Raw genomic sequence first — 56,176 nt, forward strand, 5'->3', positions numbered from 1 at the left:
CTCCTGCATGGAGACGCGATTAGATCACAGACGATCTGCCTGTTCAAATTTCATTAACAAAGTGCGATCCCGCCCTGGCATGGGCCTGGGTGCCATAGATGATGGATGGCCCGCCCCCCATGAGTACGGCCACGTCTATGGTTGCGACCAGTTCCTCTCTGGAGGCCCCGGCCTGCAAGGCGCCAGCAACATGGGCTGCAATGCAGCCGTCGCATCTTGATGCAATGCCGATCCCCAGGGCGATCATCTCTCTGTATTTCAGCGCCAACACCTTATCGTCTTTCATCACCGATTTGTGCAGGGCAATAAACGCATTCATGGTATCCGGGCTGCTCTTTCTATAGGCAGACCCAAGCTGATGCTGCTCCTTGTTGATCTCTTTGTAATGTTTCATGGATAGCTATTTCTCCGGGATGAATAATTCACCTTTGTAGAACGAGAGCACCGTCATGCTGATTAACCACACTATCAATCCGATCAGGGCACAGACCACTATTTTGGCCAGAAAGTACGGAATGACGCTGCCTGTGCTATCGGCAAACTTGGCCGACGCAGCTGAAAATGCGGCCAGCGGGAACGAATAAGCCCATGAAGAGAGATAAAATTTCAGCTTCAGAAAGGTGAGTGTGTTGTACATCAACAAAATAAATACAAACAGTGCAAAATAATAGATGATGTGTGCAAACAAGTCTGTCGAGCCTATGATATCCGTGTAAGCAATAAATCCTATCGAGGGGGGTGCCAGCAATATAAACATGGTGGGCATCAGCTTGTCAGGCAGATTTTCATGAAAGAACAACCGGTATAATACTATGGTCAACAAACAGAACCAGAATATCAAGCCGATACTGAAAAAGAACAGACTGGTTTCATGAAAACCCAGCCCTACTCCTGCAAGTGGCACGACAATACTCCCCACGACAGGAATAAACCACGCAGGGTTGGTATGTGCAATATTAAAATGCTCTCTATGGATCCAGCTGCTCATGATGAACAAGGTAAACATCAGCTGCAGCATTGCGCCGGCAGACCAGAGATATAGCGAGATATCATGCCACCCAGACCAATATGCTGACTGCAATAACAGGCTGATCGAGATGGTCGGAAAGAAATTAATCTTGACCATATGCCTTAATTCATGCAGAAACTCATCCCTGTATTTGAGCATTTTGAAGACATACATTGCCACAAACACAGTCAGCAAGACTGAAGACATGACGCCCAAAAAGAAACCCGCAGAGTGCATCATCACCGAATCAGGAAAGGCTTTTCTACACGCAATGGCGGCCCCCGTCAGCCCCATGATGATCGAAAAGAGCGTCACCGGCATATAGGCAATCCTGCTGATAGAGGGTAATGTCGCCCCCTCCATGTTCAGGCTTTCATTAGACATATACCCTCCAACTTTACTTATTTATCGCGTTTATTCTTCACAGTATCTTTTATGTGCATGGGGTTGAGCAGCGCCCTGACACTGGTGTCGTTGGGCTGAACCGACTTTGCCACACCCTTTTTTTCCTGCGTGGCCATGTTCATGCTCGCCACAGCTATTGGCGCCCTCTTTCTGATGGCGCTGGCCATGGGAACAGGCAGATTCCTGACCCTGATCTGCAGAGACAAGCTGGATCAGGCTGGTGGAATCATTTTTCAGCATCTCTGATATGGCAAGGCGTCCCTGCACTGCCTGATAGACGGACAAGCCGTTATCCAGCAGCTTCTTGAGCATCTTCTTGCCAATATTTTTCAATACCACACGGTTTGCTCCATGGGTCTGGAATAGATCAGCCAACATGCCCTTGCACTCATTGGGTGCTATCGGATTGGAAATCTCCTTTAGTGTGGTGCCTTGCTCATCAATGAAAACGAAGCGTTCTGCCTTGGCAAAATGCCCTGCGATATGGTCATCCTTCATGGGAATGGCGGTGATAGTGGTCATAAGATCTCCTGCTATTACGGTTAATTGTCAGACCATGCCATTTATCACCACTTGTGAGTCCGATTCCCCATCCGATAACAACACCGGAGGATCCAGATTGACATGACCCTGCTTTCTACCCCTTGCTACCACCCATCGAAAGTGTCGAATGAACGCTTGCTGGCTGTTTTACTCACAGCACATCCGCTGATGCGGTGCTTTAACTGGTGGCCAAGTAAGTGGCATATGCTATGTATACGCCTTGTTTGTGGCATATGCAATAAACTGTTGACGTTGATTTACGCCTGGCTGGCTCCCTCAGGGGGCAACACTCAGCCGCAAAAGGCACAGCTCAGCGGCATCCAGACCAGGTGCCAAACCCATTTCTCCAGTGTTTTCCTTCTCTTGATCCCCTCTCATTTCTTCCCCAGTCACTGCCATTTGTGTGCGTTGGCTCACACCCTGCAGCTCGTTTTTACCTCACAAATTTACAGGTTGGCGGTGACTCTCGTCCAAGGGGAGGCCCGCGCCATGGCTGATACGCGTCGGCACGCGAAACAACAATCAATTGATTTTTAACGATATAAAATCACTTTGCGATTCCATTCAGATCTATTTTGTCAGCAGGTCTGCTGTGAGATCGGGGTCACACTCGGGACGATAGCGCACAAAAATCCAGTCATTCGCACATTTGTCCGATAGGGTGGCTTGCTCCCCGGCGCGATAATAGTGAGGTCAATTTTGTCTGCATGCCGTGCCAGCACGGGTGGCATGCCAACAGGCTCCCTCACGGGAGCGGGAGAGCGCCATGATCACCACACTGATCAACGAACATCTGATCAATCTCGATTTGAACGCGACGAGCAAGGAGGAGGTCTTCAGCGAGATGGCCCGCTTGCTGGTCGCGCAGGGCAAGGTCAGCGATGAGCAGCAGTTCATCAAGGACCTGTGGGCCCGGGAAGAGCTGGACAACACCGGCTTCGAGGAGGGCGTTGCCCTGCCCCATGCAAAGAGTGCGGCTGTGAGCACACCGGCGGTGGCCATCGGCATCAGCCGCAGCGGTATCGATTACGGCGCCGAGGATGGCAAGCCGTCCCGGCTGTTCTTCATGATTGCCTCCCCCGCCGGTGGCGCCAACCACCATATCGAGGTACTGGCCGAGCTCTCCGCCAAGCTGATTGAAGAAGGTTTCATTGCCAAGTTGCTGGCTGCCAAGAGCCCGGCTGCCGCACTGGCGCTGCTGCTGGAGCGCAAGGAGGAGCAAACAGCCGCCCCGACCACCAGCGAGGGCTTCATCATAGGTGTCACCGGTTGTCCGGCCGGCATCGCCCACACCTATCTGGCGGCCGAGTCCCTGGAGCGCGCCGCCAAGGAGCTGGGTTACGAGGTGAAGGTGGAGACCAACGGCTCCATCGGTGTCAAGAACAGCCCGACCGCGGCCGAGATCGCCCGCGCCAGCGCCATCGTCGTGGCCTGCGACAAACAGGTGGACATGGCCCGCTTCAACGGCAAGCCGCTCATCAAGACTGGGGTGAAAGCCCCCATCAAGGATGGCAAGGGTCTCATTGAGCAGGCGCTGAAGGCGCCGGCCTATGTGGCTGGCAAAGAGGACAAGAAGGGAGAGGATAAGAGCACGGGCGGCAGTTCCGATCTCTATCGCTACCTGATGAACGGCGTCTCCCACATGATCCCGTTTGTCGTCACCGGTGGTCTGCTGATCGCGCTGGCACTGGCCATCGGCGGCAACCCGACCCCGAGCGGCATGCAGATCCCGGAAGGGAGCATGTGGAATCAGATCCTCAACGTGGGCGTGGCCGCCTTCACCCTGATGATCCCCATACTGGCGGGCTATATCGCCTACGCCATCGGTGACCGTCCGGCACTGGCCCCGGGCTTTATCGGCGGCTGGATCGCCAACAACGGCAGCTTCTACGGCGCCGACGCCGGTACCGGCTTTATCGGTGCCATCATAGCGGGCCTGCTGGTCGGTTATCTGGTGCGCTGGATTGCCACCCGTCACTACCACAAGATGGTGCAGCCGCTGGTGCCTATCCTGATCGCGCCCATCGTCGGTTCCCTGTTTATCGCTGCGGTCTTCATCTTCATCATCGGCGCCCCCATTGCCGACATGATGACAGGCCTCAACGCCATGCTGCTCTCCATGAGCGGTGGCAGTCTGGTGCTGCTAGGTATAGTGCTGGGGGGCATGGCCGGCTTTGATATGGGTGGCCCGGTCAACAAGGTAGCCTTCCTGTTCTCGGTGGGCATGATTGCCTCCGGCCAGACCCAGTTTATGGGTGCCATGGCCTGCGCCATACCTGCGGCGCCGCTTGGCATGTCGCTGGCGACCGTACTTGGTCGCAAGCTGGGTATCTTCGATGCCTCTGAAATCGAGGCGGGCAAAGCCGCCGGTGCCATGGGCCTGGTGGGTATCTCGGAAGGGGCGATCCCGTTCGCCGCCCGTGACCCGCTCGCCGTCATCCCCGCCAACGTGCTGGGCAGCATGACAGCCGCCGTGATGGCCTTCCTGTTTGGCATCACCAACAGCGTCGCCCACGGTGGCCCCATCGTTGCCCTGCTGGGTGCGGTCAACAAGCCGCTGCTGGCCCTGCTCTGCATGATCTGTGGCGCCATCGTCACCGGCGTTGTGGCGGTTGCCCTGAAAAAACTGCGGGTGAAGAAAACCGACCAGGTGGCACTGGCCAAGGCGGCCTGATCACCCTCTCGCACTGATACGACAAGAGGCCACCTGCGGGTGGCCTCTTTTATGGCATCAGATATCCGCCAATGCTGCTGACGATGACCTGCTCACCCCATAGCACAACCTCACGCCCGCCAGCCCTGTCTGGCTGCCGGGCAGTTCCCCTTCTTTTCGTAGCATGGCCCCGCCGTGGGCCGTCACTGTGTGATCCTCTTCACGCTTCATGGCCGGATCCCGTCAAACTAGGAAATTTTCCTAATACCACTAGGGATGGCTCTCACGCCATTTGCGCCGCGCCTCATTAAAGTCACGCTACCTGATGTAGTGACTCGACCCCCGCAGTGGCGCAGGTTCGGGCATGGGTTCAATCGACAGGGGAGCGAGGCGCACAGTCCAACCTCTTTCTGTTGTCCTTTCCGTGGCGTGACCTCTGACACCAACCAAAAAATGAGGGGCGCGGCGGAAATACCGTCTATCTCGCAGAGGATGAACGAAGATGTTGAAATTTCTCCAACAGGTCCGGGTGCCGACCCTGGAACTGCCGGTCGAAGCCCGGCGCAAGCTCTGGTTCAAGCCGTTTATGCAATCTTATCTGGTTGTATTTATTGGCTATCTGACCATGTACCTGATCCGCAAGAACTTCAACATTGCGCAGAACGACATGATCCAGGAGTACGGTCTCTCCATGACCGAGCTTGGCATGATTGGCCTTGGCTTCTCCATCACCTACGGGGTGGGCAAGACGGTCGTCTCCTACTATGCCGATGGCAAGAACACCAAGCAGTTCCTGCCGCTGATGCTGATCCTCTCCGCCCTGTGCATGCTGGGCTTCAGTGCCAGCATGGGCGGCACGGGTTTCAGCCTCTACTTCATGATCTTCTTCTATGCCCTGAGCGGCTTCTTCCAGAGCTGTGGTGGCTCCTGCAGCTACTCCACCATCACCAAATGGACACCTCGCAACAAGCGCGGTACCTATCTGGGCATGTGGAACCTCTCCCACAACGTGGGCGGTGCCGGTGCGGCCGGTGTGGCGCTGTTCGGTGCCAACTACCTGTTCGATGGCAATGTGCTCGGCATGTTCATCTTCCCGTCCATGATCGCGCTGGTGGTCGGCTTTATCGGCCTGCGTTTTGGCAGCGATTCACCAGAAGCCTATGGTCTGGGCAAGGTGGAAGAGCTGTTTGACGAAGTGGCCAGTGAAGAAGACATCGCCACCGAAGAGCAGAAGCTGACCAAGGGTCAGATCTTCGTGAAGTACGTGCTGATGAACAAGGTGATCTGGCTGCTCTGCTTTGCCAACATCTTCCTCTACGTGGTGCGCATCGGTATCGACCAGTGGTCCACCGTGTACGCTCACCAGGAGCTGGGCTTCTCCAAGGAGATCGCCATCCAGGGCTTTACCTTCTTCGAAGTGGGCGCCCTGGTCGGCACCCTGATGTGGGGCTACCTCTCGGATCTGGCGAACGGTCGTCGCGGTCTGGTGGCCTGTGTGGCACTGGCGCTGATTATCGCGACCCTGGGTCTCTACCAGCATGCCACCACCCAGTTCATGTTCCTGGGCTCCCTGTTCCTGCTGGGCTTCCTGGTGTTTGGTCCGCAACTGCTGATCGGCGTGGCCGCCGTGGGCTTTGTGCCCAAGCAGGGGATCAGCGTGGCCGATGGCGTCAAGGGCACCTTTGCCTACCTCATAGGTGACAGCTTCGCCAAACTGGGTCTGGGCATGATCGCCGATGGCACCCCCATCTTCGGTCTGACCGGCTGGGCCGGCACCTTCGCGGCGCTGGACATGGCCGCCGCCGCCTGTCTGGTGTTGATGGCCTGCGTGGCCGTGGCCGAGGAGCGCAAGATCCGCCGCATCAAACGTGAACTGAAAGCCGCCACCCTGGCTACCCAATCCGTCTGAACCCGCGTTAACTGAATACAACCGGCTCCATCTTCTGGTGGGGCCGGTTTTTTATTGCCACGCCCGCCGTCAGCAGATGAATCCAGATTCTCGCCATCCCTGTGCAAGCCAGCACCAGTGCGCCGCCAAGATCCCATTTTTGCCCCACGCCTTTGGCAAAAGCCGCCCCTTGGCGCTATCTTGTTGCCCCACCGCCATTTGCTTCGAGAACCGATGAAGATCCTCGCCGTCACCGCCTGCCCCACCGGCATAGCCCACACCTATATGGCCGCAGAGGCGCTGCAAAAAGCCGCCGACAAGCTGGGGCTGAAGATCAAGGTTGAAACCCAGGGCGCCATGGGACTGGAGAACATTCTCACCGCACGGGACATCGCCAGCGCCGATCTGGTGCTGATCGCCTCCGACATCGAGATAGAGCAGAAGGATCGCTTCCTCGGTTGCACGGTTCGCCAGGTATCGCTGGAATCCGTGCTGCTCAATGCCAGCGCCGTACTCAAAACCGCCACCGTCGGCGTCTGAATGCTCACCCGCGAGCTCACTTTCTTCTGCCGGCTGGGGCTGACCATCACCCAGGCCAAGCAGCTGAGTCGACTGGCCGGGCTGTTCAAATCCCATATCCAGCTTATCAATGTCACCCGCCGCCAACGCGTGGAGGCGACCAGCCAGCTTTCCCTGCTCACCCTGGCCACCCAGCCCGGCGATCTCTGTCTGCTGCTTATCGAAGGGCTGGATGCGGAGCTGGCCCACATGGCCTTCACCTGCTGGTGCGTGGAGCTGGGCCAGCCCCTTGGCAGACCTGGGAGCGCCGCCCCGGCCGAGCAGCGCCTTGGCCTCGCCCAGCCCGACTACTGTTTTTCCCTCGCCCAGCTGGGGCACGCAGCGGCATCGCTGGACAAATCCCTGGCCCTGAGGGTGCTGATCGATCTCTTGCCCGCAGAGCTGGTACGCGACAGACCAGCGCTTGAGCAGGCCATCGCCAAGCGCGAGCAGATCGCCGCCACTATCATACGGCCCGGCCTCGCCATGCCCCACGTGATCTGCCCCGCCATCCGCCAGCCCGCCCTCTCGCTGATCAGTTGCGCCGAGCCCATCGAGTGGGGATCGGCGCTCGGGCCGGTACGGACCATCATATTGCTGGCGATCCCGGCCGGGCTCGCCCCCGAGCAATTGCGCCCCCTCACCCGGCTGGCTCGCGCCATGATGGACGAGGTGGTCAGCACGGCGCTCTTGCACGCAAGCTCGGCCCCCGCCCGTCAGGCCATCGTCATCGAAGGGCTGTTGAGTTAGGCGAACAAGCCCGACCATGCCCCATGGCGGCGGCCCCCTGTGATACACTCCGGCATCCCCTGTTTTTGGTATGCATGCGATGAAATCTGCCCGCCCCCGTCTCTCCCTCCAAGGCCGCACGACCGCCGCTGAGCGCACCCCACAAGATGACGCCAACCGGCCTGGTCTGACACGCTCACGGCCCGGCACCCGGCATGCACAGGCCGCTGAACAGGCCGGGCAGAAACCGCAGGTGGCACCCGCCGATCGCAAGTTGCTGCTCTTGAACAAGCCCTACATGGTGCTGTGCCAGTTCACCGACGAGGCGGGACGGGAGACCCTCAAGGATTACATCAAGGAGCCCGGCATCTATGCCGCCGGCAGGCTGGACCGCGACAGCGAGGGGCTCTTGCTGCTCACCAACGACGGCAAGTTGCAGGCTCGCCTCACCCAGCCGGGGGAGAAGACGCCCAAGACTTACTGGGTGCAGGTGGAAGGCATACCGAGCGAAGAGAAACTGGCCGCCCTGCGCGCCGGGGTTGAACTCAACGACGGCCTGACACTGCCCGCCGAGGCAAGGCTCATGGATGAGCCCGATGTGTGGCCACGCAATCCGCCCATCCGCGAGCGCAAGGAGATCCCCACCCGCTGGCTCGAGATCAAGATAGTAGAGGGGCGCAACCGTCAGGTGCGGCGCATGACGGCCCATATCGGCCACCCCACACTGCGCCTTATTCGCTACGCCATCGGCGACTGGACCTTGGGTAACTGGCAAGAAGACGGGCTGGCCCCCGGGCAGAGCCACAGCCTGCCTGCCCCCGAGCTGGCACCGGTATCGCCTGCTCGTCCGCGCAAGTCTCAAACCGGCAGTAGCGCCACCAAACCTGCGGGCGACAGACCACGAAGAGCGGCCCAGTCCAATCGGAAAAACCCGCCACGCAGCGCAGGCAAGCCAGCCATCGACCAGGCTGGCTCTCGTCCCCCTGCCGAGAGCAAGCCCCGTAGCAGCGGTCGCGGCACGGCCCGCCGTCCTGCCCGTCACACCACAGACAAGGAGTCATCATGATGGATCGCCCGTCGATGGAAGAGAGAATGCCGGCCAGATTGACGGTGGCGGCGCTGGTGCACTGGCAGGGTCGTTTCCTGCTGGTGGAAGAAGAGATCAAGGGCCAGCGCCGTTTCAATCAGCCCGCCGGCCATGTGGAACCGGGTGAAAACCTGATTGAAGCGGCCTGCCGCGAGCTCAAAGAAGAGACAGGACTGACTGCCACGCCCAGCGCCTGGCTCGGGGTCTATCTCTACAAACCGGCCGACAGCGAGGCCACCTTTGTGCGCACCGCCGTCATCTTCGACCTTGAAAAGGCGCCGGGTCAGCACCATCCAGAGGATCCTGACGGCGATGTGCTGGCCTGCCACTGGCTCACCCTGGAGGAGATAGCCGAGTGCAAACCGGCCCTGCGTAGCCCATTGGTGTGGCAGTGCATTCAGGATTATCTGGGGGGCACCCGCCTGCCGCTGTCGGCGCTCAAGGCCTTTATCTGAGGCCATTTGGCACCGATTTATTGCTGGCGTGCCAGCTGACAGAAAAACGATTTCCTGCCTTGCTACCCCTCAAGGGGAAGCGGACAGGGAGATGTGACCGAGGGCGCAAAACTCTGGTAGAATACGCCCCGTTTAAACGAACTGGTAACTTCGACTAATGACAGACAACAGCCAAATCAAGGTGATCGTCGGCATGTCCGGCGGCGTGGATTCTTCCGTCTCGGCCTACCTGCTCCAGCAGCAGGGTTATCAGGTCGAAGGCTTGTTCATGAAGAACTGGGAAGAAGACGACACGGACGAGTACTGCTCTGCCTCCCAGGATTTGGCTGATGCCAAGGCCGTCTGCGACAAGCTGGGTATGAAGTTGCATACCATCAACTTCGCTGCCGAGTACTGGGACAATGTGTTCGAGCACTTCCTGGAAGAATACAAGGCAGGGCGCACGCCGAACCCGGATATCCTGTGCAACAAGGAGATCAAGTTCAAGGCGTTCCTCGAATTTGCCGCCGAAGAGCTGGGTGCCACCTACATCGCCACCGGCCACTACGTGCGCCGTGACGACAGCACAGGCCACCCGCGCCTGCTGCGCGGTCTCGATACCAACAAGGATCAGAGCTACTTCCTCTACACCCTGAGCGAAGCCCAGGTGGGTCAGAGCCTGTTCCCGGTCGGGGATCTGGAGAAGCCGGAGGTGCGCCGCATCGCCGAGCAACTGGATCTCATCACCGCCAAGAAGAAAGACTCCACCGGTATCTGCTTTATCGGTGAGCGCAAATTCAAGGACTTCCTGGCCAAGTTCCTGCCCGCCCAGCCCGGCCCCATCGAAACCGTGGACGGCAAGGTGATCGGCGAGCATCAGGGCTTGATGTATCACACCCTGGGTCAGCGCAAGGGGCTCGGCATTGGTGGTCGCAAAGACGCCACCGAAGAGGCCTGGTACGTGGTGGACAAAGAGGTGGAGCGCAACACCCTGGTGGTGGCGCAGGGCGAGCACCCGCGTCTCTACTCAGACGGCCTGATTGCCAGCCAGCTGCACTGGGTGGATCGCACCCCGATCCGCGCACCGCGTCGCTGCACCGTCAAGACACGCTATCGTCAGCAGGATATCCCCTGCCTCATTCAGCCCATCGATGACGAGACCATACGGGTCATCTTCGACGAGAAACAGGCAGCCGTGACCCCGGGTCAATCCGCCGTCTTTTATGACGGGGAAGTGTGCCTGGGCGGCGGCATCATCGAGCAGCGTTTCAGCCATCCGGTGTAAATCCTGACGGCGGTGACATCGATGATCGACAAATACCAGGGCTGAACCATGGCCTTTGCAAGCACGCTGAAACAGTGCGTCAGCCATGCGGTTTGGGCCAACAAAGAAGGCAGCGAACATGAGCGACCAATTCCAGGGCCGGATCATGGCCTGCTGCGGCATCAGCCGGTGAACCAACATAACAGGGCTGTGAAACGATGAGCGACAAATTTCAAGACAGAACCATGGCCTTTGCCGGCATCTGCCAGGCGGCCTATCTGGTACAAAAAGTGGCCCGTGATGGCACTTGCGATGAAGCGTCCCTGCGCGAGAGCCTGCAAAGCGTGCTGGTGACCGATCCCAAGCAGCCGCTGGAGGTGTTTGGCAACCATCTGGCCATTCGCGATGGCTACCGCGCCCTGGTCGAGCAACTGGGCTCCGACGGCAGCCAGAAAAATGCCGAGCTGACCCGTTACGTGGTGAGCCTGATTGCGCTGGAGCGCAAGCTGGCCAAGCGCAAGGACATTCTCAACATGCTGGGGGAGCGGATCAGCCAGATCGGCCGCCAGCAACAGCATTTCGATCTGCTCGACGAGCAGATCTTGGCCAACATGGCGAGCATCTACAGCGATCTCATCAGCCCCATTGGGCCGCGCATCCAGATAGCGGGTACCCCGCTGTTCCTGCAGCAGCCCCTGGTGCAGCACAAGGTGCGCGCCCTGCTGCTGGCAGGCATTCGTGCCTGCGTGCTGTGGCGCCAGCTTGGCGGCAGCCGTACCCAGATCATTTTCGCTCGCAAGAAAATGGTCGAACTGGCCAAACGTTTCTAAGAATCGGCTCGAGCTCCGTCGTGAGAGGCCGGAAGCAAGGTGAAGAGCAGCGCAGGTACCGGAGTTTATGTCGATAAATAAGGATGCCGAGCAGCACATGAGCCTTGATAACGGTCTCGTAACAGGAGCGCGAGTTGATGAGAATCCCCCACACCAATCATCAGGAGTTCACCCCATGGAGCTGTCCGCGCTGACTGCTGTTTCCCCGATTGACGGTCGTTATGGCGACAAGGCCGATGCCCTGCGCCCTATCTTCTCCGAATTCGGTCTGCTGCGTTTTCGCGTCGAAGTTGAGGTGCGCTGGTTGCAAAAACTGGCCAGCCACGTCGGGATCCCGGAAGTCCCTGCCCTGAGCGCGGCCGCCAACGCCCTGCTCGACGGTATTGTCAGCAACTTCAACGAGAGTGACGCCGCCCGTATCAAACAGATAGAGCGCACCACCAACCATGATGTGAAAGCGGTGGAGTACTTCCTCAAAGAGAAGGTGGAAGTGAACCCTGAGCTGGCCGCCGTCAGCGAGTTTATTCACTTCGCCTGCACCTCGGAAGACATCAACAACAACTCCCATGGCCTGATGCTAAAAACAGCCCGTGACGAGGTCATCAAGCCTTATTGCGAGAAGCTCATCAGCGAGCTCAAGCGTCTGGCTCACGAGTACCGCGACATGCCGCTGCTGTCGCGCACCCACGGTCAGCCGGCCACCCCGAGCACCATGGGCAAGGAGATGGCCAACGTCGCCTATCGCCTGGAGCGCCAGTTCAAGCAGATCATGGCGGTCGAAATCCTCGGCAAGATCAACGGTGCCGTGGGCAACTACAACGCCCACGTCAGCGCCTACCCGGAAGTGGACTGGCACCAGTTCTCCGAGGAGTTCGTCACCTCCCTGGGCCTGAACTGGAACCCCTACACCACCCAGATCGAGCCCCACGACTATATTGCCGAGCTGTTCGACGCCATGGCCCGCTTCAACACCATCCTCATCGACTTCGATCGCGATGTCTGGGGTTATATCTCCCTGGGTCACTTCAAGCAGCGCACTGTGGCGGGCGAAATCGGCTCCTCCACCATGCCGCACAAGGTCAACCCCATCGACTTCGAGAACTCCGAAGGCAACCTGGGTCTGGCCAACGCCGTGTTCCAGCACCTGGCCTCCAAGCTGCCTATCTCCCGCTGGCAGCGAGACCTCACCGACTCGACCGTGCTGCGCAACCTGGGTGTGGCCGTCGGTTACTCCCTGATTGCCTATCAGGCGACCCTGAAGGGGATCTCCAAGCTGGAAGCCAACGCCGGTGCCATGGCCGCCGATCTGGACGCCAACTGGGAAGTGCTGGCCGAGCCGATCCAGACTGTGATGCGTCGCTACGGTATCGAGAAGCCCTACGAGAAGCTCAAAGAACTGACCCGTGGTCGCCGCGTCGATGCCGAAGGCATGCGTACCTTTATCGACACCCTCGAGCTCCCCGAGCACGTGAAAGTCGAGCTGAAGAAGCTGACCCCGGCCAACTATATCGGTCAGGCCCAGCGTCTGGTGGATCTGCTGAAATAAGCCGATAACCTGATACATCAGGGGCCCTGTGCACATTGCGCAACAGGGCCCCTGTTATTTTTGACGGCCATGCGTTTTGCCATACAAGAGGTATTGCCCAAGGCCCGCAGCCATCTTGGGCAAGACCTCTCCTGACTCTTTCTGATCTTTTGACGAGAAGCACTATGTACGAACTCAATCTGGATATCGCTCACTTCCTCGAGCACTACTGGCAGAAACGCCCGCTCCTTATAAAAGGCGGCTTCACCGACTTTCAGGATCCCATCAGCCCGGACGAGCTGGCGGGTCTGGCCATGGAAGAGGTCATCGAATCCCGTCTGGTGACCCGCTTCGACGGCAAGTGGGAAGCGGCTCACGGCCCTTTCGAATCTTACGATCACCTGGGGGAAGAGAACTGGACTGTGCTGGTGCAGGCTTGCAACCACTGGGCCCCCGAGGTACACGAGCTGGCACTGCCGTTCCAGTTCATTCCGGGCTGGCGCTTTGACGATGTGATGGTGAGCTTCTCCACCCCTCATGGTGGTGTCGGCCCCCACATCGACAACTACGATGTCTTCATCACCCAGGGTCAGGGAAAGCGTCACTGGCGAGTGGGCGATGCCAAGCCGCTCAACGAGTTTGCCGCCCACGCCGCCCTGCTGCACTGCGAGCCGTTCGAGGCGATCATCGACGTCATCATGGAGCCGGGCGATATCCTCTACATTCCGCCTGGATTCCCCCACGAGGGCTACGCCATCGAGCCCTCCCTGAACTTCTCCGTGGGTTTCCGCGCACCGGACGCAAAGGCGCTCATCTCGTCCTTTGCCGATCACCTGATCGACAACGAAATGCGTACCGAGCGCTACGGCGATGGGGATCTCAAACCCCGCGTCCGTCACGGCGAGATCCAGCCCCATGAACTACACCGCCTGCGCGAACTGATGCAGCAGGCTCTGGACGACGAGACCCTGTTCAAGGAGTGGTTTGGCACCATGATCTCCGAGGCCAAGCACGATCTGGACGTCAGCCCCATGGAACCTGACTACAGCGCCGAGGAAGTGGCCGACCTGCTGACCCAGGGCGAACCCGCCATCAAGGTGCCGGGCCTGCGCTCCGTCTGGTTCAGCGGCGAGAGCCGTACCTGCTACATCGACGGCGAAGCCTGGACCCTGCCGAGCGACGATGCGGCCGCCATCTCCCTGTTGTGTGACAAAGACATCATCACCCAGGCCGACATGGTGGAACTGGCCGATCAGGCCGGCTTCCTGCAGCTGCTGACCCGTCTGGTCAATCGCGGTTACTGGTTCTTCAGCTAATCGGGCTGGCTGACAAAGACGAAAAAGGCGCCTTGATGGCGCCTTTTTCATGAGCGGCGGCTTATGCCTCTCCAACCTCTTCGGACTCGTCTTCGGGGAGTTCGTCAAACAGGGGGTGGTAGAGCACTTCGCCGGCCATGCCTGCCAGGCCACCTTCCTGCAGCTCCATCGCCAGAAAGCAGTCGGCGGGAACTTCATAGATGCAGTGCAGACCGAACTCGCTGGCGGGACGAAAACCGAAGCGACCGTAGTAGGTCGGATCCCCGAGCACCACCACCGCCTTCCAGTCCATCTCCAGCGCCGTATCCAGCCCCTCACGCACCAGATCCGAGCCGATACCCTGCCCCTGCCAGTCCGGATGAACAGCAACAGGCGCCAGACCGAGCCAGGGCCCTTCCATGCCGTTAATGGTGATCGGGCTCAGCATCAGGTGCCCCATGAACTCGTACTCTTCCTCTTCGACCATGGTCACCACGGCAGCGCCACATTCGCGCAGGCGGTTGACCAGTTCGGCCTCATCGGAACGGCCAAAGGCGGCGCTCACCAGTTCATAGACCGGCAGCATGTCGCCGGGGCGCTCGGTTCTCAGCATACAGCGTTACTCCTCGTACAGCAGAGCGGGCATTATTCCACAAAGTGCCGGTCGGCCTGAGCACCTTTGTCCAGAAATGGGAGGGTGGGCTCAGGAAAGCGAGCCGCAAGCAGCCGCAGTACCCCTTGCAAGGCCACCGGCGTCATGGCCGTGATGGCCTCACCGTAGGCCGCGAACAGCTCGGCATCGTCCTGTTCCAACCTTGCCAGAGCAAGCTCGGGTCCCTGATGCCAGCGCCCGGCCAGCTCATCGATGAGCTCTGGCAGCTCCACCAGCAGCCAGAGCTGATGATAACGCCCCGCGACCGAAGCCCCATCACGCCCCCCTGCCGCGGGCAGCCCTGTGCGGCGCACCATCTTGTCAATCCAGGCGAGCCGCTGTTGCCGCTGCGTGCGGGTGAGCAGAACGGGCCCCTGGCGCAGCAGACTGGTCAGTTGCAGCAGGCAGGCAAGCCCCTGCTCGTCCCTGTCTTTTAGCAGCAAGCCACCCAGCAGATGCAACTGCTCGGGCTCGACCTGCTCCAGCTGACTGAGCGGATGGCACATAATGTCGAACAGGGCCCCATCATAGAGTGCTGCACCTGGCAAGGTGGGTATGCACTTGTCATCCAGAAACAGGGTGAGCTGCAACGAGCCGTCATGACCCGACCCGGCCGGTGCATCGGCACCATGCAAAATAGCCACGGCCACCCGCTCGTTCGCCAGCCAGGGCGCCAGTTGCTGCATCACTGGCTCGGGCAGGGGGACGGCCCTGTCCAGTCGCCAATAGCTCACCTCGCAAGGCTGCTGGGCAGTTCGGGCGCGCAGCCCGCGATAGTGCATGCCGAGTTTGGCCATCACCCGACCGGAGGCGAGGTTGCCCGGCATGTGACGGGCGGTCAACGCCGGCAGTTGCAAGGTGTCGAACGCAAATGACTTGACCAGCTGCGCAGCCCGGGTAGCCAGCCCCCGGTTCTGCCAGGGGACGCCGACCCACCAGGCCAGCTCGCCGTTCCAGTGCAGCGAAATCACCCCGACCAGCGGGGCCACTTCAGCCCCCTGCGGCAGCGTCATGGCCCAGCTCCAGCCAAGCCCCAGCGCGCCCTTGCGCCCACTGCTGGCGAGCCAGTCACGGGCGCCTTCCGGCGGGTAAGGGTGAGGAATATTGAGGGTATAGCGGGAGAGCGCCTCGTCGGCGCAGTAGCGCACCACATCGGCCTCATCGTCGGCCAGCAATGGCCGCAACACCAGGGGGCTGCCAGAGGGTGACGCCAGACCGGATTCACGCAGCAGGGGCACGGCCAAGCGGCGGGCAAGCAGGCGCTTGAGCACGGCGCCCATGTCGTCATCCGCGGTCAGCACCAGATCGGCCCCGAGCGGCCCCAGGGTGAGCAGGCCGCTCTCCTTGGCCAGGGTCAGCAGAGAGGGGGACGCGCTGATCAGGATCTGACGGCTGGGGTCGACATGAGGATCCGCGCTCAGATCGCCGTCGAGCCAGGCCGCCAGCAGCCCGCTGGCGGACAAGATGCCATCAGGGGGACAGCCAGACCAGAGGTCAGCCCCCTGCCCCAGATGGGGTGCGCTCTCTTTGCACAACAGCAGTTTCCAGCAATGACCCTGCTGCTGCCAGGCTTGCAGCACTGGAGACCAATGGGGTTGCCACAGCGCCCGCTCGATCAGCAGCTCCATCAGCTTGCCTGACAGGCTGCAGGCAGGCTCAGGTGACGGGGATGGGCCTCGAGGCGGGCGATCCAGGCCCGGATGGCAGGCCAGCCCTGCAAGGAGAAGATCCCCTCCTCCGCCACATGGGTGTAGGCATAGAGCGCCATGTCGGCGATGGTCGGCGTCTGCCCACACAGGTAGGGACTCTGTTTCAGCTGCTGCTCCATCACCGCCAACGCCTGCTCGCCACCGGCCTTGAGGCCATCGAGCCGTGCCTCCTGGGCTTCCGGCCGCCCCAGATGGTGGACGATGAAGCGCGCCACGGCTATGTAGGGCTCGTGGCTGTACTGCTCGAAGAACAGCCACTTGAGCACCTCGGCCTGCTGGCGGGGATCTGCCGGCCAGAGCGCCGAGCCCTGCGCCAGATAGAAGAGGATGGCATTGGATTCCGCCAACGCATCCCCTTCATCGATGGCCAGCACGGGGATCTTGCCGTTGGGGTTCATAGCCAGAAAGGCCGGGTTTTGGGTGTCACCAGCCTGGATATCCACCGGTACCCAGGTCAGAGGCAGCTCGAGCCAACGGGCCAGCAGCCACACCTTGTAACAGTTGCCAGATCTCAGGTCGCCATACAGACGCATACAGACTCCTTGTCAGCGCAGGAGATTGAACAGGATAAAACAGACTCTCAGGGTGCCAGCCGCTCTATGTGCCAGCCATCGCCCTCGCGGGTGTAGTAGAAGCGATCGTGCAGGCGATGCTCGCCCCCCTGCCAGAACTCTACCGTGTCGATCACCACCCGATAGCCGCCCCAGAAGCTCGGCAGCGGCACTTCGCCATTGGCAAACTTCTGCTTGAGCTCGAGGAACTTGGCCTCCAGCACGCCGCGGGCCGAGATGCGGGTCGACTGCTTGGAAACCCAGGCAGCTATCTGGCTATCCTTGGGGCGACTGTGGAAGTACTTCATCACCTCGAAGGTGCTCATCTTATCTACCCGCCCAGTCACGTGCACCTGGCGGTCCAGGGTGTGCCAGGGGAAGAGCAGACTGATGCGGGGGTTGCCTTCCAGCTGGTGTGCCTTGCGGCTGCCCATGTTGGTGTAGAACACCATGCCCTGGGCGTCGTAGTGCTTGAGCAGCACGGTGCGCTGCCAGGGCTGCCCCTCGGCATCCACGGTCGCCACCACCATGGCGGTGGGATCGGTCAACTTGGCCTCACAGGCCTGGGCCAGCCACTTCTCGAACAGGGCCAGGGGGTCGGCCGGCAGATCGGCCCGGTGCAATCCGCCCCGGGTATATTCACGGCGCAGATCAGCTACATCCATCATCTTGATTTTCCTTCTCTCTTTTTGCCGCCGATGCGGCCATGCGTGCTGGCATTGTGCGACGAGCACGCCATGGGTACAAGCCTCGGGGCGGCCAAATGCCAGCACCAAAAAAGAAAGGGAGGCTTGCGCCTCCCCTTTTCTGCCCACACCCGGCTGCGGGCTTATTGCTTGCCGGCAGCCGGTGGGCAATGGGCCAGCATGCGCTGGTTATACTCGGCCGCATAGGCCCTCAGCCTGGCCTGAGCCTCTTCCTGACCGGGTCTGATGACATCCCCCAGCCCATCGAGGTAGCGCACGCCACAACGCGCCTTGGCGGCGTCCTGCTCATTTGCCGCAATGCCGGGCGCCACTTCGCCGCGCCCGGCCCGCACTATCAGCCGGTAATCCTGCCTGGCAAGGCTGGCGCTGACCGTCTGCTCCAAGGTGTCGGCATCCGCCTGACACCCGCCAAGCAGAGCAAGCAGCAGCAAGCCGGTGGCTCTCATGCCCGCCTCCGCTGCCAGCCGAACAGGGCCAGGGCCAGCGCCAGTGCCCAGAAGCCAAGAGCACCACCGCCACCACCACCCGAGCTGCCGCCACTTTGCGCGACCGGCAATTTGAGCGGGCTGATGGCGAAGAAGATGTTGTCGCTACAGGCCACCTTCAGCCTGACGCTGCTGGTGAGGTTGGTCGGCAGAGTCACGGTGGCCGAGCCACTGTTGGGCTGGCTGGTGGCCAGGGTCGACCAGTTTGCCCCCTCATTCTGAGTCACGAACAGGTTTACCTTGCTGCAATTGATTGGCGCAGCATTGGTGCCTGCCACATCCCAGCTGACGGCCTGGCTGGCCCCCGGCGTCACCGTCACGCCCAACGGGCTGGTCAGGCGGAAGGCGCTGCCGGTATTGACCACCTGCACCTTCATGTCATCGCTGGCGACGCCGCCCTGGCCATCACGCACAGTGAGCCGGAAGTTGAGCTCCCGGTTGGTGGTGGGCCAGGCCTCGCCCTTGGCCAGGGTACCGGTCAGCAGGGAGGGCAAGCTGGGCAGGATCCGCTCCGGCGAGCTGGTGGGCGAGACGAACCGGAACAGCGGGCGGGTACCATCGTCGATCATGTCGAGGGTGCTGCTGGACTCTGTGCCCAGATCGATCTGCTCCCAGGTGTAGGTCAGGGGATCCTTGTCCAGATCCGCCCCTGCCCCTCTGAGCACGAAGGGGGTATTGGCAGGAATGGCGTAATTGGCACCTGCTGCGGCCTGAGGCGCGTTGTTGCTGAAGCTCAGCGTGGTGCCACAGGTCGGTACCGTGGCCATGTGCGCTCGCATCTGCTCGATGGATTTGCTGTGGAAATAGGGATCACCTTGCCGCTGGATGTTTTCATCCCCACAGATACCGGCATAGGCCATGATGGAAGTGCCGCTGCCCGGTTCCCAGGCCTGATTGGCTACCCGGTTGCCACCGCCGCAATTGTTGGTGGTACCGTTGAAGGTGTGATCGGCACCGAACTGGTGGCCGATTTCGTGGGCCACATAGTCGATAAAGAAGGCATCCCCCACTGGCGTTGGCGAGCCTGTCACGCCTATCGACTTACGCACGGTACAGAGACCCCCCAGGCTTGCCAAGCCGCCACCTTTGGTATTAAGCACATGGCCAATATCGAATTCCCCCAGAGCCCTATCGGGCAAGCTCTGTGCATTGGCCTGTACGGCGCTGTTGAGATTGGCATCACTGTCACTATTGGTGAAGGGGTCACTGGCTGGATCGGTAAAGATGATGGCGTCATTGCCGCTGGCCAGCTTGAACTCGGCCCCCACGTCGCGCTGATATACCTCGTTCATCCGGTTGAGCAGGGTGGCAATCGCCCCCATGGTCAAGACCTTGGAGCCACCGTGGAACTGGGTATACTCTCCGGTCGCCGAGATGGCGATGGTATAGCGCTTGCGCTCGTTGCCATCCACCTGCACCTTGCGGGCCAGGGTGTTGGCGCCACGGCCGATCACCTTGTCGGCCTCCTCTTCCAGCCGGCTGTAGGCATCCTGCTGGTAGTAGACGGCATAGCCTTCGGCATTGGGCAGCGGGTCGACAAACACCATCTTGCCCTGATGGCTGAACATGGCGTGGAAGCCTTGCGGACCGAGATCGAAACGGCCCGTCTCTACCGGCTCCGCCGGATTATGGCCCTTGAAGGTCAGGATATCGGGGTACTTGGCGGCAAGATCGGCAGGCAGCAGGTCATAGGCCTGCAGCGCGAAGGTCACTTCCCCCCCGTCAGGCAGGGGCAAGGTCAGCTGGCGCCCCCCGGCCTGCAGGCCGACAAAGTAATCGAGGGGCACCTTGGCCACCCGAAACTGGTTCGCCCGCACATCATAACCGTCGGCCGCCGTGGCGCGCGCCGCCACCGTACTCCACTCCTTGGCCGCCAGAGCTCATCAGGCTGGCCACAACCAGCGCCAAAGGCGAATATTTCATCAGCTGCATCTTTTCAGTCCTTTTAAATGCACTCATCTGAACTCTAGCTGGCATCATTTTCCTGCTGGTCCGATTAGTCCAGCGCCATCGTCTATGCATTTCCCGAATGGGGAGTGTTGCGCCAACCCTGTCTAACCCCTATCATTGCGCGGATTTATCAGTTTTAGAACCGCGCTCGATAGGGAGGCGGTTCATCTTTATCTGGCCAAGGTTAATCTCATGCTCAAGTCCCCACTGTTGCCCCGTTCCGGGGATCTGGTCGTTGCCATAGTTGACGATGTATTAGGCCAGGGTCTCACCCTGGACAGAGCCTATGCACGCCACTTCTCCGGCATCGAAATCAAGCCACAAGAACAGGCAAGGATTGCCCTGGTCACCGGCGACCTGCTGCGTCGCCTCAGCCTCTACTGCGCCCTGACCGGTATTCAGGTGCGTCAGGCCGAAAAAAACGTCTGGCCGCTGCTGCACAGTTGGCACGCCTTCCACAAGATAGTTCAGTCCAACCATCCAACCCTGGATCGCTTCAACGAAGAAGCATTCCGTCGCCGCCTGACAGAAGCGAAGAAAAATCCGGTGCTGATGGATGGTTGCCCTGCCTGGCTGGAAAAGCTGGGCAGCGAGCAGTTGGGCGAGGCCTGGCCTGCAGAGCGCGCCGCCCTGGCCTGGATGCCCAAGCGTTACCTGAGGGTCAACACCCTCAAATGCACGCGGGAACAGCTGCAAGCCGCACTGGCCAAGGAGCAGGTCAACACAATTCCGGTTGAAGGGGTCGCTACCGCCCTGCAGGTCACCTCTGATGCCGCCCTGTTTCGCACCAAGGCGTTTGCCGATGGCTGGTTCGAGCAGCAGGACGCAGGCTCCCAGCTGGTTGCAGCGGCGCTGGAAGTCACCCCTGGCATGCGAGTCATCGATGCCTGCGCCGGTGCCGGCGGCAAGACCCTGCACATCGCCGCCATGATGGAAGGCAAGGGCCGTCTGCTGGCAATGGATGTGGAAGAGTGGAAGCTGGAAAACCTCAAGCAGCGCGCCCGCCGTGCCGGTGCCCACAACGTGGAAACCCGCGTCATCGAGAGCAGCAAGACTGTCAAGCGCCTCAAAGGCACTGCCGATCGCGTACTGCTGGACGTGCCCTGCTCCGGTCTTGGCGTGCTCAAGCGCAATCCGGATGCCAAATGGCGCGACACCGCCGAGCGACTGCCGGTGCTGGTCGCCTTGCAAGAGGAGATACTGCAGCGCTACAGCCAGATGGTGAAGGTGGGGGGTCTGCTGGTCTATGCAACCTGCTCCATCCTGCCCCAGGAGAACCGTCAGCAAGTGGACAAATTCCTGGCTGCCAACGACAACTATCGTCTGCGGGATGACCACACCGTCAGCCCGTCAGCGACCGGCTTCGACGGCTTCTATATGGCGCGGATCGAGCGCATCAGCTGATCCTGTCTGCCGTGATAAAAAAGGGGAGCCATTGGCTCCCCTTTTTGCATGATGCAGATGCGACCTTATTCGGCAGCAACGTCATCCTGCTTGTGCTTGGCGGCAGTTTCCTTGATCAGGGTCTGCAGCTCGCCGGCCTGGAACATCTCGATCAGGATATCGCAGCCACCGACCAGCTCACCCTCTACCCACAGTTGCGGGAAGGTGGGCCAGTTGGCGAACTTCGGCAGCTCGGCGCGGATGTCCGGATTTTGCAGTATGTCGACATAAGCAAACGGCTCGCCACAGGACATCAGAGCCTGGGAGGCCTGGGCAGAGAAACCGCAGCTGGGTAGCTTGGGGGAACCCTTCATGTACAGGATGATGGGATTGTCAGCCAGCTGCTGTTTGATCTTTTCAATAGTTTCCATAGGTGCCTCACTAGAGCGATTTCGGCGGCCATTCTACTGCAATCCTTGCAGACCACAAACTGACAAACCGTCCTGGATGCAAGAAGTGATGAATCAATACGCCGTAGCTTGATCCGGATCATGGCGAGAATCAAGAGTTGTTAGCCCATCTTTGATGCTGGTACAATCGACGGGCTTTGGGCCATCTGGCCCCATCATTTCAAGAACAATTCTTTTCAAAATAGAAAAGAGTACGCAATGTCTTGCAACCGTCGCCTTCGCACGGCCAGCCAATGGAGAGTAGAAAATGGCTTTCGAACTTCCCGCTCTGCCCTACGCAATCAATGCCCTGGAACCGCACATCTCCCAGGAAACTCTGGAATATCATCACGGCAAGCACCACAACACCTACGTGGTCAACCTGAACAACCTGGTGCCAGGTACCGAGTTTGAAGGCAAGTCTCTGGAAGAGATCATCAAGACCTCCACTGGCGGCATCTTCAACAACGCCGCCCAGATCTGGAACCACACCTTCTACTGGCACTGCCTCTCCCCGAACGGTGGCAACGAGCCAACCGGCGCCCTGGCTGATGCCATCAACAAGGCGTTTGGCTCCTTCGCCGAGTTCAAGGATGCCTTCACCAAGTCTGCCATCGGCAACTTCGGTTCCAGCTGGACTTGGCTGGTGAAGAAAGCCGACGGCTCCCTGGCCATCGTCAACACTTCCAACGCCGGTTGCCCGCTGACCGAAGCCGGTACTACACCGCTGCTGACCGTCGACCTGTGGGAACACGCCTACTACATCGATTTCCGCAACCTGCGTCCGAAGTACATGGAAACCTTCTGGAACCTGGTGAACTGGGAATTCGTGGCCAAGAACCTGGCTGCCTGATAGCCGCTTCTTGCCAAAACGCCCCGCACTGCGGGGCGTTTTTTATGGCAGAAATGAGCCTGCAGCGGATATGAAAAAGGCGCCCGAAGGCGCCTGTTATCAACAGCCAGTGGCATCACTGGTCTATCTCGTCCAGATAGTCATCCAGATTGGCATCGTCGGCTTTCTCCGCCGGCGTCTGCTTGAACTCGGTCTGACGACCGGTCACTTTGTTCTGGTTGTGCTGCAGATAGAAATCCTTGGTCAGAGCATAAGGATCGAGCGCGTTATCGATGATCCTCTCCTGATCGATCAGCTTGGAGCGGGTACCCAATCCATCCAGCATCCAGTGGGTGACTCGCAGCGGCAGCGTCAACAGGGCATAGGGGAAGTAGATGGTATCTATGGTATCCCCCACCAGCTTGCGCGTCGTGGTAGGACCGTAGACGGGCACCATCAGATAGGCACCATCGCCGATATCGGCACGACCCAGTACTGTATTGAGTTCCAGCTTGTCGCGTTCGAGCCCGGCATGCTTGGCCACATCGAAGATACCCAGCAAACCGATAGTGGTGTTGAGGGTAAAGCGGCCGAGGTTGGTCCCCGCGCCTTGCAAGTCACCGGTGATCAGATGGTTGACCATGCTGCTCGGCTCGTTGAAGTTCTCAACCAGGTTCTCGATGCCATCCTTCATGCCTTGCGGAATATAGCGGGCATAGCCATGCACAACGGGGCGGGCCACATAGGGCTCCAGCACATCGTAGTTGACCACCCACATGGCCCGGTTTGCCCCCTGGAAGGGGTCGCGGCCATCGCTGGCAGTACTGGTCGCCTCGGGCCGACCCGGTGCTTCATTGAGATCAAGACTCTCGGGGCCCGGCTTGGGTGGGCCACCCGCACAGCCTCCCAACAACAATGCCGCCATCAATGCCACTGAACGCACATACATATGGAAGTCCTAGTTTTTTATTGTGATTAATCCGAATTATAGGCACCCGCCCCATAGAGGGGCGGGGCAAAGGGGTATTAGAGGGCGTGATCGATACGGATGTCAATCGGCGCTGAAGGAATCGCATCCGTCGGGACAGATGTCGATACCCCTTCGAACGCCCCTTCCTTGTTCATGACGTTGCCGCCGCGAGAAAGCCGTGCCTTGAACTGCAGTTGCGGATAGGCGGAAAGCTTGCTGCCCTCCATCATGGCATCACCATCCCCCAGAGAAAGGGTAACAGGCAAAGTGGGTCCTGCGATGCGCTTCACGGCGATGGGCATGGGCGGCCCATTGGGCACCACGGCAAAAACGAACAGATGAGCATCTTCCGGCATCTGAATGCCGGCAGCCAGGGTGACATGGATCGGAAACTCCCCTTTCTTCACCTCCAGCTGTTTCCCCTGCTCATCACGCTTGTTGGCTGCACCAGGGGTCGTCACCGCTATGCCACGCTGCTTCAACTGCTGCTCGGCATAGTCGATGGAGCGCTCCACCATGGCGTAGCGGGTCGAGCCCTTCTCCATCAGCGGCAGCATCTCGCGCCAACGCATCAGCGCTGTCTTGAAGTCCTCTTTTTGCAGCGCCATGAAGGCATAGACGGATCTGGCCTCTATGTTGGCCGGATCCAGCGCAATGGCGCTGCTCAGCAGTTGATCGGCCTGGGCATCATCCCCCGTCATCATCAAGGCCTGGGCGTAGGGCACGGCTACCATGGTCTTCTGCGGAGCCAGATCATAGGCGCGCTCAAGGGCCTCGCGGGCCATGTCAGGATCATTGCCATCCAGCGACAAACGACCCAGCAGCAGCCAGCCACGGTAATCATTCGGCTCGTCTTTCAGACGGGTGCGCAACGCCAGCATGAAGTCCAGCAGGTCCTGCTCGGTCACCTGGGCATCCCGCTCAACCAGAATGCGGTTGCTCAGCTCACCCAGTCGACTGCTGGCATCCTGCCAGCGCTGGACTTCCTGCCAGGCGCCCAGCTTGTAATAGAGCCCCAGACTCACCACCACCAGCACCAGCACACCCGGGATCCAGATCAGGCTCTTGCCGCCACGGGCGCTCTGCTCCACATCGGGGATGTCATCCAGCAGGCTGCGTTGCAGCTCGACCAGGGATTCCGGCTCCTCAGCCAATATTCCTTGCTCGCGCTCTTCGCCGATTTCCAGCAAACGCTGACGATAAAGCTGCTTGTTGAGAGCCGAACGGCTGATGCTCTGCTTGCCCTCACCACGCCACAGCGGCATCGCCAGGGTCAGACTCACCAACACCAGCAAGGCCGCGATCACAATCAAAAATGCGGTCATTGTTTCTCTTCCTCTTTGAGCAGGGCAGCCAGACGATCCTGCTCCTGTGCGCTCAGGGCGCTATCCGCCTGTTTGGCCATGACGGGACGACGGCGACTGCGCACCACCACAGTGACGGCGCCAATGACGATGACCAGCAGCGGGCCGAGCCAGAGGATCAGGGTCGACGCCATCAGCGGCGGGTTATACAAAATGAAGTTGCCGTAGCGGGCGACCATGTAGTCCACCACTTCCTGCTTCTCCTTGCCCTCGCGCACCATCTGGTAGGTCTTGTCCCGCAAGTCCTTGGCAAGCCCTGCATTGGAATCGGCGATGTCCTGGTTCTGACACTTGGGGCAGCGCAACTCGCGGGTCAGCTCGCGAAAAGTCTGCTCTTGCGCGGGAGTGTCAAAGGTATAGACATCAATCGCAGCCAAGGCCGGTCCTGCGCCACCCAATCCCGCCAGCAACAGCAGGGAGGCAATCAGTGTTTTCATCAGGCACCTTCTCATTTCATGGACTCGAAGATGGGCTTGAGGGTAGTGGCCCAGACTTGTGGATTCACATCCCCCACATGGCGATAGCGAATGATGCCCTGACTGTCGATAAAGAAGGTCTCGGGTGCCCCATAGACACCCAAATCCAGCCCCAGCATGCCATCCGGGTCATACAGGTTGACCTGATAGGGATTGCCAAGCTCGGTCAACCAGCGGATGGCCTTGTCCCGCTCATCCTTGTAGTTCATGCCGACAATGGGGATGCCCTGCTCCGCCAGTTGCTTGAGGTAGGTGTGTTCGCCGTAGCAGGTCGGGCACCAGGTAGCCCAGACGTTGAGCAGCATGGGGCGCCCCTTGAGGATGCTGCGATCATGCTGCTTGTTCAGGTCGTAGATGTCCTGCAGGGTGAACACGGGCACTTCCTTGTCCACCATCACTGACTCGAGCTTGGTGGGGTCGGAATAGAGCCCTTTGAACAGGAAGACAGCACCCAACAGAAAAATAATAAAGGGGATCAGAAACAGCCAGGTCTTCTTGTTCATGCCTTGGCCTCCTCTTCACGACGGCCAAAACGGTAACGCTTGTCCAGCATGGCCAGCACGCCGCCAATGGCCATGAAGACGCCACCGAACCAGATCCAGCGCACGAAGGGTTTGTAATAAATCCGTACCGCCCAGGCACCGTTGTCCAGCTGCTCGCCGAGCGCCGCATAAAGATCCCGGGTAAAACCGGCGTCAATCGCCGCTTCCGTCATCGGCATCCGGCTCACTGTGTACATCCGCTTCTCGGGTTTGAGCAGGGCCACCTGCTTGCCATCCTGGTGTACTTCCAGCACACCTTTGAAGCCGTCGTAGTTGGGGCCGTTCTTTTCCCGAATGCCGGTGAAAACAAACTCGTAATCGGCAAACTGCACCCTGTCACCGGCCTGCATGCGCAGATCTTTTTCGATGCTGTAGTTCTGGGTACAGGCGATACCTATGATGCTGACGGCCAGCCCCACGTGCCCCAGGATCATGGCCCAATGGCTGTTGCCCAGCTTGCGCACCCCGGTAGCGAAGGAGTGCTTGTGGGTGGCGCGTACCCAGGTCTCCTGGATGCTGGTGATGATGATCCAGGCGCCCAGACCAATTCCCACAGCAGCCCAGGGTTTGAACGCCTCGGCCAGCCACAGTGGCAGCAAGATGGCGGCGACCAGACTCAGAACCAGAGCGAAGATCACCTTGCCCTTGAGTTCGCCCAGCCCCTGACGGCGCCAGCGAAACAGCGGGCCAACCCCCATCAACAGGGCAAACGGAATGATCAGCCAGCTGTAGATGTGGTTGAAGAAGGGAGTACCTATGGAGATGCTGCCAAGCCCCAGCTCCTTGTGCACCAGCGGCAACAGGGTGCCGAGCAGCACGGTGAGCAGACCCGCCACCAGCATGATGTTGTTACCGAGCAGCAGGGTCTCGCGACTCCACAACTCATGCTTGCCATGGCTCTTCACCTGAGAGCCCTTGAAGGCAAACAGCAGGAGCGAACTGCCGATCACCGCCAGCAGGAAGCCCAGAATAAACAGGCCGCGGGTCGGATCGGAGGCAAATGCATGCACCGATACCAATACGCCGGAACGCACCAGGAAGGTGCCGAGCAGGCTCAGGGAGAAGGCGGATAGTGCCAGCAGCACTGTCCAGGCCTTGAAAGTGGCCCGCTTCTCGCTTACCGCCAGCGAGTGCAGCAGGGCAGTGCCTGCCAGCCAGGGCATGAAGGAGGCGTTTTCTACCGGATCCCAGAACCACCAACCACCCCAGCCGAGCTCGTAATAAGCCCACCAGGAACCAAGCACTATGCCCAAGGTCAGGAAGACCCAGGCCGCCATGGTCCAGGGACGGGACCAGCGCGCCCAGGTGGCGTCGAGACGCCCCGTCATCAGGGAAGCGATGGCAAAGGCAAAGGCGACCGAGAAGCCCACATACCCCATGTAGAGCATGGGCGGATGGAAGATAAGACCCGGATCCTGCAACAAAGGGTTAAGATCGCGGCCATCCACAGGGAAGTAAGGCAGGGTCCGGGTGAAGGGATCGGAGGTAAACAGCACGAAGGCGGTAAACCCGATGGAGATCAATCCTAGCACCCCGAGCACCCGCGCCACCGCATCGAGCGGCAAACTGCGACTGAACAGGGCCACTGCCGCCGTCCAGCCTGCCAGGGTCAATACCCATAGCAGCAAGGAGCCCTCATGAGCCCCCCAGACGGCAGAGATCCGATACGCCAGCGGCAAGAGGGTATTGGAGTTGGTAGCCACATACTGCACGGTAAAGTCGTTGTCGATAAAGGCCCAGGTCAGGCACAGAAACGACAGCAACAACAGCAAAAACTGGGCATAGGCCAGCGGACGGGCGGTCGACATCATGCCAAGGCGCCCCCACTGGGCGCCGAGCAAGGGATAAACCCCCAGCAAGATGGCGATGGCAAAGGCCAGGATCAGTGAAAACTGCCCTAATTCCGGGATCATTTCAGAGTTCCTTCAGGTTGAGTTGCAGCACACACCTGTGCGCGGGTGAGAAACGATGAAAACGGCGAGCAGGTAGCCAGACTCATTGCTTGGCTCCCTTCAACTGCGCCTCGGTATATTCCGGTTTGAAATGCATGCCATTGGTGGCCTCGGCCACTTCCGGCGGCATGTAGTTTTCATCGTGCTTGGCCAGCACCTCGAACGCCTCTACCGTAGTGGCGTTCTTGAGGGTCCCCTGGGCTACTATGCCCTGCCCTTCCCGGAACAAGTCCGGCAGTATGCCGTCAAACTCGACGGTCACCAGATGTCCGCCATTATCCACCAGCTTGAAGGCTACTTTGAGGCTTTGCTGATCCCGCTGCACGGAACCCGGTACCACCAGCCCACCGATGCGCAGGCGCTGCCCCTCTTCGGGCTTGATCTTGTCCGGTCCCTTGCCTTCTACCAGCTCACTCGGGGTGTAGAAGAGATCGATGTTCTGGCTGAGGGCGTAGAGCACCAGGCCGATCACGGCGGCCAAACCGGCACTGATCGCCAGTATGATGGTGAGGCGTTTTTTGCGTCTCGGGTTCATAGGGTGTTCTCCATCTGCTGGGCCGCCTTGCGGCGGGCCTCTCGCGCCTGCTTGCTACGCAACTCGCCAAGCAGGCTGCGGGTTTTTATACGGGTGGAAATGACGATGCCAACCAGGCAGATCAGGGTCAGACCAAAAGAGAGCCAGACATAGAAGGCGTAACCGCCCATCGCCATGAAGTCACTGAAAGAGGCAAAGTGCATGCTTACTTCTCCTGCTCGGCAATATCTTTGACCCAGGGGCGATGCCACTCCCGCATCAAGAGCTCGTTTCGAAAACGCATCAGGGTCAGGGCTCCGAGGAAGGCGGCAAACGCCAGTATCATGATGAGCAGCGGCCACAGCATCTCGGGGGAAATGGAGGGTTTGTCAAACTTGGTGATGCTGGCGCCCTGGTGCAAGGTGTTCCACCACTCCACCGAGTAGTGAATGATGGGCAGGTTGATCACCCCCACCAGTGCCAGAATGCCAGCGGCGCGGCCTGCCACCACCTTGTCGCTGAAAGCATTGTAAAGCGCGATCACACCAAGATAGAGAAACAGCAGGATCAGCTCCGAGGTGAGGCGCGCATCCCATACCCACCAGGTGCCCCACATGGGTTTTCCCCAGGCAGCCCCGGTGAACAGTGCAATAAAGGTGAACACGGCGCCGACCGGCGCAATGGCCGCCACCGTCATGTCGGCCATTCGCAGTTGCCACACCAGCCCGATAAAGGCGGCCACCGCCATGGTGGAGTAGGCCCCCATGGAGAGAATCGCGGAAGGAACATGGATATAGATGATCCGGAAAGAGTCACCCTGCTGATAGTCGGCCGGTGCAAAGGCCAGCCCCCAGACAGTGCCGATGATAAATGACAGCAGACTTGTCACGGCAAACCAGGGCAGCAAGGTCCCTGCCAGCCCATAGGCTCGCTCGGGTTTAGCGTAAGGGTGCAACCATTTCCACATAGCTCACAAAACCTTTTGTTATTAATTGTTTGGCGAGGCCTACCATACTGACCTCGGGGTGACATCAAATACCCCGAAAGCAATAAGCGACCCTCTTCTTGATCCATCGCAACATTATTTTTCCACAATGACCCATCAGGAGCCCTGTGCTCATCCCCAACGTCAGTTCAGGCTGACCCTGAGCGCCGCCGATACTGCCAGCGGAGTCAGGGTCAAAGCCCCCACCAGCATGGCGGCCAAAATAGCGAGCTGGCCAGCATAGGGCAAGCCCATCCCCGCCGCATCGATGGCGGAGGTGGCAAAAATCAGTACCGGAATATAGAGCGGCAGGATCAGCAGGCTCAGCAAGACACCGCCCTTGCGCAGCCCCACCGTCAGGGCGACGCCGACTGCCCCTAGCAGGCTCAGCACAGGGGTTCCCAGCGCCAGGGTCGCGACCACGGCCAGATAGGTGTCCATGTCCAGCGACAACAGGATGGCAAGCAGCGGTGAGACCAGCAACAGTGGCAGCCCTGTCAGCAACCAGTGAGCGATCACTTTTGCCAGCGCCAGCAGCCCGAGTGGATGAGGCATCAGCATCATCTGCTCAAGCGCCCCATCGCTGAAATCATCCCGAAACAGCCGCTCAAGGGAAAGCATGGCCGCCAGCAAGGCAGCCACCCAGATGATACCGGGGGCAATGCGGGCCAGCAGCTTGGGTTCGGGGCCTATGCCGAGGGGAAACAGGGTAATGACGATCAGGAAAAACCAGAGCGGGTTTAAAATGTCGGAGCGCTGGCGCAGAGCCATCAGCAACTCGCGGTGAATAAGCTGGATTACGGCGCGCAACATCAAGCTACTCCTGCAGCAAAGGGGTCAGCGACAGGGTCTTTAACCGTCCCTGCATCAGAGTCATGTCCTGGTGGGTGGTGAGGATCACCATGCCTCCCCGCTCGGCGTGGGCCAGGAAGAGGCGTTCCAGTACCTTTACCCCCTGCTTGTCGATGGCGGTAAAGGGCTCATCCAGGATCCAGAGCGCCGGTTTATCACTGAGCCAAAGCCTTGCCAGTGCCACCCGGCGCTGCTGACCGGCGGAGAGTTGCCCGCTGGGATTGTCCTCGAAACCGGCAAGCCCGACCTGGGCCAGCACTCGCCACAGATCCACCCCGGTTTGGGTCGGATTATGCAGTTTCTGATAGAAGGCGAGATTTTCGAGCGGTGTCAGCGCCGCCTTGACACCGGGCTGATGGCCCAGATAGAGCAGGTTGGCATGATATTCATCGCGACAGTGGCGGATATTTTCGCCATTCCAGCATATTTCACCGGCAAACGGCTGGGACAGACCCGTCAAGAGGCGCAACAGGCTGGTCTTGCCCACACCGTTGGGACCTTCAATCTGCACCAGATCGCCGGGAGCCACCACAAAGGAGAGGTGTTCAAACAGAGTGCGATCTTCACGCACGCAGCTCAGATTGTTAACTTGAAGCAGCATGAGGATGTAATCAGATGAAAAGAGGCGGCCTGCATATTAACACAGTATTAGAATGCGTCTTTTCAAAGATGCCAATTATCAGCAGGATTTGTGGGGAAGATCCCGCCTTTTCGGCGCGTAAAGCGGGAGATGAAAATCAGGAAGGCGAGCGCCTTCCCGATGACTTATGAGCGGCCTTTTCGCAATGAAATCAAGAGTTCAGCCTCGGCCTTTGGCAATTCGCACTCGTTCATGACCTCGTCGAGGTCGGCACCCAGCTCGACCATCTTGGCGGCTCGGCTGTAAAGGCGGCGTTCCGGATCCTGCAGGGTCAGCTCCTGCTGGCGATCGTTGACTTGCTGCATGGCCCCTTCGACCGACTGCAAACGCTGGCCCATGCCGATGGCCCCCGTGTGCAGTTCCATCATCTGCTTGCGCAGACTCTCGAGCTGGCCTTGCAGCGTCTCCACCCTGGCCTCGGACTCTCGTTGGCCACGTCGGCTGCTGATCACCCCGTACAGGGCCAGCACCAACGCCAACAAGGACACCCCCAAGGCAGCTATTTCAATAATCAAAACATCACCTTTCTATCAGAGGGAACCAATATCTTCCCACTCTTCATCGGAGAGCAGCTTGTTCAGATCGACCAGGATCAGCAGTTGACCATCACGGTTGCTGACACCCTGAATAAACTTGGCGCTCTCTTCGGTACCCACCGCAGGGGCGGCATCAATCTCGGAGGAACGCAGATAGACCACCTCAGCCACGCTGTCGACCATGATACCGATCACCTGCTTCTCCGCCTCGATGATGACGATGCGCGAGTTCTCGCTCACATCGCCGGAAGGCAGGCCGAAACGGGAACGGGTGTCGATGACGGTCACCACATTGCCGCGCAGGTTGATGATACCCAGCACATACTCGGGCGCACCCGGCACAGGGGCGATTTCGGTGTAGCGCAACACCTCCTGCACCTGCATCACGTTGATGCCGTAGGTTTCATTTTCCAGCTGGAAGGTGACCCATTGCAGCACTTCATCTTCGGCCAGATTCTGTGCAATATTGCGCTTTTCTGTCATGTTTTTATTCCTTTTATGAAAACGTCTACTGGTAAAACTAGCAATAAAACAGCACAAGTGCAGAAGTTATCAGCGACCTTCTATGTTGACCCCGCGCTCCAGCAGCAGGAGCAATTCCCTGACATGCAGCAGGGCGCACATCTTCTCCTTGACCATGCCAGCCAGCCAGGGGCGTTTACCCTCCTGATGACGCCATTTGACCTGATCACGATGCAATAACTCTGTGCCTTTCAGATGATGGCAGGCGAGCCCCCAGGGAGATTCACCCAACATGATCAGATACTTGTAATCCGGTATCTCCAGATGCTGACCCGGCATCACCCACTGCGCGGTATCCACCACGTTCATCTTCTGCTCGCGGGAAGTCATGATGCCACGATACCAGTCGGGCTGACCAAACAGCGACGAGACTTCGCCCATCTGATGGATCCCGCCAAGCTCGGTCAGGGGCACTGCAAAGGTGACGCCGGCAACTTCGAAGAACAGCGCCTGAAATTCCTTACCGGTATCGATGTTTTCCCAGGTCGATGGTGCCACCTCTTCTTGAGGCGCCTGCTCTACCGTCGTTTCTGTCATCACCAGCGTTGACGGTTCGGCCACAGCCGGGGCCGGCATCTCCTCTGGCCAGACAGGCTCAACCGGCAACAAGGCATCTTCAGCCTCGATCTGCAAGGGCTCGCTGACGACCTCTTCATGGCTCAGGGCATCCATTTCAAACTGCACCTGACCCACCTGGGCGAGCAATTCGCTCAGCTGTTCGAGCCGTTCATCCGCTTCCAGATAGGGTTGAACGACTACCTCGGGAGCAGCCAGAGGCTGGCGTTGCAACAAGATCACGGGAGCAGGTTCAAGCGCTTCTGACGGCTCCGTCTGCAGGACCTCATCCAACAACAGGGAATGGAAGTAATCATCCATTGCCCTCACTTGAGTAGTGTCTCTCATGATGTCACCTCATGAGCACGTTGACGCTCCTGGGCATCAAGATAGTTGAGCAAAGTCTCATAGGCATAAGTGCCGCGGCTGCTCGGCGAATAAATAGAAGGGGGAATGTGGAGCAAGCTGGCATCCCGAAACTTGGTATCGATGGGGATGACGGCGTTCCATACTGCATCGCCATGTTGTTCCTTGATGGACTTCAGGGTCATCAGGGAGGCGCGGGTTCGCTTGTCAAACATGGTGGGGATCACGGTGAAGCGGAACTTCTCCCGCTTGGAGCGTTGCATGATTTCGAAAGTTTTCATCATCCGCTCCAGTCCCTTGAGAGCCAGGAATTCGGTTTGTACCGGTACCAGGATCCGATCACAGGCAGCCAGGGCGTTGACCATCATGACGCCCAACACCGGCGGGCAATCGATGAGCACATAGTCATACTGATCCTGAATACGCAGCAGGGCACGCTTGATCACCAATCCCATCCCCTCCCGGTTGCCCATCACCCGATCCAGGGTGGCCAATGTGATGGAGGCCGGCAGAAGATGGATATTTTCGAATTTGGTTCTCAGCGTCAGTTTATTGACCAGCTCGGCAGTAGGCTTGGCAGCCTGAAACAACTCATAGAGAGTGCCGTCCAGCCGGTCTGAATCAAAGTCGAGATATGCAGTCAGGGAAGCATGGGGATCAGTGTCAATCAATAGCACCCGCTGTCCGCGCTGAGCCAGAATACCGGCTAACGAGACCACTGTGGTGGTTTTACCGACCCCACCTTTTTGGTTGGCAACCGTCCAAACAATCACTGTATCAATCCTGCCTTGTTGTTATACGTATGCCACCACCTGGCAGAGTGATCACCTTGACCTCGCCTGCCTCGACTGCCTGGTGCACTGCGGGAACCGGCTCCACCGTCACAGGCTTGACGGGAGCGGGGGCGGGTGGCACCCAGGCGAACTTGGAAATAGCGACCACCACCTTGCGATTCTGTAAACGTCCCTGTTCGCTGTCATTCCCGGTAAAGGGAGAAAACTCGCCGTAGGCCTCGTAAGCAAGTCGCTGGGGGGCAACTCCCTTGGCGATGAGAGCCGTGAGCACGGCCTCTGCTCTTGCCGCTGACAACGTCCAGTTGGAACGGAAAATTTCATTATTTATCTGCTGGTTATCTGTGTAGCCTCGCACTCTCACATAGTTATCGACCGGTTTGAGAATACTTGAAAGAGTATTGAGCACAGGCTCGGCATTAGTGCTCATAAAGGCACTGCCACTGCCAAACAAGAGTCCAGAGCTCAGCTCTACCGTCAACCAGTTGTCATCCAGCGTGAGCTTGACTACCCCCGCCTCCACCAGTGAGCCCATGTTTTCCTGCAATTGGGTATCTATCGTCGCAAGAGTCGTACCATCTTGCTTGATGGGGACACCAGAGATGGGAGCAATCGAAGGGGAGTCTTGTCTGGCACTCTCCAGCACTGCAGATGTGGCAGAGACCTCGCCGTTCAACAGAGATGTCCCCTGCCCTTCCAGCAAGCCATCGCTGCGTGGCGGCATGACGCTGAAAGCCTGAGTCATGCCATCAATGACGGCGCGATACTTGTCCTTGTTGACCAGCGCCACCGAGTAGAGCACCACGAACAGAGCAAAGATCAGCGTCATATAGTCGGCATAGGAAACCAGCCACCGATCGAGGTGCTCTCGACCTTGCAGGTGCAAACGATAGCGCTTGCGCATGGCTACTCTCCTTTCAGATAAGCCTTCAACCGCCGTTCAACCTGCGGGCCATTTTCGCCGTGAGCAATCGCCATCAAACCTTCCAGCGTCATCTCCTGAAACAGAGCGTAATGATAGTGAAAGGCGCGCAGACGATTGGCAATCGGTAGATAAAAGAGGTTGGCAAAGCCAACCCCATAGATGGTGGCAACAAAGGCAACGGCAATTCCGGCACCAAGAGCAGCGGGATCTTCCAGATTGAACATGGCCTGGATAAGACCTATCACTGCACCTATGATGCCAATGGTCGGACTATATCCCCCCATCGCCTCAAAGACACGGGCGGAGTGCTCGTTGCGCTCCTGCTCGATATCGATGTCCGCTTCCAGCAACATGCGGATATCCTCTATCGATACCCCGTCCACTATCATGGTGAGGCCCTGACGGGTGAACTCGTCACTCTCCTGATCGGCCTGATTTTCCAGTGCCAGCAGTCCCTGCTGGCGGGCGAATACCGCCCATCCCTGCAGCCGCTCGGCTTGATTGAGCAGATCCCAGGCAGGAGGGATCAACATCCAGCGCAACTGCCTGATTGCTTCGAGCAGATACTTGCGCGGTGTCTGCAAAATGACAGCACCCCAGGTGCCACCCACTACGATGACAAAGGCAGGGCCATCGAGCAGGGTGAGCAGGGTGCCGCCATGCCACAACTGGGCAATGGCAATCGCTCCCAACGCAAGGATCAGGCCGAACATGCCCATCTTTAGCGACCCAGCTCAACCAGGATACGCTGTGCCACCCGATCCAGCGGCAGTGATTCAGTGGCGATACCCGCCTTGGCAACAGCTTGCGGCATACCATATACGACACAGGACGCTTCATCCTGAGCCCAGATGGTTGACCCCTGCTCCTTGAGCAGGCGAGCGCCATCCCGGCCATCGGCCCCCATGCCGGTCAACACGATGGCAAGCACCTTGTCGGCATAGGTTTTGGCCGCTGAAGCAAAGGTAATATCGACACAAGGCTTGTAGTTGACCTTGTCGTTACCCTCGACAATCCGGATACGGGCACCGACACCACGCCCTTCCAGCAGCATCTGTTTGCCACCGGGCGCCAGATAGGCATGACCGGGTTTGAGTACATCACCATCTTCCGCCTCCTTGACCCCGATCTGGCACAGGCCATTGAGACGAGCGGCAAAGGCGGCGGTAAAGGTCGCCGGCATATGCTGGATAAGCAATATGGGGTGAGGAAAATCAGCGGGCAGCTTGGTCAACACATTTTGCAATGCAACCGGACCGCCGGTGGAGGTACCGATAGCCACCAACTGATAAGTCTTGCCACTGCGCTTGAACGCCGCCGCCGGCACACTCCGCTGTGGCTCGGCCTGACGATCACCAGGACGTGACAGCGAACTGCCCAATGGGCTGCGAGCAGCAGGTTCCGGCGCTTTGGCTCGAGCCGGCGCCGCCATCAGGAAGCGCTTGCGCGAAATATCCTTGACCCGTTGTTGCAACAGCCGGATCGCCTCATCCTTGTCACGGGCAATGTCTTCAAATTTCTTGGGCAGAAAGTCGAGGGCACCGGCATCCAGCGCATCGAGCGTGGCCTTGGCCCCTTCATGGGTCAGAGAGGAGAACATCAGGATCGGAGTGGGACACTTGGCCATGATCTCGCGTACGGCGCTGATGCCATCCATCACGGGCATCTCTATGTCCATGGTGATCACATCAGGCCGCAGAGCCAGCGCTTTGTCTACTGCCTCCCGTCCATTCTGGGCCGTGTCTATCACCGTCAGCATGGGATCCTGATTGATGATTTCACTGACCCGGCGGCGGAAGAAGCTCGAATCGTCGACAACTAGTACCTTGACTGCCATTGTTATTTTTCTAACTCCTTGGGCCTGAGCTATCAATGTCTACGCGCATACGCTTTGAGCAGACTCGGCACATCCAGAATGAGTGCGATACCACCATCGCTGGTGATGGTGGCCCCGGCCATGCCAGGGGTTCCTTGCAACAGGTTGTCCAGCGGCTTGATCACCACCTCTTCCTGGCCAATCAGGTTATCCACGACAAAACCTATCTGCTGGGTGCCAATCTGCACTATCACCACATGGCCCGTATCCTGCCGTGATTTCTTGTTCGTCCCTTTCACCAGCCACTTGTGCAGGTAAAAGAGCGGAATAGCCTTGTCACGCACTATGATAGTGAGCTGACCATCCACCACGTTGGCCTTTTTGAGGTCCAGATGGAAAATCTCGTTCACACACCCCAGCGGCAAGGCAAACGTCTGTTCACCCACTTCCACCATCAGCGTCGGCAAGATAGCCAGCGTCAAAGGCACCTTGATCTCGAGGCGGGTCCCTTTACCCCAGGTAGAATCGATATAGACGGAGCCATTCAGGCTCACAATACTGGTTTTCACCACATCCATACCGACACCACGGCCTGAGATATCGGATATCTCTGACTTGGTAGAGAAACCAGGCGCAAAAATCAGGTTGTAGGCATCGTTGTCACTCATACGAGCCGCACTGTCTGCATCCAGTACTCCACGACTGATGGCGATGGACTTGAGCTTCTCCGGATCCATGCCGGCACCATCATCCTCGATACAAAGCAGGATGTGGTCACCCTGCTGGGAGGCACTCAGGGTAATGGTGCCCTGACGTGGCTTGCCCGCTTTTTCACGCACATCCGGCATCTCGACCCCATGGTCACAGGAGTTGCGCACCAGGTGAACCAGCGGATCGGCCAGGGCCTCGACCAGGTTTTTATCCAGGTCAGTCTCTTCCCCGACCATCACCAGCTCAATGTCTTTCTTGAGAGTGCGAGCCAGATCGCGCACGACGCGCGGGAAGCGACCAAATACTTTTTTGATGGGCTGCATGCGGGTTTTCATTACCGCGCCTTGCAGATCGGCCGTCACCACGTCCAGATTGGCAACCGCTTTTGACATGTCTTCATCGTTGCTGGCGATGCCGAGGCTCACCAGACGATTACGAACCAGCACCAGCTCACCCACCATGTTCATGATGACATCCAGTGTCTTGGTATCTACCCGAACCGTGGTATCGCTTTGCACTGCATTTTCTGCCGGTGCTGACGGTTGTTTGACGGGGGCTGGTGCAGGTTTTGCGGTAGCAGCCGGCGCGGCGGTGGGTTTTGGTGCAGGTGCAGGCGTCGGCTTGGCCGCGGGAGCAGCGCTCACCGTAGCTGCTGGTGTTGGGGCGGCGGCTACCGGTGCTGCAGGTGGCGTGATACTGGTTTTCGGTCCCTGGCCACGACCATGCAGCTCATCAAGCAGACGCTCGAACTCATCGTCATCGATAAGTTCGTCGACTTCTTTTTGTACCGACGTCAAGGGGTTGACCTCGAGGGCACCGCTATGCTGACCCTGACCATGCAACTGGTCGAGCAAGGCTTCGAACTCGTCGTCGGTGATGTCACCGGTGCCGGTCAATATGGAATTGGCAACCGGGGTCGGCGCGCCGCCAGCCCCATGCAATTCATCGAGCAAACGCTCGAACTCATCGGCAGAGATTTCATCGATGGAGCCGCCACCATTGACGGGCAATGGTGCAGCAACCGTCTCGGGTTCGGAAGCCACGGCAGCAGTCTCAACCGGTTCGGCCTCCTGGGCAGGGGCGTTATTGCCCGCGGAGGCTGTCAGCAGCTGCTCTTGCCCCTCGGGCTTGCAGAGCTCATGCAGATCATGCAGGATTTCGGCAGATGCAGGGCTTGGTGGTTCGCGATTCTGCACCTGGGCAAACATCACATTGATGGCGTCCAGTGCCTGCAAAATAACATCCATCAACTCGGCAGTGACGGTTCGCTTGCCATTGCGCAAGATGTCGAACACGTTTTCGGCACCGTGACAGACGTCCACCAATTCTCCCAGAGAGAGAAAACCGGCGCCGCCTTTAACGGTATGAAAGCCTCGAAATATGGCATTCAACAGATTCTTGTCATCGGGTCGCTTTTCCAAGTCGACCAGTTGTTCGGACAACTGTTCCAATATTTCGGATGCTTCGACCAAAAAGTCTTGCAGTATGTCTTCATCAACTTCGAAGGCCATGCGTCACTCCATTAGAATCCCAGGCTAGACAGAAGATCGTCCACATCATCCTGACCATTGACCACATCGGAACGCGTCTCAGGGTTCATGATGGGGCCTTCGGCTTCAATCCCGCTTACAGGAAGGCGTTGAGATGAATGCTCAGCCGCAGCCTCACCAAACATAGTCAGCATTTCTATTAATTTTGTTTCAACTTCCTGAACCAGCTTGATGACCTTGCGGATCATCTGGCCGGTCAAATCCTGAAAATCTTGCGCCATCAGGATTTCTGTCAGCAGTTGCCGTAATTTATCGGCATCAGATTCAGAAGCCTTAATAAAATCATCCAGTTGGTGACATAAAGACTTAAATTGTCCGACATTCATGTCCCTGCTCATCAGGGCATTCCAGTTAGGCAGAACCAGCTGAATGTTGTCATTGAGCCGGTCAGCAATCGGCAGGCTGGCTTCAACCGCATCCATGGTGCGGTTGGCTGCCTTGTCAGTCATGTCGATAACATAGCTGAGACGCTCCCGGGCATCGGGAATATCATGGGTCGCCAGGTCGGGGATCCGCGGATCCAGCCGGAAATCCTGTAGGGAATCGTGCAGTTGTCGGGTCAGTTGACCCACTTTGTCAAAGAGAGCGGCGGCATTGGGGGCACATGCATCAGCAATGATGGTATCGGCCTGTTCAAATTCGCCTTGCTCAAGATGGGCAACAAGCATCCTTGCCTGATCGAGCGAAATCATTGCACTCGTTTTGGCCTTCATCCCTGCTGCTCCTTAGCCGATTCGTTCAAAGATTTTGTCGAGTTTCTCTTTGAGCGTTGCAGCGGTGAAAGGCTTGACGATATAGCCATTGACGCCCGCTTGGGCGGCTTCAATGATCTGTTCGCGCTTGGCTTCAGCCGTTACCATCAGCACCGGCAGATGCTTGAGTTTGTCATCGACGCGAATTGCCTTGAGCAAGTCGATACCTTGCATACCGGGCATGTTCCAGTCGGTGACCACGAACTGATAATCACCATTTTTCAACATTGGCAAGGCCGTGTTGCCGTCATCTGCTTCGTGGGTATTGTTAAATCCCAAGTCACGCAGCAAGTTCTTGATAATCCGGCGCATCGTTGAAAAATCGTCAACAATGAGGATTTTCATGTTCTTGTCCAAAATTCCCTCCTAAATAGCCGCCATAGCGGCTCACTTACATGATGCAGATCGCAGGTTTTGTTTTGCGGATTATGCCTTAGAGTTTTGTTTCAGTGTAGCTAGTACAAACACTTATACATGCCAATCTCTTAAACGAGCGCGTAATCTGTGCATTGCCTGACTGTGTATCTGGCTCACACGAGACTCGCTTACGTTCAATACCTCGCCTATTTCACGCAAGTTCAGTTCTTCATCGTAGTAAAGGGAGAGTACCAACGCTTCCCGTTCCGGCAAGCGTCCAATGTGTTCGGCCAGAGCACCTTGAAAACGCTCGGCTGCCAGTTCGTCAAACCCACTGTTGCTTCCAGCATCGTCGGGATGACCAATCACATCCTCGCTGACCCCCAGGTCCTCGATGCCGATTATCTTGCCGCAGGAGACATCCTGCAGCATGGTGTGATACTCGCCGAGACTGACTCCCATCTGGACCGCCACCTCGGTATCGCGGGCATCACGGCCGTGCGCTTGTTCAACATTTTCGATGGCTTCGGCGATGGCACGGCTGTTGCGGTGCACGGAACGCGGCACCCAGTCGCCCCGCCGTATCTCATCGAGCATGGAGCCACGGATGCGGATCCCGGCGTAGGTTTCAAAGCTGGCGCCCTTGCTGCCGTCAAAGTTGCGGGAAGCTTCAAGCAGCCCAATCATACCTGCCTGGATCAGGTCATCCAGCAAGACACTGCTTGGCAGGCGAGCCAATAAATGCTGGGCAATCCGCTTCACCAGTGGAGCATGACGCTCGACCAGCACATAGGAATCCTGATGACGCAAGTACGCTTGGGCTTTATTCACGGGAACCTTCCTGTGCTATGACCGGCTTTTGCAGCAAATTTTCCAGGAAAAATTCGAGATGACCGCCGGGTTGGTTAGGAATGGGCCAGCTTGCCGCCTTGTTGGCGAGGGCGCGAAACGCCAGCGCTGCAGGTGACTTGGGGAAGGCTTCGACAATCAGCTTCTGCTTGCGCACGGCAGCCCGCAGGTTGGTGTCGTAAGGCACGCAGGCCACCAGCTCCAGCGAGGTGTCCAGAAACCGGTCAGTTACCCGGGTCAGCTTGGCATAGAGCTCCTGCCCTTCGCGCAGGCTGCGCACCATATTGGCCACCACCTTGAAGCGAAACACACCGTGATCCTTGGAGAGGATCTTGATGAGGGCGTAGGCATCCGTGATGGAGGTTGGCTCGTCGCACACCACTATCATGATGTCCTGAGCGGCGCGAGTGAAACTCAGCACCATCTCGGAAATGCCCGCCGCCGTATCCACCATCAGGATATCGACCTGGGTCTTCATCTCGCTGAAGGCGCGGATAAGTTCGGCATGCTGCACCGGGGAGAGCTCCACCATGGACTGGGTGCCGGATGTCGCCGGCACTATCATCATGCCGTAAGGCCCCTCGACTATGATGTCGTCTATGGTGCACTCACCGGCCAGCACATGGGAGAGGTTGCGGTGTACCCGCAGCCCCAGCATGACGTCAACGTTAGCAAGGCCAAGGTCGGCGTCCAGCACCATCACGCGTTTGCCTTGGGCAGCCATGGCACCCGCCACGTTCAGGGTCACGTTGGTCTTGCCCACGCCACCCTTGCCACCGGAAACGGCGATCACTTTTACTCGATTGTTTTGACGCATTTTGCGCAGACCACTCGCCTGATCCATATGTATGTTACTCATAAAACTCCGAATCTTCGGCCTCGCCAAAGCCTGCCCCCCAGAAATAGGGTTCTTCTGTTTCCTGCTCCAGCGAGCCCATGGCAGCCCCGACGAGCTGCGCCGCATTGGCAACTTGAATATCTTCCGGAACCCTTTGTCCATCAGTGATATAGCTGATAGGCAATGCATTCTGGATACACACGTTAATCACTTCGCCCAGATTCAGACTCTCATCCAATTTGGTAAGTATGCAGCCGCTTAATGGAATACGCCGGAAATGGTCCACCGCCTCCTGCATCACTCGACGCTGGGAAGTGGCTGACATCACCAGGTAGCTGCGGATGCGAACCTTGGCATTTTTCACCAGGGTATCGAGCTGCTCGGTCAACCGAATATCCCGCTGCCCGACCCCTGCGGTATCGATGAGTACCAGCCGACGATGGCGGAATTGATAGAGGGCATTGGCCAGCTCTTCTGCATCCCGAACCTGCCGAACCGGACACCCCATGATGCGACCATAGGTCTGCAACTGTTCATGGGCACCAATCCGGTAGTTGTCCGTGGTGATGAGCGCCACCTGCTCGGCGCCATACTTCATGGCAAACCGCGCCGCCAATTTGGCGATGGTGGTGGTTTTGCCCACCCCGGTCGGTCCGAGCAGGGCAACGGCCCCACCTTGTCGTAAAATGTCGTCTTCGCTGATCTTGAGCTGGGCGGTCAGCACCTCGGCCAATTGGGCCATGGCCTGATGGATGGACATATCCTCAGGGATAAGGCCCGCCAGCTGATCGGCAAACGCATCGTCAAAGCCTATCTTCTTGAGTTCCTTGATGAGCAGGGCCCGCATAGGTTCACGGCGTTCCACTTCCTGCCACATCAGTCCGGAGATCTGGTGCTCCAGCAGCTTGCGAATGCTGGCCATCTCCTTGCGCATCCCTTCCATCTCCTGCTCTCGCGGCGCAGGCTGGGGAGCACGACCTGGGGTCGCCACTCTGGCTTTGGGCTTGGCGGGCTCGGGCGCCGCTCCCCACTGGCCCTGTTCGGCCAGGGTGCGAGGCGCAGATCCGGCAGCCGCCATCGGTGCCCCGCCGTTGAGACCGGCCGGGTTGGATGGATTCAGCTTCTGCTGGCGTGCCAGCAGCGCGGCCAGGGTATCGGCATAGTGTTCGTTCTGTTCCTTGGCCGGGGTGGGCACAGGACGCGTCATCTGCCGCCCGGCAGACGAGATATTGACGCTCTCATCGTTCAACTGACGGCGAACCGGCGCATCTTTGGGTCCCGGAACCTGGGATTGATAATCGACAGCGGCGACTATCTCCACCCCTCCGGTGACTTTCTTGTTGGACATGATGACGGCATCGGGCCCGAGAGTCTCCTTGACCTCAGCCAGCGCCGTTCTCATATCCTTGGCAAAAAACCGCTTAATCTTCACCCGTCATCTCCGCTAACTAGTTCTGTCCTACCGCACTGACGATGCGGATTTGCTTGTCATCAGGCACTTCCTGATAAGACAGAACGCGTAATCCAGGAATGGCATTCTTGACAAATTTCGCCAGGGTATTGCGCAGTATCCCTGATGTCAGAAGCACGGCCGGTTGGCCTTCCAGTTCTTGTCGTTGAGTGGCTTCCACCAGCGAGCGCTGCATCCGCTCCGCCAGGCCCGGCTCTATGCCAGCACCATCACCACCCCCTGCCTGCAGGGATTGATGCAATATACGTTCCAATTCTGGCGACAATGTGATCACCGGTAACTCGGGATCCGGACCGGCAATCTCCTGCACTATCAGGCGGCGCAGGGCGATACGGCAGGCGGCCGTGAGCACTTCCGGGTCCGGGCTGCGCGGGGCATATTCCACCAGGGTCTGCAGGATAGTGCGCATATCGCGGATTGGCACGCCTTCATTGAGCAAATTCTGCAATACCTTCACCAGGTTACCCATGCTGATGACCTCGGGAACCAATCCTTCCACCAGTTTGTTCTGGTGCTTCCCTATCATGTCGAGCAGTTGCTGCACCTCGTCATGCCCCAGCAGCAAGGCGGCATGGTTGGAGAGGATCTGGCTCAAGTGAGTAGCGACCACGGTGGCGGTATCCACCACTGTGTAACCCAGGGTCTGCGCCTGGGAGACCTGCTCCTTGGCGACCCACACCGCCTCCAGCCCGAAGGCGGGATCACGGGTGGCAATGCCCTGGATCTGGCCGAACACCTGGCCCGGGTTGATGGCCATCTCCTTATCATGGTAAACATTGGCCTCGCCGGTACTGACCCCCATCAAGGTGATGCGGTATTGATTGGGCGCCAGATCCAGATTGTCCCGAATGTGGACGGCAGGGACCAGAAAGCCGAGCTCCTGGGAAAGTTTCTTGCGCACCCCTTTGATCCGGTTGAGCAGTTCCCCACCCTGATTGCGATCCACCAGAGGGATGAGCTGATAGCCCACCTCCAACCCGATAATATCCACCGGCATCACATCGTCCCAACTCAGCTCTTTCTGCTCATGAGGCTGCTCTGAGGTAGCAGGCATCAGCTCGCCCTTGGCGGCCTTGGCCGCAGCACGCTTCTCACGGCGCAGCAGCCACCAGGCACCGGTGGCTGAAATGGCTCCCAGGCTCAGGAAGGCAAAGTGCGGCATGCCTGGCACTATCCCCATCAACAGCAGAATACCTGCCGAAATAATCAGCGCCTTGGGATTGTCAAACAACTGACCCAGCACCGCCGTGCCCATGTCCTGATCCGTGTTCTGGCGGGTAACGATAATGGCGGCCGCGATGGAGAGCAGCAGGGAGGGTATCTGGGCAACCAGACCGTCACCAATGGCGAGCAGGGTATATATTTCGGCCGACTCACCGAATGTGAGCTGATGCTGCATCATGCCAATGATGAAGCCGCCGATGATGTTGATGAAGAGGATCATGATGCCTGCTATCGCATCCCCCTTCACGAATTTGGAGGCACCGTCCATGGAACCGTAGAAGTCGGCTTCCTGAGTCACATCTTGCCGACGTTTTTTGGCATCTTCCTGGTTGATGAGGCCAGCGTTCAAGTCCGCGTCGATAGCCATCTGTTTGCCGGGCATGGCATCCAGGGTGAAACGGGCGCTTACCTCAGCAATACGTCCGGCACCCTTGGTGACCACCACGAAGTTGATGATCATCAGGATCGTAAAAACGATGATGCCGACCGCATAGTTGCCGCCGATCACCACGTTACCGAAGGCCTCGATCACATGACCGGCCGCCGCGCTGCCGTTGTGGCCTTCCAGCAAGACCACCCGGGTTGACGCCACGTTGAGCGCCAGCCGCAGCAGGGTTGCTATCAGCAGAACCGTCGGGAAGGCGGCGAACTCAAGGGGGCGGCGGGTATAGATGGCCACCAGCAAGACCACGATGGAGAGGGCAATATTGAAGGAGAAGAGGACATCCAGCAGCATTGGCGGTATGGGCAGCACGACCATGCCAAGGGAGCCAAGCACCAGCAGCGGTGTCCCCACCCCCTTGGTCAGCAATCCCCTGTGCTCTTTCAATCGGCCCAATGATGCCTGAAATTTCATCGTTTTTCTCAATCTTAAACCGCTGGTGTCAGATTAAAGCAAACATCAAGCCAACAATTCAAAGCATTGATTTTAAATGATTTTATTTTGACTGCGTCAGAAGTTTGTCATTTGCGAAATTCAGGCGGAATGGGCAGATCACGGGCGATCGGATTGGGGCGCCGACCACTGCCACGACGGAACTTCTTGAGCTGATAAACATAAGCCAGCACCTGGGCCACGGCGGCAAACAGGCCTTCCGGGATCTCGTGCCCAATCTCGGTGGAGTGGAAGATGGCGCGGGTGAGTGCTGGGGACGGCATGATGGGGATCTCGTACTCCCTGGCTATCTCCCTGATCTTCATTGCGATTTCGTCTGTGCCCTTGGCGACGACCTTGGGCGCGGCCCCCGGCTTGGCAATGTCGTATTTGAGTGCCACCGAGTAGTGGGTCGGGTTGGTGATGATGACGTCGGCCTTTGGCACATCTCCCATCATGCGTCGCATCGCCATCTGCATCTGCAACTGCCGTATCCGTCCCTTCACCTCGGGTTTACCTTCGCTGTCCTTGAACTCGTCTTTCACTTCCTGCTTGGTCATCTTGAGCTGGCGTGTGTGGTTCCAGGTCTGGAAGGGTACATCTATGGCCACTATGGGGATGAGGGCACAACAGAGGATGATCAACATCCACAGCAGCAGGTCCAGCGCATCTATGATGCCACCGGGAAACCCCTCCATGGAGAGATTGAGCAGATGGTTGAACTGGCTCGACAACATCCACCAGGCAAACAAACTGATGAAGACCACCTTGGCAATGGACTTGACCAGTTCGATCAGGGATTGCACCCCGAACATCCGCTTGATGCCGCTGAGCGGGCTCAGCTTGCTCCACTTTGGCATCATGGCCTCGGAGGAGAAGTTCATCCCCCCCAGCAGGGTATTGCCGATGAAAGCCGCTATGGCCACCAGCATGAACAGCAAACCAAGCGGATAGACAAGCTCCCTTAGCAAGGCCGGCAACATGGCGCCCATGGCGTTGGGATCGAAAGCCTGATCCCGGTCCAGGGTAAAGCCAATGGTGAGGATCTTGACCATGGCGCCAGCCAGACTCTCCTTGATCATCAGCAGACCGAAAACGGCCGACAACAGGACGCTGGCGGTACCCAGCTCCTTGGAACGTGCAATCTGCCCTTTTTCCCGGGCCTGTTGCAGTCGTTTGCCCGTGGGTTGTTCGGTACGTTCCTGATCGGTATCAGCCATCTTGCTGACCTCCGCAACGCCGGATGCGGCTCAGCAGCAATCGCCTCCAGAGGAAGTGAAGCAGTTCGGTACCAAGCCGCGCGCAATCAACCATTCTGATCACCGAAACACTGGACATTAATCAGCTCGCAGCTGGTCTCCTGCACCCGCTCCCACATGGAATCGAAGTGACCGAGAAAACCGCCTATGGTGAGCCAGAGGATGAAGAGGCCGGACATCATGCTGACCGCAAAACCGATACTGAAGATGTTGAGCTGGGGTGCCGCCCGGGTCATGACACCGAACGCAAAGTTGATGAGCAGCAGCGCGACTATGGCCGACAGCGCCATCACCAGAGAGGCCTGGTACATGACCCCCAAAAAACCGATCAGGCTGCGGATGGCAGGCAGGGTGAGTCCGGTATCGGAGACCGGCAAGGTCTCGAAACTCAGCACGACCATGCGCAGCATGATGAGATGACCATCCACCGCCAGAAACACCAGGGTTGCCAGCATCAGGTAGAACTGGCCTACCACAGGGGCCGACTGGCCATTCATGGGGTCCACCAGGGTCGCAAAACCCAGACTGGTCTGCATGGCGATGACCTGACCGGCCATCACGAAACTCTCCATCAGAAACTGGGTCATGAGGCCGAGGGCAATGCCGATGAGCAGCTGCTGGGTCAATACCAGAAAACTGCCGACGGAGAACAACTCAACCTTGGGCATGGGAGGCAACAAGGGGGCGATCATGAAGGTCAGTGCCAGCGCCAGCCCGATACGGATCCGTGCCGGCGTCAGGCGGCTGCCGAACACCGCCATCACCATCAAGAGGCCGCTCACCCGCGCCAACGGCCAGAGGATGGAAGACAACCACTCCATGATAAGAGCGGTCGTGTAGGTCATACCGCCACCTTGGGACTATCGCAAGGTACCGCCATCAGCAGCAGGCTGTCAGACGGCAATCCTGGCAACGCCGTGGAGCGCATCACCCCACCACCTGGGGAATTTGACTCACCATCAGCAGGAAGAAATCCATCAGGCTCTGCAAGCCCCAGTGCGCCCCCGCCCCCAGTGCAAACAGGGTGACGATGAGACGCGGCAGGAAGCTCAAGGTCTGTTCGTTGATGGAGGTAGCGGCCTGAAAGATGGCCACCACCAGACCTATCATCAAACTCGGTAAAATCACGGCGCACACCATGATAGTCACCAGCCAGAGTGCCTCACGGAATACGTCGACAAAGGTTTCCGGACTCATGCTCCTTGCTCCTTGCGTTTGTCCGACTTAACCACCGGCGCCCAGGCCGAAACTGTTGGCCAGAGAGCCCAGTATCAGGTTCCAGCCATCCACCATGACGAACAGCATCAACTTGAATGGCAGGGAAACCAGCATGGGTGACAGCATCATCATACCCATGGCCATCAGGATACTGGCCACCACCAGATCGATCACCAGGAAGGGCAAAAACAACATGAAGCCTATCTGGAATGCCGTCTTCAACTCGCTGGTCACAAACGCCGGGATCAGCACGCGCAGTGGCACCTCGGCGGGTTTATCCACCTGCACGTCGGCGATTTCCATGAAGGTATTGAGATCCTTGATCCGGGTCTGGGAGAGCATGAACTGATGGATGGGCAGTTCGGCCCTCTCCAGCGCCTCCCTGGCCTGAATGGTCTCGGCCAGATAGGGTTGCAGCGCCTCGTCGTTGATGCGATCCAGCACGGGTGACATGATGAAAAACGACATGAAGAGGGCAATGCCGATCAACACCTGGTTGGAGGGGCTCTGCTGCAAACCGATCGCCTGGCGCAATATGCCAAGCACTATGATGATGCGGGTAAACGAGGTCATCATGATGACAACCGCAGGCAAGAAAGAGAGCGCCGTCATCAGCGCCAGCACTTGCAGGGTCAGGCTGTATTCCTGACTGCCATCCGCCAGAGTCTTGATGGTCACGGCCGACATGCCATCCTGGGCCAACGCCAGCGGCGAGAACAGCGCCAGCGTTGATAACAGGCCGACCAGCAGCCCCATTGGTAACCTCAAGCCGTCAGCTTTTTTCATGTTTGCCCATCAGTTTGCCAAGTTGCTGGGAAAACGCCTGGGGCTGGCTCTCGTCCAGCGGCGTATCCAGGCGATAGAGAAAGTTGACCTGCTGCGGTGTCACCCCGATCAACAACTGCTGTTCACCCACCTTGACCACCAGCAGCTTCTCTTTATAACCCACCGGCAGGCTGGCGATGACACGCATCTGACCGCCCCCCATGGCGTTGGCTATCTTGCTCTTCTTGAGCAGAAAGCCCAGCACCAGGATGAGGCCGATCACCATCAGGCTGGAGAGCAACCAGGAGGTGAGGCTGGGAGGATTGGCTCCCGCCCCCGGATTGGCCAGTACAGGGCAGGACAACAAGAGTAACGGGAGCGCGCGGATCATGTGAGTTTCTGGATCCTGTCGGCCTGAGTGATGATGACATCGGTCAGCGCAATGGTGCAGGTCATTTGAGTTTCTTGATCCTTTCAATCTGGCTGATGACATCGGTCAGACGAATACCGAACTTGTCGTTTACTACCACCACTTCACCGTGGGCGATCAGGGTGCCGTTGACCAGCACGTCCAGCGGCTCACCCGCCACCCGATCCAGCTCCACCACAGAGCCCTGGTTCAGTTGCAGCAAGTTGCGGATGCTGATCTGGCTGCGGCCCACTTCCATGGCGATGGTGACCGGAATATCCAGAATGGTGTCGAGTTTGCGCCGCTCCTCGGCACTGATGGGGGCGTCATCGGTGAGCTCCTCGAGGGGAGCGGGTTTGGCTTCGGCAATCACCTGCTCTTCCAGTGCGGCTGCCCAGGCGTCCGCCATCAGATCCTCTTCATCAGTTCCGCTCATCTTGCTTCCTTATGCTCATTCGTGACCATCTGTCGTGACAGACTGTCGATTATCGCTGTTGATCTTCGATGCTGCGCTCGAGCTCTTCCAGCTCGGCCTCACCATCGATACGTATGCCGCCCCGGGTCACCAGATGCATTTCTGTCTTGACCCCTTCCGGGCGCTTGAGTTTGTCGGTAATCTTGAGCGCCACGTTATCCTTGGTCCGCCCCATCTTGGCATGGAAGGTGGGCAAATCTTCCACGTAGACCAGCAGGTTCTCAGGCATCTCCACCGGGATTATGTCACCGGGCTTGAGCTCCATCAGCTCGCGCAGTGTCAGGTCCGTCTCCAGCAGTTTGGCTCTGAGCTCGACCTTGACGTCCATGATCTCGTCGCGCAGCGCCTTGCTCCAGCGTACGTCCGTGTCACCCTTGTCACTCTGCACACCGGCATCCAGCAGTTCGCGGATGGGCTCCAGCATGGAGTAAGGCATGGCCACGTGAAAGTCACCGCCGCCCCCATCGAGCTCGATGTGGAACGAGCTCACCACTATCACCTCGGTGGGACTGACGATGTTGGCCATGGCAGGGTTCACCTCGGAGTCGAGGTATTCGAAGCCCACGTCCATGACGGGGGCCCAGGCGTCCTTGTAATCCTCAAATACCAGCTTGAGCAGCATCTGTATGATGCGCCGCTCGGTGGGTGTGAACTCGCGACCCTCGATCTTGGCGTGGTAGCGACCATCGCCGCCAAAGAAGTTTTCCACCAGGATGAAGACCAGTCGGGCCTCCATGGTGATGAGTGCCGTGCCCTTGAGCGGACGGAAACGCACCATGTTCAGGCTGGTCGGCACGAACAGTGTGTGTACGTATTCGCCGAATTTGAGCATCTGCACGCCGTTGATGGAAACCTCGGCGGTGCGGCGCATCATGTTGAACAGGCTGATCCGCATGTGACGGGCAAAGCGCTCGTTCACCAGCTCCAGGGTCGGCATGCGGCCACGGACGATGCGGTCCTGGGAGGAGAAGTCAAACTGGGCAACACCGGGATCCCCCGCTGCGCCTATCTCTTCCTCTTCGACATCATCGACACCGTGCAAGAGGGCATCAATTTCGTCCTGACTTAACAGATCGCTCACGCTTCACCCTTATTGCATTACAAAGCCGGTAAACAGCACTTGTTCGATAACGGGGGAAGAGACCAGGTCACCCAGCACCCGACGGCACTCTTCCAGTGAATCCTTGCGCAGCTTCTCCTTGCCTTCGAAAGTCATCAGCTGCTCGCTGGTGGCGGCACTGAAGATCCGCAGCAAGGTGCCTTCAATCAGGGGGATATTTTGCTTGGCCAAGTTCTCATCGGCGGTGCCACGCACCATCAACTGCACCTTGATCTGCACCAGTCGATCCCGCTGTGCGCCCGAGACGTTGAACACGAAGGGACGCGGCATGCCCACATAGAGCGAAGGTTTCGGTGCCGCGTCTTTCGGCTTGGCATCTGCCCCTTCGGCCGCAGCGTCAGCCGCCGGCTTGTCGGAGCCGGAGAGCATGAACCAGGCACCAGCACCGCCGCCCGCCAGCACTATCACGGCCAGGGCGATGATTATGATCAGCTTCTTTTTCTTGCCTGCCGCCGGATCTTTAAGCGTCAGTTCGTTGTCATCTGCCATCCCTTGTCCACCCTAGTCTCAAACTTGTTCGATATCATAAACTTACTCAGGCTGGCATCAAGCATAGAAATCAATTCCGGCGTCGTTTGTCGATTCCATCGACAAACGACTGCCTGCCGCCGTGACCTCCGCCTCAGTTTGGCCTGTTTCGGAAAACGATCCGCTGCCATGTTGACCTGACTGGCCCTGGCCGGAAAAAGCGGACTGTCCCTGAGACTGCTGCTGTGGCTGTTGTTGCACCAGAGTCTGACCAAGCTGGATGCCCTGTCCGGCCAGCATATCACGCAGGCGGGACATGGCTTGCTCCAGCATTTCGCGGGTCTGCCCATGCTGCACCACAAAGTGCACGTTGGCTTGGTTGTCGGCCCCCATCTGGATCTGGATTTTCATCTTGCCAAGCCCCAGAGGATCGAGCTGGATCTCCGCCTGCTGCAACTTGTCCGTCAACATCAGGTTGACCTTCTGATGCAACTGGACAGGGGTCTCCGGACTGGCCAGCTTGAGGTGAGCCAAATGCTGGGGATCCCGCCGCGCCGATATGTCGGTGGTCGGCTTGCTGTCATTGTTCACGGCCTGGGGCTGACTGTTCTGCTGCACCTGCTGGCTGTGGTTGTTGTCCTGGGTAGTGGACTCTGTGCCCAGAGCGCTGTTTCTGCCAAGCTCTGCCACCTTCTGCTTCACATCCAGTTTGACATCCGCCTTGGCCTTGGGCGCATCGCTGGCTTCCATCTGCTTGAGACCGGCCGACAAGACGTTCAATGATGCTTGCGGCCCTTGTGATTCACTGCTGGCCAGCGCCTGTTGCGGCGCCGTCAATACAGGCTCGGCCGCGTGTGCAACCGGTGTCGTCTGAGCGGCTGTCGCCATGCTGGATGCAACAGCCTGGCTATCTGACTTGGCGGCAGGGGCAGCCTTGGCTTGCTCACCCTTTTCAGTGACAGCCTGGGTCTGTGCGGCATCGGTCGAGGTTGTGGTGCCACTGTCGGCCCGGCCCAATCCCTCTTCAAACGACCTGGTGGCGCCCGTCTGAGCAGGCACGGCCTGATTCATGGTGTGCAGGGGAGATGGCTTTTCAGCCCCCTCCTTGTGACCCATAGGGGGGATGGCGGGTTTGGGGCTGCCATCAGCCTCGACAGGATTGTTCCCCTCACCTTTAGCAACCTTTTCCACCGCTTCGGTCGGCAACACTTTGCTCAGCAAGGCGGTCCGTTCAGCATCGGAAAGTGCGGCCTTGCCGCCCTTGTCGGCACTCGCCGTGTCTTTGCCCTTTTCATCACCCTTCAGCTCAGCCGCCATGGCAGCGGACGTATCCCCATCCACGGTTTCGGTAGCGGGCGTTTCATCGTTTGCAGCCGCGGCCCCTGCATCCGTCCCCTTGAGCAGGCTGGCTGCCTGTTGCGCCAGCAAGGCGGCCTCACCGGGCGCAGCCTGCTTGCCATCACCTTGTTTGCCGTCAAGCGCCAGCGCATCGGCAGATGTAGTGGCCTCACCTTCTTGCGGCAACATATTGCCGTCACCTTCCACAGCCGAGGCAAGGTTGAGAACGGCGGGGGAGACGAGACTGGTATCCTGCTTGAGGGCGTCTTGCAGACGCTGCAAGAAATCAATGGGAGAGGCACTGCTCTCAGCCTCATCCATTTTTTTCTCCTTGTCGTCCGTGGCGGCCGTCTCCCCTGTGGTATCCGCCAAAGATTTGGCATCACCATGCTTGCGACCTTCCCCCTTGTCAGTGACGACCTTTTCCTTGGCGAGCGGATCAGGGGCAACTTGCTCACCGGCAGCCACTTTGCTGCCCTGCCTGGCACCCGTTGCCTTATCCGCCTGCTGAGCCTTGACCATCTCATCGGAAAAGCCCCCCTTCAGATCGCTCTGCGAGGCCTGATCACCTTTATCGGACGATGAGATGAGCGACGCATTTTTATCGGCAGAGGGCGCAGCCGAAGCGGAGGGGGTATTGGTTAACAGTGTCTGCATCATGATGAAGGTCCCTGACGGCAATCGGGTTCGGGTGCAGCCCTCACGCGAAAGAGAAGGGTGAGGCGCACACTGGATGGTCAGAATAAAGCAAGTTACAGGCCAGAATGATGAAAACGGCGCAGCATGGCGTACTCATCCAGCATCTTCTGCTCCTGACGCTGAGCCTTCTGCTGCTCACGCCCGGCCTGCTTGGCCAGCAACAACTCCACCGCCTTGCGCCTCTGCTGGGCTGACAGCCACTCTTGCCGTCGCAGCTCCAGCGCCTGACGCACTTGCCTCACCCCTTCATACTGCTGGGTGGCCGCCTGTTCGAGCTTGCTGATAAAAGAGTGATACTGGGCATTCTGCTGGGCGCCTATGCCATGCAAGCCACGGTCGGTCCACTGTTGATGGTAAATCTGGCGGTACTGATTGAGCGCTTCCTGCTGCTCCATGAAGATTTTCAGATCCTGCTGGGCCTTGGCCAGTGCCAACCCCGCCTGCTGTTCGGCCTCAAGCAACCGCTCGGACAACATCACCAACCCTTTACTCATGAGCGCGCTCCACCCTTACTACATCGTCAACGCATCAGTGGCATGGCCACCAGTTGCAGGGATTGCAGGCCCTCATCATAGTGAATGACCTCGCGCATACCCTGTTGCAAGAACTGATCCAGATAGGGTTTGTGAACGATGGCACGGTCGATGCGAGGATCAGAACCCTGGCTGTAAGCACCTATGGTGATGAGATCCCGGTTCTGCTGATAGAGGGAGTAGAACTGCTTGAGGGTGCGCGCCAAATCCATGTGTTCGGGTGAGGTAACCATGGGCATGACACGACTGATGGATTTTTCGATATCGATGGCCGGATAGTGGCCTGCATCGGCCAGCTCCCGCGACAGGACTATGTGGCCATCGAGGATGGCCCGCGCCGCATCGGCGATGGGATCCTGCAAGTCATCCCCCTCGGTCAACACGGTGAAAAACGCCGTAATGGAGCCCTGACCGTCGCTACCGTTGCCTGCTCGCTCCACCAGCGCCGGTAATTTGGCAAAGACCGATGGCGGATAGCCCTTGGTCGCCGGCGGCTCACCCACCGCCAGTGCGATTTCCCGCTGGGCCTGGGCATAGCGGGTAAGGGAGTCCATCAGCAGCAGCACATTGAGGCCCTGATCGCGAAAATACTCGGCGATGGCGAGCGCCGTCTCGCACCCCTTGAGACGCATCAGGGGCGAGGCATCGGCCGGTGCCGCCACCACCACGGAGCGGGCGCGCCCCTCCTCCCCCAATATGTCCTCGATAAACTCTTTCACTTCCCGGCCCCGTTCACCGATGAGGCCCACCACCACCACATCCGCCACCGAGCCGCGTGTCATCATGCCGAGCAACACGGATTTACCGACGCCGGAACCGGCAAACAGTCCCATCCGCTGGCCCTGGCCTACCGTCAGCACGGCGTTGATGGCGCGCACCCCTACGTCCATCGGCTGATGGATGGGGCGACGGGAGAGCGGGTTGATACGGTGCTGGGCAAATTGCACCGTCTGGGACGAGAGGATGGGACCAAGCCCGTCCAGCGGCTGGCCTATGCCGTCGATGACCCGCCCGAGCAGGTTCATGCCGACCGGAATGCCGTGTTCTTCGGTCATGGGTACCACACGGGCGCCAGGAATGACCCCCTTGAGCTGTTCACTTGGCATCAGGAACAGGCGGTCGCCGGAAAAACCCACCACCTCGGCCTCCAACTCGCCATCCTGGGTATCGATGCGACAGAGGGCGCCGATGGCCGCGCGGCAGCCAATGGCCTCCAGCGTGAGTCCCACCACCCGGGTCAATTTACCGGCGACGGGCGGCTTGGGCGCGGTATCGCGGACCCGATACCCTTGCAACCGAGTGAGTAACGAGCCGCTCATCTGGCCTCCTGAGAGAGAAAAAGTCAACCGGGCCCGCTGGCGCCAGCCCGGTGTCAATTATTCGGCAAGTCCCGAGACGCATTGTCTCGCAAGAAACTGCGCAGCAGCTGATCGATACGCCCCTGCAGGGTCAAATCGACGCTGGAAAGCTCGGTCGCCAGTTGCAGATCACCGGGGGAGAGAGTGGGATCGCTTTGCAACCGCCAGTGACGCTTGGCGCACTCTTCCACCCCGAACGCCTGCTCGACCCGGGCAATGTCATCAGGATGCAGCATCAGGGTGACGCCCTGCTCGGCGGCCGGCAACAAGGCCAGCCCCTGCTTGAGCGCTTCCAGCAGGATACGGGGCGAGGTCTCTGCCTCGTGCCGCATGAGGGTGCGGGCCAGTTGCATCACCAGCGAGATGAGCTGCTGCTCCACCGCCTGATCCAGCTCATGGAGAGGATTGGCAAGGCGGTCGATCAGCGACTGCCAATGGGCCATCTGCTGATCCACCTGCTCGCGGGCCAGAGCCAGCCCCTCCTCCTTGCCCTGCTCAAGCCCGGCCTGGTGGCCTTGTTGCAAGCCTTCCAGCTTGCCCTCCTCCAGTCCCTTGGCGAATCCGGTGGCCTGACCTTCGGCCATCCCTTCATCCCAGGCGGCCTGACGGATGGCTTCCAGCTCTTCTGCCGTTATGCTGGGGGTGGGTTCGGGAACCGGTTCTTCCACCGGCACTTCTTCTTCCTGCTGATACCAGTCGGGAGAATAACCCAGGGCATTGGTCTCGACAGCGGCCTCGACTTCCATCTCCGGCCAGCCCCACGCCTCGACCCGGGTATCATCCCCGTCAGGGCGAACATAACCACGCAGCTTGTTGTTCATGCTTTAAATGCGCCCCTCGCCACGGTCATTTGCGGGCCAAAGAAACCGAACACTTGATGGTTCATGGTTTAGAGGAACTCCTCGCCGCCACCGGCGCCCAGCATGATCTCGCCGGCATCCGCCAGACGGCGGGCGATGGAGAGGATCTCTTTCTGGGCAGCTTCCACCTCGGAGACCCGGATTGGCCCCATGGCCTCCAGATCGTCCGCCAGCATCTCGGCAGCCCGCTTGGACATGTTCTTGAAAATCTTCTCGCGCATCTGATCGTCCGAGCCCTTGAGCGCCCGTTGCAGCAGCTCGCCCGGCACTTCCCGCAGCATGGTCTGAATGCCGCGGTCGTCCA

Annotated in this window: 60 protein-coding genes and 1 pseudogene (1 of these 61 cut by a window edge); 13 read left to right on the plus strand and 48 right to left on the minus strand. The window is 58.7% G+C overall.

What is annotated here, in order from left to right:
* Positions 1-43: 43 nt before the first annotated feature.
* Genes OKC28_RS04735 through OKC28_RS04745 form a run of 3 tightly spaced genes read right to left on the minus strand, consistent with a single transcriptional unit; the run spans position 44 to position 1,936 of the window.
* Positions 44-394, minus strand: a complete 351-nt coding sequence (locus tag OKC28_RS04735; protein WP_270687819.1) for a carboxymuconolactone decarboxylase family protein — start codon at positions 392-394, stop codon at positions 44-46.
* Between the two features lie 6 nt (positions 395-400).
* Positions 401-1,393 (minus strand): SLAC1 anion channel family protein, encoded by a 993-nt coding sequence (locus OKC28_RS04740; RefSeq protein ID WP_270687821.1) that lies wholly within the window; start codon positions 1,391-1,393, stop codon positions 401-403.
* A 30-nt stretch (positions 1,394-1,423) separates the two neighbouring features.
* A complete protein-coding gene (locus OKC28_RS04745; RefSeq protein WP_270687823.1) occupies positions 1,424-1,936 on the minus strand; it encodes a NifB/NifX family molybdenum-iron cluster-binding protein in 513 nt (170 codons plus the stop codon).
* Positions 1,937-2,723: 787 nt separating this feature from the next.
* Here OKC28_RS04745 and OKC28_RS04750 point away from each other — a divergent pair.
* Positions 2,724-4,631, plus strand: coding sequence for a fructose-specific PTS transporter subunit EIIC (locus tag OKC28_RS04750; protein ID WP_270687826.1), 1,908 nt, complete (start codon positions 2,724-2,726; stop codon positions 4,629-4,631).
* A gap of 57 nt (positions 4,632-4,688) precedes the next feature.
* On the opposite strand, the gene OKC28_RS04755 is transcribed toward OKC28_RS04750, so the two are convergent.
* Positions 4,689-4,841: a hypothetical protein gene (locus OKC28_RS04755; RefSeq protein ID WP_270687828.1), complete on the minus strand. Its 153-nt coding sequence runs from the start codon at positions 4,839-4,841 to the stop codon at positions 4,689-4,691.
* 271 nt (positions 4,842-5,112) lie between these two features.
* On the opposite strand from OKC28_RS04755, the gene uhpT reads away from it, so the two are divergent.
* The 9 genes from uhpT (at position 5,113) to OKC28_RS04800 (ending at position 14,241) form a co-directional block, all read left to right on the plus strand.
* Entirely contained in the window at positions 5,113-6,519 is a 1,407-nt protein-coding gene (gene uhpT / locus OKC28_RS04760; protein ID WP_059113923.1) for a hexose-6-phosphate:phosphate antiporter, read from the plus strand.
* 213 nt (positions 6,520-6,732) lie between these two features.
* Positions 6,733-7,038: a PTS fructose transporter subunit IIB gene (locus tag OKC28_RS04765; protein ID WP_005319168.1), complete on the plus strand. Its 306-nt coding sequence runs from the start codon at positions 6,733-6,735 to the stop codon at positions 7,036-7,038.
* On the plus strand, positions 7,039-7,806 hold the full coding sequence (locus OKC28_RS04770; protein WP_270687836.1) for a PTS sugar transporter subunit IIA: 768 nt from the start codon (positions 7,039-7,041) through the stop codon (positions 7,804-7,806).
* A 79-nt stretch (positions 7,807-7,885) separates the two neighbouring features.
* Positions 7,886-8,851, plus strand: a complete 966-nt coding sequence (locus OKC28_RS04775; protein WP_270687839.1) for a pseudouridine synthase — start codon at positions 7,886-7,888, stop codon at positions 8,849-8,851.
* Positions 8,848-9,327 (plus strand): NUDIX hydrolase, encoded by a 480-nt coding sequence (locus tag OKC28_RS04780; protein ID WP_017412871.1) that lies wholly within the window; start codon positions 8,848-8,850, stop codon positions 9,325-9,327. The genes OKC28_RS04775 and OKC28_RS04780 overlap by 4 nt, the downstream gene beginning before the upstream one ends.
* 157 nt (positions 9,328-9,484) lie before the next feature.
* Complete coding sequence (mnmA, locus tag OKC28_RS04785; protein ID WP_111587503.1) at positions 9,485-10,591, plus strand: tRNA 2-thiouridine(34) synthase MnmA; 1,107 nt, start codon at positions 9,485-9,487, stop codon at positions 10,589-10,591.
* A gap of 197 nt (positions 10,592-10,788) precedes the next feature.
* Positions 10,789-11,400, plus strand: a complete 612-nt coding sequence (gene hflD / locus OKC28_RS04790) for a high frequency lysogenization protein HflD (protein ID WP_017412872.1) — start codon at positions 10,789-10,791, stop codon at positions 11,398-11,400.
* 175 nt (positions 11,401-11,575) lie between these two features.
* Positions 11,576-12,946, plus strand: coding sequence for an adenylosuccinate lyase (purB, locus tag OKC28_RS04795; RefSeq protein ID WP_021140595.1), 1,371 nt, complete (start codon positions 11,576-11,578; stop codon positions 12,944-12,946).
* Positions 12,947-13,110: 164 nt separating this feature from the next.
* Complete coding sequence (locus tag OKC28_RS04800) at positions 13,111-14,241, plus strand: ribosomal protein uL16 3-hydroxylase (RefSeq protein ID WP_021140596.1); 1,131 nt, start codon at positions 13,111-13,113, stop codon at positions 14,239-14,241.
* Between the two features lie 61 nt (positions 14,242-14,302).
* On the opposite strand, the gene OKC28_RS04805 is transcribed toward OKC28_RS04800, so the two are convergent.
* From OKC28_RS04805 to OKC28_RS04830, 6 genes and pseudogenes are all read right to left on the minus strand, one after another.
* Positions 14,303-14,833 (minus strand): GNAT family N-acetyltransferase, encoded by a 531-nt coding sequence (locus OKC28_RS04805; RefSeq protein WP_058395693.1) that lies wholly within the window; start codon positions 14,831-14,833, stop codon positions 14,303-14,305.
* 32 nt (positions 14,834-14,865) lie between these two features.
* Positions 14,866-16,500, minus strand: a complete 1,635-nt coding sequence (locus tag OKC28_RS04810) for a GNAT family N-acetyltransferase (protein ID WP_270687850.1) — start codon at positions 16,498-16,500, stop codon at positions 14,866-14,868.
* Positions 16,500-17,114, minus strand: coding sequence for a glutathione S-transferase family protein (locus OKC28_RS04815; protein WP_021140599.1), 615 nt, complete (start codon positions 17,112-17,114; stop codon positions 16,500-16,502). The genes OKC28_RS04810 and OKC28_RS04815 overlap by 1 nt, the downstream gene beginning before the upstream one ends.
* A gap of 47 nt (positions 17,115-17,161) precedes the next feature.
* Complete coding sequence (gene pdxH / locus OKC28_RS04820; RefSeq protein WP_034524277.1) at positions 17,162-17,800, minus strand: pyridoxamine 5'-phosphate oxidase; 639 nt, start codon at positions 17,798-17,800, stop codon at positions 17,162-17,164.
* 161 nt (positions 17,801-17,961) lie between these two features.
* Complete coding sequence (locus OKC28_RS04825; protein ID WP_021140601.1) at positions 17,962-18,285, minus strand: hypothetical protein; 324 nt, start codon at positions 18,283-18,285, stop codon at positions 17,962-17,964.
* Positions 18,282-20,256, minus strand: a pseudogene (locus OKC28_RS04830) (reprolysin-like metallopeptidase). Before OKC28_RS04830 ends, OKC28_RS04825 begins: the two are co-directional and overlap by 4 nt.
* 210 nt (positions 20,257-20,466) lie before the next feature.
* Here OKC28_RS04830 and OKC28_RS04835 point away from each other — a divergent pair.
* Positions 20,467-21,678: an RsmB/NOP family class I SAM-dependent RNA methyltransferase gene (locus tag OKC28_RS04835; RefSeq protein WP_058395689.1), complete on the plus strand. Its 1,212-nt coding sequence runs from the start codon at positions 20,467-20,469 to the stop codon at positions 21,676-21,678.
* A 65-nt stretch (positions 21,679-21,743) separates the two neighbouring features.
* Here OKC28_RS04835 and OKC28_RS04840 read toward each other — a convergent pair whose 3' ends face one another.
* Positions 21,744-22,088: a Grx4 family monothiol glutaredoxin gene (locus tag OKC28_RS04840; protein ID WP_005319230.1), complete on the minus strand. Its 345-nt coding sequence runs from the start codon at positions 22,086-22,088 to the stop codon at positions 21,744-21,746.
* A 286-nt stretch (positions 22,089-22,374) separates the two neighbouring features.
* Between OKC28_RS04840 and sodB the strand changes: the two genes are divergently transcribed.
* Positions 22,375-22,959, plus strand: coding sequence for a superoxide dismutase [Fe] (sodB, locus tag OKC28_RS04845; RefSeq protein ID WP_270687858.1), 585 nt, complete (start codon positions 22,375-22,377; stop codon positions 22,957-22,959).
* A 115-nt stretch (positions 22,960-23,074) separates the two neighbouring features.
* Here the strand turns inward: sodB and OKC28_RS04850 are convergent, their stop codons facing one another.
* The 10 genes from OKC28_RS04850 to ccmA all read right to left on the minus strand — a co-directional run bounded on the left by OKC28_RS04850 (position 23,075) and on the right by ccmA (position 31,194).
* Positions 23,075-23,887: an MlaA family lipoprotein gene (locus OKC28_RS04850; protein WP_181455187.1), complete on the minus strand. Its 813-nt coding sequence runs from the start codon at positions 23,885-23,887 to the stop codon at positions 23,075-23,077.
* A 77-nt stretch (positions 23,888-23,964) separates the two neighbouring features.
* The gene (gene ccmI, locus OKC28_RS04855; protein WP_021140849.1) at positions 23,965-25,233 is read right to left on the minus strand and encodes a c-type cytochrome biogenesis protein CcmI; all 1,269 of its coding nucleotides are present in this window, start codon (positions 25,231-25,233) and stop codon (positions 23,965-23,967) included.
* Positions 25,230-25,709 carry a cytochrome c-type biogenesis protein gene (locus OKC28_RS04860; protein ID WP_021140848.1) on the minus strand — a complete coding sequence of 160 codons (480 nt, stop codon included), beginning with the start codon at positions 25,707-25,709 and terminating at the stop codon, positions 25,230-25,232. Before OKC28_RS04860 ends, ccmI begins: the two co-directional genes overlap by 4 nt.
* An 11-nt stretch (positions 25,710-25,720) precedes the next feature.
* Positions 25,721-26,251 carry a DsbE family thiol:disulfide interchange protein gene (locus tag OKC28_RS04865; protein WP_005319248.1) on the minus strand — a complete coding sequence of 177 codons (531 nt, stop codon included), beginning with the start codon at positions 26,249-26,251 and terminating at the stop codon, positions 25,721-25,723.
* Positions 26,248-28,203: a heme lyase CcmF/NrfE family subunit gene (locus OKC28_RS04870; RefSeq protein ID WP_270687864.1), complete on the minus strand. Its 1,956-nt coding sequence runs from the start codon at positions 28,201-28,203 to the stop codon at positions 26,248-26,250. Before OKC28_RS04870 ends, OKC28_RS04865 begins: the two co-directional genes overlap by 4 nt.
* Before the next feature lie 82 nt (positions 28,204-28,285).
* The gene (gene ccmE / locus OKC28_RS04875) at positions 28,286-28,777 is read right to left on the minus strand and encodes a cytochrome c maturation protein CcmE (RefSeq protein WP_219592774.1); all 492 of its coding nucleotides are present in this window, start codon (positions 28,775-28,777) and stop codon (positions 28,286-28,288) included.
* Positions 28,774-28,980: a heme exporter protein CcmD gene (ccmD, locus tag OKC28_RS04880; protein ID WP_005319258.1), complete on the minus strand. Its 207-nt coding sequence runs from the start codon at positions 28,978-28,980 to the stop codon at positions 28,774-28,776. Before ccmD ends, ccmE begins: the two co-directional genes overlap by 4 nt.
* 2 nt (positions 28,981-28,982) lie before the next feature.
* Positions 28,983-29,723: a heme ABC transporter permease gene (locus OKC28_RS04885; RefSeq protein WP_021140845.1), complete on the minus strand. Its 741-nt coding sequence runs from the start codon at positions 29,721-29,723 to the stop codon at positions 28,983-28,985.
* Between the two features lie 162 nt (positions 29,724-29,885).
* Positions 29,886-30,554, minus strand: a complete 669-nt coding sequence (gene ccmB, locus OKC28_RS04890) for a heme exporter protein CcmB (RefSeq protein ID WP_270687869.1) — start codon at positions 30,552-30,554, stop codon at positions 29,886-29,888.
* Positions 30,555-30,558: 4 nt separating this feature from the next.
* On the minus strand, positions 30,559-31,194 hold the full coding sequence (gene ccmA, locus OKC28_RS04895) for a cytochrome c biogenesis heme-transporting ATPase CcmA (RefSeq protein WP_270687871.1): 636 nt from the start codon (positions 31,192-31,194) through the stop codon (positions 30,559-30,561).
* A 14-nt stretch (positions 31,195-31,208) separates the two neighbouring features.
* On the opposite strand from ccmA, the gene OKC28_RS04900 reads away from it, so the two are divergent.
* Positions 31,209-31,364 (plus strand): hypothetical protein, encoded by a 156-nt coding sequence (locus OKC28_RS04900; RefSeq protein WP_155601922.1) that lies wholly within the window; start codon positions 31,209-31,211, stop codon positions 31,362-31,364.
* Here OKC28_RS04900 and OKC28_RS04905 read toward each other — a convergent pair.
* The 27 genes from OKC28_RS04905 to fliG form a co-directional block, all read right to left on the minus strand.
* Complete coding sequence (locus OKC28_RS04905; RefSeq protein ID WP_043134707.1) at positions 31,359-31,745, minus strand: DUF2802 domain-containing protein; 387 nt, start codon at positions 31,743-31,745, stop codon at positions 31,359-31,361. The genes OKC28_RS04900 and OKC28_RS04905 overlap by 6 nt on opposite strands.
* An 18-nt stretch (positions 31,746-31,763) precedes the next feature.
* On the minus strand, positions 31,764-32,252 hold the full coding sequence (locus tag OKC28_RS04910; RefSeq protein WP_005298836.1) for a chemotaxis protein CheW: 489 nt from the start codon (positions 32,250-32,252) through the stop codon (positions 31,764-31,766).
* A 69-nt stretch (positions 32,253-32,321) separates the two neighbouring features.
* Entirely contained in the window at positions 32,322-33,194 is an 873-nt protein-coding gene (locus OKC28_RS04915; RefSeq protein WP_270687874.1) for a chemotaxis protein CheW, read from the minus strand.
* On the minus strand, positions 33,191-33,985 hold the full coding sequence (locus OKC28_RS04920; protein WP_011898511.1) for a ParA family protein: 795 nt from the start codon (positions 33,983-33,985) through the stop codon (positions 33,191-33,193). Before OKC28_RS04920 ends, OKC28_RS04915 begins: the two co-directional genes overlap by 4 nt.
* A 4-nt stretch (positions 33,986-33,989) precedes the next feature.
* The gene (locus tag OKC28_RS04925) at positions 33,990-34,907 is read right to left on the minus strand and encodes a flagellar motor protein MotB (RefSeq protein WP_270687878.1); all 918 of its coding nucleotides are present in this window, start codon (positions 34,905-34,907) and stop codon (positions 33,990-33,992) included.
* Between the two features lie 2 nt (positions 34,908-34,909).
* Complete coding sequence (locus tag OKC28_RS04930; protein WP_034524367.1) at positions 34,910-35,647, minus strand: flagellar motor protein; 738 nt, start codon at positions 35,645-35,647, stop codon at positions 34,910-34,912.
* Between the two features lie 2 nt (positions 35,648-35,649).
* The gene (locus tag OKC28_RS04935; protein ID WP_021140838.1) at positions 35,650-36,765 is read right to left on the minus strand and encodes a protein-glutamate methylesterase/protein-glutamine glutaminase; all 1,116 of its coding nucleotides are present in this window, start codon (positions 36,763-36,765) and stop codon (positions 35,650-35,652) included.
* Between the two features lie 32 nt (positions 36,766-36,797).
* Positions 36,798-38,966, minus strand: coding sequence for a chemotaxis protein CheA (locus OKC28_RS04940; RefSeq protein WP_270687881.1), 2,169 nt, complete (start codon positions 38,964-38,966; stop codon positions 36,798-36,800).
* An 11-nt stretch (positions 38,967-38,977) separates the two neighbouring features.
* Entirely contained in the window at positions 38,978-39,718 is a 741-nt protein-coding gene (locus tag OKC28_RS04945) for a protein phosphatase CheZ (protein WP_005319293.1), read from the minus strand.
* Between the two features lie 12 nt (positions 39,719-39,730).
* A complete protein-coding gene (gene cheY / locus OKC28_RS04950; protein ID WP_425267348.1) occupies positions 39,731-40,102 on the minus strand; it encodes a chemotaxis response regulator CheY in 372 nt (123 codons plus the stop codon).
* Between the two features lie 123 nt (positions 40,103-40,225).
* Positions 40,226-40,945 (minus strand): RNA polymerase sigma factor FliA, encoded by a 720-nt coding sequence (locus tag OKC28_RS04955; RefSeq protein ID WP_021138445.1) that lies wholly within the window; start codon positions 40,943-40,945, stop codon positions 40,226-40,228.
* Complete coding sequence (locus OKC28_RS04960; RefSeq protein ID WP_034523505.1) at positions 40,938-41,822, minus strand: MinD/ParA family protein; 885 nt, start codon at positions 41,820-41,822, stop codon at positions 40,938-40,940. The genes OKC28_RS04955 and OKC28_RS04960 overlap by 8 nt, the downstream gene beginning before the upstream one ends.
* A complete protein-coding gene (gene flhF / locus OKC28_RS04965) occupies positions 41,815-43,233 on the minus strand; it encodes a flagellar biosynthesis protein FlhF (RefSeq protein WP_021138444.1) in 1,419 nt (472 codons plus the stop codon). The genes OKC28_RS04960 and flhF overlap by 8 nt, the downstream gene beginning before the upstream one ends.
* A gap of 16 nt (positions 43,234-43,249) precedes the next feature.
* On the minus strand, positions 43,250-45,352 hold the full coding sequence (gene flhA, locus OKC28_RS04970; RefSeq protein ID WP_270687885.1) for a flagellar biosynthesis protein FlhA: 2,103 nt from the start codon (positions 45,350-45,352) through the stop codon (positions 43,250-43,252).
* Between the two features lie 107 nt (positions 45,353-45,459).
* The gene (flhB, locus tag OKC28_RS04975; protein WP_021138442.1) at positions 45,460-46,590 is read right to left on the minus strand and encodes a flagellar biosynthesis protein FlhB; all 1,131 of its coding nucleotides are present in this window, start codon (positions 46,588-46,590) and stop codon (positions 45,460-45,462) included.
* A gap of 86 nt (positions 46,591-46,676) precedes the next feature.
* A complete protein-coding gene (gene fliR, locus OKC28_RS04980; protein ID WP_059112922.1) occupies positions 46,677-47,474 on the minus strand; it encodes a flagellar biosynthetic protein FliR in 798 nt (265 codons plus the stop codon).
* A gap of 82 nt (positions 47,475-47,556) precedes the next feature.
* Positions 47,557-47,826, minus strand: a complete 270-nt coding sequence (fliQ, locus tag OKC28_RS04985; protein WP_021138440.1) for a flagellar biosynthesis protein FliQ — start codon at positions 47,824-47,826, stop codon at positions 47,557-47,559.
* Between the two features lie 27 nt (positions 47,827-47,853).
* Positions 47,854-48,633, minus strand: a complete 780-nt coding sequence (gene fliP, locus OKC28_RS04990) for a flagellar type III secretion system pore protein FliP (RefSeq protein ID WP_034523503.1) — start codon at positions 48,631-48,633, stop codon at positions 47,854-47,856.
* Positions 48,620-49,003: a flagellar biosynthetic protein FliO gene (gene fliO / locus OKC28_RS04995; protein WP_005319315.1), complete on the minus strand. Its 384-nt coding sequence runs from the start codon at positions 49,001-49,003 to the stop codon at positions 48,620-48,622. Before fliO ends, fliP begins: the two co-directional genes overlap by 14 nt.
* A gap of 61 nt (positions 49,004-49,064) precedes the next feature.
* The gene (gene fliN, locus OKC28_RS05000) at positions 49,065-49,457 is read right to left on the minus strand and encodes a flagellar motor switch protein FliN (RefSeq protein WP_017412373.1); all 393 of its coding nucleotides are present in this window, start codon (positions 49,455-49,457) and stop codon (positions 49,065-49,067) included.
* Positions 49,458-49,506: 49 nt separating this feature from the next.
* A complete protein-coding gene (gene fliM / locus OKC28_RS05005) occupies positions 49,507-50,577 on the minus strand; it encodes a flagellar motor switch protein FliM (RefSeq protein ID WP_005319319.1) in 1,071 nt (356 codons plus the stop codon).
* Between the two features lie 9 nt (positions 50,578-50,586).
* Positions 50,587-51,105, minus strand: coding sequence for a flagellar basal body-associated protein FliL (gene fliL / locus OKC28_RS05010; RefSeq protein WP_021138437.1), 519 nt, complete (start codon positions 51,103-51,105; stop codon positions 50,587-50,589).
* A gap of 57 nt (positions 51,106-51,162) precedes the next feature.
* Entirely contained in the window at positions 51,163-53,082 is a 1,920-nt protein-coding gene (locus tag OKC28_RS05015) for a flagellar hook-length control protein FliK (protein WP_270687890.1), read from the minus strand.
* Positions 53,083-53,174: 92 nt separating this feature from the next.
* Positions 53,175-53,615: a flagellar export protein FliJ gene (fliJ, locus tag OKC28_RS05020; RefSeq protein ID WP_270687892.1), complete on the minus strand. Its 441-nt coding sequence runs from the start codon at positions 53,613-53,615 to the stop codon at positions 53,175-53,177.
* 26 nt (positions 53,616-53,641) lie between these two features.
* Entirely contained in the window at positions 53,642-54,973 is a 1,332-nt protein-coding gene (gene fliI, locus OKC28_RS05025; RefSeq protein WP_005319328.1) for a flagellar protein export ATPase FliI, read from the minus strand.
* Between the two features lie 53 nt (positions 54,974-55,026).
* Complete coding sequence (fliH, locus tag OKC28_RS05030; RefSeq protein WP_058395673.1) at positions 55,027-55,833, minus strand: flagellar assembly protein FliH; 807 nt, start codon at positions 55,831-55,833, stop codon at positions 55,027-55,029.
* A gap of 68 nt (positions 55,834-55,901) precedes the next feature.
* Positions 55,902-56,176, minus strand: partial view of a flagellar motor switch protein FliG gene (gene fliG, locus OKC28_RS05035; protein WP_017412370.1) — the end only. The gene runs 787 nt beyond the window's last position; the window shows 275 of its 1,062 coding nt (coding positions 788-1,062); the start codon falls outside the window, past its right edge; its stop codon occupies positions 55,902-55,904.

Origin of the sequence: Aeromonas sp. D3 (assembly GCF_027705025.1) — a bacterium.
GTDB classification, from domain to species: Bacteria; Pseudomonadota; Gammaproteobacteria; order Enterobacterales; family Aeromonadaceae; genus Aeromonas; species Aeromonas salmonicida.

Excerpts from the sequence above, each read along its gene's own strand:
- OKC28_RS04735 (WP_270687819.1), bottom strand. The coding sequence starts at position 394 with ATGAAACATTACAAAGAGATCAACAAGGAGCAGCATCAGCTTGGGTCT.
- OKC28_RS04740 (WP_270687821.1), bottom strand. The coding sequence starts at position 1,393 with ATGTCTAATGAAAGCCTGAACATGGAGGGGGCGACATTACCCTCTATC.
- OKC28_RS04745 (WP_270687823.1), bottom strand. The coding sequence starts at position 1,936 with ATGACCACTATCACCGCCATTCCCATGAAGGATGACCATATCGCAGGG.
- OKC28_RS04750 (WP_270687826.1), top strand. The coding sequence starts at position 2,724 with ATGATCACCACACTGATCAACGAACATCTGATCAATCTCGATTTGAAC.
- OKC28_RS04755 (WP_270687828.1), bottom strand. The coding sequence starts at position 4,841 with ATGAAGCGTGAAGAGGATCACACAGTGACGGCCCACGGCGGGGCCATG.
- uhpT (WP_059113923.1), top strand. The coding sequence starts at position 5,113 with ATGTTGAAATTTCTCCAACAGGTCCGGGTGCCGACCCTGGAACTGCCG.
- OKC28_RS04765 (WP_005319168.1), top strand. The coding sequence starts at position 6,733 with ATGAAGATCCTCGCCGTCACCGCCTGCCCCACCGGCATAGCCCACACC.
- OKC28_RS04770 (WP_270687836.1), top strand. The coding sequence starts at position 7,039 with ATGCTCACCCGCGAGCTCACTTTCTTCTGCCGGCTGGGGCTGACCATC.
- OKC28_RS04775 (WP_270687839.1), top strand. The coding sequence starts at position 7,886 with ATGAAATCTGCCCGCCCCCGTCTCTCCCTCCAAGGCCGCACGACCGCC.
- OKC28_RS04780 (WP_017412871.1), top strand. The coding sequence starts at position 8,848 with ATGATGGATCGCCCGTCGATGGAAGAGAGAATGCCGGCCAGATTGACG.
- mnmA (WP_111587503.1), top strand. The coding sequence starts at position 9,485 with ATGACAGACAACAGCCAAATCAAGGTGATCGTCGGCATGTCCGGCGGC.
- hflD (WP_017412872.1), top strand. The coding sequence starts at position 10,789 with ATGAGCGACAAATTTCAAGACAGAACCATGGCCTTTGCCGGCATCTGC.
- purB (WP_021140595.1), top strand. The coding sequence starts at position 11,576 with ATGGAGCTGTCCGCGCTGACTGCTGTTTCCCCGATTGACGGTCGTTAT.
- OKC28_RS04800 (WP_021140596.1), top strand. The coding sequence starts at position 13,111 with ATGTACGAACTCAATCTGGATATCGCTCACTTCCTCGAGCACTACTGG.
- OKC28_RS04805 (WP_058395693.1), bottom strand. The coding sequence starts at position 14,833 with ATGCTGAGAACCGAGCGCCCCGGCGACATGCTGCCGGTCTATGAACTG.
- OKC28_RS04810 (WP_270687850.1), bottom strand. The coding sequence starts at position 16,500 with ATGGAGCTGCTGATCGAGCGGGCGCTGTGGCAACCCCATTGGTCTCCA.
- OKC28_RS04815 (WP_021140599.1), bottom strand. The coding sequence starts at position 17,114 with ATGCGTCTGTATGGCGACCTGAGATCTGGCAACTGTTACAAGGTGTGG.
- pdxH (WP_034524277.1), bottom strand. The coding sequence starts at position 17,800 with ATGATGGATGTAGCTGATCTGCGCCGTGAATATACCCGGGGCGGATTG.
- OKC28_RS04825 (WP_021140601.1), bottom strand. The coding sequence starts at position 18,285 with ATGAGAGCCACCGGCTTGCTGCTGCTTGCTCTGCTTGGCGGGTGTCAG.
- OKC28_RS04835 (WP_058395689.1), top strand. The coding sequence starts at position 20,467 with ATGCTCAAGTCCCCACTGTTGCCCCGTTCCGGGGATCTGGTCGTTGCC.
- OKC28_RS04840 (WP_005319230.1), bottom strand. The coding sequence starts at position 22,088 with ATGGAAACTATTGAAAAGATCAAACAGCAGCTGGCTGACAATCCCATC.
- sodB (WP_270687858.1), top strand. The coding sequence starts at position 22,375 with ATGGCTTTCGAACTTCCCGCTCTGCCCTACGCAATCAATGCCCTGGAA.
- OKC28_RS04850 (WP_181455187.1), bottom strand. The coding sequence starts at position 23,887 with ATGTATGTGCGTTCAGTGGCATTGATGGCGGCATTGTTGTTGGGAGGC.
- ccmI (WP_021140849.1), bottom strand. The coding sequence starts at position 25,233 with ATGACCGCATTTTTGATTGTGATCGCGGCCTTGCTGGTGTTGGTGAGT.
- OKC28_RS04860 (WP_021140848.1), bottom strand. The coding sequence starts at position 25,709 with ATGAAAACACTGATTGCCTCCCTGCTGTTGCTGGCGGGATTGGGTGGC.
- OKC28_RS04865 (WP_005319248.1), bottom strand. The coding sequence starts at position 26,251 with ATGAACAAGAAGACCTGGCTGTTTCTGATCCCCTTTATTATTTTTCTG.
- OKC28_RS04870 (WP_270687864.1), bottom strand. The coding sequence starts at position 28,203 with ATGATCCCGGAATTAGGGCAGTTTTCACTGATCCTGGCCTTTGCCATC.
- ccmE (WP_219592774.1), bottom strand. The coding sequence starts at position 28,777 with ATGAACCCGAGACGCAAAAAACGCCTCACCATCATACTGGCGATCAGT.
- ccmD (WP_005319258.1), bottom strand. The coding sequence starts at position 28,980 with ATGCACTTTGCCTCTTTCAGTGACTTCATGGCGATGGGCGGTTACGCC.
- OKC28_RS04885 (WP_021140845.1), bottom strand. The coding sequence starts at position 29,723 with ATGTGGAAATGGTTGCACCCTTACGCTAAACCCGAGCGAGCCTATGGG.
- ccmB (WP_270687869.1), bottom strand. The coding sequence starts at position 30,554 with ATGTTGCGCGCCGTAATCCAGCTTATTCACCGCGAGTTGCTGATGGCT.
- ccmA (WP_270687871.1), bottom strand. The coding sequence starts at position 31,194 with ATGCTGCTTCAAGTTAACAATCTGAGCTGCGTGCGTGAAGATCGCACT.
- OKC28_RS04900 (WP_155601922.1), top strand. The coding sequence starts at position 31,209 with ATGAAAAGAGGCGGCCTGCATATTAACACAGTATTAGAATGCGTCTTT.
- OKC28_RS04910 (WP_005298836.1), bottom strand. The coding sequence starts at position 32,252 with ATGACAGAAAAGCGCAATATTGCACAGAATCTGGCCGAAGATGAAGTG.
- OKC28_RS04915 (WP_270687874.1), bottom strand. The coding sequence starts at position 33,194 with ATGAGAGACACTACTCAAGTGAGGGCAATGGATGATTACTTCCATTCC.
- OKC28_RS04925 (WP_270687878.1), bottom strand. The coding sequence starts at position 34,907 with ATGCGCAAGCGCTATCGTTTGCACCTGCAAGGTCGAGAGCACCTCGAT.
- OKC28_RS04930 (WP_034524367.1), bottom strand. The coding sequence starts at position 35,647 with ATGGGCATGTTCGGCCTGATCCTTGCGTTGGGAGCGATTGCCATTGCC.
- OKC28_RS04935 (WP_021140838.1), bottom strand. The coding sequence starts at position 36,765 with ATGGCAGTCAAGGTACTAGTTGTCGACGATTCGAGCTTCTTCCGCCGC.
- OKC28_RS04940 (WP_270687881.1), bottom strand. The coding sequence starts at position 38,966 with ATGGCCTTCGAAGTTGATGAAGACATACTGCAAGACTTTTTGGTCGAA.
- OKC28_RS04945 (WP_005319293.1), bottom strand. The coding sequence starts at position 39,718 with ATGAAGGCCAAAACGAGTGCAATGATTTCGCTCGATCAGGCAAGGATG.
- cheY (WP_425267348.1), bottom strand. The coding sequence starts at position 40,102 with ATGAAAATCCTCATTGTTGACGATTTTTCAACGATGCGCCGGATTATC.
- OKC28_RS04960 (WP_034523505.1), bottom strand. The coding sequence starts at position 41,822 with ATGAGTAACATACATATGGATCAGGCGAGTGGTCTGCGCAAAATGCGT.
- flhA (WP_270687885.1), bottom strand. The coding sequence starts at position 45,352 with ATGAAATTTCAGGCATCATTGGGCCGATTGAAAGAGCACAGGGGATTG.
- flhB (WP_021138442.1), bottom strand. The coding sequence starts at position 46,590 with ATGGCTGATACCGATCAGGAACGTACCGAACAACCCACGGGCAAACGA.
- fliR (WP_059112922.1), bottom strand. The coding sequence starts at position 47,474 with ATGACCTACACGACCGCTCTTATCATGGAGTGGTTGTCTTCCATCCTC.
- fliQ (WP_021138440.1), bottom strand. The coding sequence starts at position 47,826 with ATGAGTCCGGAAACCTTTGTCGACGTATTCCGTGAGGCACTCTGGCTG.
- fliP (WP_034523503.1), bottom strand. The coding sequence starts at position 48,633 with ATGAAAAAAGCTGACGGCTTGAGGTTACCAATGGGGCTGCTGGTCGGC.
- fliO (WP_005319315.1), bottom strand. The coding sequence starts at position 49,003 with ATGATCCGCGCGCTCCCGTTACTCTTGTTGTCCTGCCCTGTACTGGCC.
- fliN (WP_017412373.1), bottom strand. The coding sequence starts at position 49,457 with ATGAGCGGAACTGATGAAGAGGATCTGATGGCGGACGCCTGGGCAGCC.
- fliL (WP_021138437.1), bottom strand. The coding sequence starts at position 51,105 with ATGGCAGATGACAACGAACTGACGCTTAAAGATCCGGCGGCAGGCAAG.
- OKC28_RS05015 (WP_270687890.1), bottom strand. The coding sequence starts at position 53,082 with ATGATGCAGACACTGTTAACCAATACCCCCTCCGCTTCGGCTGCGCCC.
- fliJ (WP_270687892.1), bottom strand. The coding sequence starts at position 53,615 with ATGAGTAAAGGGTTGGTGATGTTGTCCGAGCGGTTGCTTGAGGCCGAA.
- fliI (WP_005319328.1), bottom strand. The coding sequence starts at position 54,973 with ATGAGCGGCTCGTTACTCACTCGGTTGCAAGGGTATCGGGTCCGCGAT.
- fliH (WP_058395673.1), bottom strand. The coding sequence starts at position 55,833 with ATGAACAACAAGCTGCGTGGTTATGTTCGCCCTGACGGGGATGATACC.